The organism is Lelliottia jeotgali, assembly GCF_016771845.1.
GTDB classification, from domain to species: domain Bacteria; phylum Pseudomonadota; class Gammaproteobacteria; order Enterobacterales; family Enterobacteriaceae; genus Enterobacter; species Enterobacter jeotgali.
This window is the reverse complement of the sequence record NZ_JAENMQ010000006.1, coordinates 171,977-219,522: the sequence shown is the minus strand read 5'-3', so window position 1 is coordinate 219,522 and position 47,546 is coordinate 171,977. Positions and strand designations below refer to the sequence as shown.

At 52.1% G+C, this 47,546-nt stretch carries 54 protein-coding genes and 1 other annotated feature (1 of these 55 cut by a window edge); of the genes, 16 read left to right on the top strand and 38 right to left on the bottom strand.

What is annotated here, in order from left to right; genetic code table 11:
* Positions 1 to 504: 504 nt before the first annotated feature.
* The 3 genes from clpB to rluD form a co-directional block, all read right to left on the bottom strand.
* Positions 505 to 3,078 (bottom strand): ATP-dependent chaperone ClpB, encoded by a 2,574-nt coding sequence (clpB, locus tag JBO43_RS13985; RefSeq protein WP_095282959.1) that lies wholly within the window; start codon positions 3,076 to 3,078, stop codon positions 505 to 507.
* Positions 3,079 to 3,207: 129 nt separating this feature from the next.
* Positions 3,208 to 3,939, bottom strand: coding sequence for a purine nucleoside phosphorylase YfiH (gene yfiH, locus JBO43_RS13980; RefSeq protein WP_202674567.1), 732 nt, complete (start codon positions 3,937 to 3,939; stop codon positions 3,208 to 3,210).
* Positions 3,936 to 4,916, bottom strand: coding sequence for a 23S rRNA pseudouridine(1911/1915/1917) synthase RluD (gene rluD / locus JBO43_RS13975; protein ID WP_095282961.1), 981 nt, complete (start codon positions 4,914 to 4,916; stop codon positions 3,936 to 3,938). The genes yfiH and rluD overlap by 4 nt, the downstream gene beginning before the upstream one ends.
* Before the next feature lie 130 nt (positions 4,917 to 5,046).
* Here rluD and bamD point away from each other — a divergent pair, with 130 nt between their 5' ends.
* The 4 genes from bamD to JBO43_RS13955 all read left to right on the top strand — a co-directional run bounded on the left by bamD (position 5,047) and on the right by JBO43_RS13955 (position 8,141).
* Complete coding sequence (gene bamD, locus JBO43_RS13970; protein ID WP_095282962.1) at positions 5,047 to 5,784, top strand: outer membrane protein assembly factor BamD; 738 nt, start codon at positions 5,047 to 5,049, stop codon at positions 5,782 to 5,784.
* A 269-nt stretch (positions 5,785 to 6,053) separates the two neighbouring features.
* Complete coding sequence (raiA, locus tag JBO43_RS13965) at positions 6,054 to 6,395, top strand: ribosome-associated translation inhibitor RaiA (protein WP_095282963.1); 342 nt, start codon at positions 6,054 to 6,056, stop codon at positions 6,393 to 6,395.
* 336 nt (positions 6,396 to 6,731) lie between these two features.
* Positions 6,732 to 7,310: a DUF4875 domain-containing protein gene (locus JBO43_RS13960; RefSeq protein ID WP_202674566.1), complete on the top strand. Its 579-nt coding sequence runs from the start codon at positions 6,732 to 6,734 to the stop codon at positions 7,308 to 7,310.
* Between the two features lie 639 nt (positions 7,311 to 7,949).
* Positions 7,950 to 8,141 carry a hypothetical protein gene (locus tag JBO43_RS13955; RefSeq protein WP_202674565.1) on the top strand — a complete coding sequence of 64 codons (192 nt, stop codon included), beginning with the start codon at positions 7,950 to 7,952 and terminating at the stop codon, positions 8,139 to 8,141.
* Between the two features lie 1,061 nt (positions 8,142 to 9,202).
* Here the strand turns inward: JBO43_RS13955 and JBO43_RS13950 are convergent.
* The 21 genes from JBO43_RS13950 to JBO43_RS13850 all read right to left on the bottom strand — a co-directional run bounded on the left by JBO43_RS13950 (position 9,203) and on the right by JBO43_RS13850 (position 26,225).
* A complete protein-coding gene (locus JBO43_RS13950) occupies positions 9,203 to 10,846 on the bottom strand; it encodes a hypothetical protein (RefSeq protein WP_202674564.1) in 1,644 nt (547 codons plus the stop codon).
* On the bottom strand, positions 10,824 to 11,390 hold the full coding sequence (locus JBO43_RS13945) for a baseplate complex protein (RefSeq protein WP_202666615.1): 567 nt from the start codon (positions 11,388 to 11,390) through the stop codon (positions 10,824 to 10,826). The genes JBO43_RS13950 and JBO43_RS13945 overlap by 23 nt, the downstream gene beginning before the upstream one ends.
* On the bottom strand, positions 11,365 to 12,042 hold the full coding sequence (locus JBO43_RS13940; RefSeq protein WP_202674563.1) for a hypothetical protein: 678 nt from the start codon (positions 12,040 to 12,042) through the stop codon (positions 11,365 to 11,367). The genes JBO43_RS13945 and JBO43_RS13940 overlap by 26 nt, the downstream gene beginning before the upstream one ends.
* 50 nt (positions 12,043 to 12,092) lie before the next feature.
* Positions 12,093 to 12,503 (bottom strand): tail fiber assembly protein, encoded by a 411-nt coding sequence (locus JBO43_RS13935; protein ID WP_202674562.1) that lies wholly within the window; start codon positions 12,501 to 12,503, stop codon positions 12,093 to 12,095.
* Positions 12,503 to 14,392 carry a phage tail-collar fiber domain-containing protein gene (locus JBO43_RS13930; protein ID WP_202674561.1) on the bottom strand — a complete coding sequence of 630 codons (1,890 nt, stop codon included), beginning with the start codon at positions 14,390 to 14,392 and terminating at the stop codon, positions 12,503 to 12,505. The genes JBO43_RS13935 and JBO43_RS13930 overlap by 1 nt, the downstream gene beginning before the upstream one ends.
* Positions 14,393 to 14,414: 22 nt before the next feature.
* The gene (locus JBO43_RS13925; RefSeq protein WP_202674560.1) at positions 14,415 to 14,771 is read right to left on the bottom strand and encodes a D-Ala-D-Ala carboxypeptidase family metallohydrolase; all 357 of its coding nucleotides are present in this window, start codon (positions 14,769 to 14,771) and stop codon (positions 14,415 to 14,417) included.
* 63 nt (positions 14,772 to 14,834) lie between these two features.
* Positions 14,835 to 15,434, bottom strand: coding sequence for a hypothetical protein (locus JBO43_RS13920; protein WP_202674559.1), 600 nt, complete (start codon positions 15,432 to 15,434; stop codon positions 14,835 to 14,837).
* 47 nt (positions 15,435 to 15,481) lie between these two features.
* Positions 15,482 to 16,027, bottom strand: a complete 546-nt coding sequence (locus JBO43_RS13915; RefSeq protein ID WP_202666611.1) for a phage tail protein — start codon at positions 16,025 to 16,027, stop codon at positions 15,482 to 15,484.
* Positions 16,005 to 17,204: a baseplate J/gp47 family protein gene (locus tag JBO43_RS13910; RefSeq protein WP_202674558.1), complete on the bottom strand. Its 1,200-nt coding sequence runs from the start codon at positions 17,202 to 17,204 to the stop codon at positions 16,005 to 16,007. Before JBO43_RS13910 ends, JBO43_RS13915 begins: the two co-directional genes overlap by 23 nt.
* Positions 17,185 to 17,529, bottom strand: coding sequence for a DUF2590 family protein (locus tag JBO43_RS13905; RefSeq protein ID WP_202666609.1), 345 nt, complete (start codon positions 17,527 to 17,529; stop codon positions 17,185 to 17,187). The genes JBO43_RS13910 and JBO43_RS13905 overlap by 20 nt, the downstream gene beginning before the upstream one ends.
* Positions 17,526 to 19,484: a phage tail tape measure protein gene (locus JBO43_RS13900; RefSeq protein ID WP_202674557.1), complete on the bottom strand. Its 1,959-nt coding sequence runs from the start codon at positions 19,482 to 19,484 to the stop codon at positions 17,526 to 17,528. The genes JBO43_RS13905 and JBO43_RS13900 overlap by 4 nt, the downstream gene beginning before the upstream one ends.
* The gene (locus JBO43_RS13895; protein WP_202674556.1) at positions 19,484 to 19,639 is read right to left on the bottom strand and encodes a DUF6890 family protein; all 156 of its coding nucleotides are present in this window, start codon (positions 19,637 to 19,639) and stop codon (positions 19,484 to 19,486) included. The genes JBO43_RS13900 and JBO43_RS13895 overlap by 1 nt, the downstream gene beginning before the upstream one ends.
* Positions 19,640 to 19,671: 32 nt before the next feature.
* On the bottom strand, positions 19,672 to 19,935 hold the full coding sequence (locus tag JBO43_RS13890; RefSeq protein ID WP_237730052.1) for a putative phage tail assembly chaperone: 264 nt from the start codon (positions 19,933 to 19,935) through the stop codon (positions 19,672 to 19,674).
* Positions 19,936 to 19,981: 46 nt separating this feature from the next.
* A complete protein-coding gene (locus JBO43_RS13885) occupies positions 19,982 to 20,434 on the bottom strand; it encodes a phage protein (protein ID WP_202674555.1) in 453 nt (150 codons plus the stop codon).
* Complete coding sequence (locus JBO43_RS13880) at positions 20,431 to 21,588, bottom strand: DUF2586 domain-containing protein (RefSeq protein ID WP_202674554.1); 1,158 nt, start codon at positions 21,586 to 21,588, stop codon at positions 20,431 to 20,433. The genes JBO43_RS13885 and JBO43_RS13880 overlap by 4 nt, the downstream gene beginning before the upstream one ends.
* Before the next feature lie 10 nt (positions 21,589 to 21,598).
* Entirely contained in the window at positions 21,599 to 22,276 is a 678-nt protein-coding gene (locus tag JBO43_RS13875; RefSeq protein ID WP_202674553.1) for a hypothetical protein, read from the bottom strand.
* Positions 22,273 to 22,767, bottom strand: a complete 495-nt coding sequence (locus JBO43_RS13870) for a phage tail protein (RefSeq protein WP_202674552.1) — start codon at positions 22,765 to 22,767, stop codon at positions 22,273 to 22,275. The genes JBO43_RS13875 and JBO43_RS13870 overlap by 4 nt, the downstream gene beginning before the upstream one ends.
* Positions 22,764 to 23,219 (bottom strand): head completion/stabilization protein, encoded by a 456-nt coding sequence (locus tag JBO43_RS13865; RefSeq protein WP_202674551.1) that lies wholly within the window; start codon positions 23,217 to 23,219, stop codon positions 22,764 to 22,766. The genes JBO43_RS13870 and JBO43_RS13865 overlap by 4 nt, the downstream gene beginning before the upstream one ends.
* A 94-nt stretch (positions 23,220 to 23,313) precedes the next feature.
* Entirely contained in the window at positions 23,314 to 24,012 is a 699-nt protein-coding gene (gene gpM, locus JBO43_RS13860) for a phage terminase small subunit (RefSeq protein ID WP_202674550.1), read from the bottom strand.
* Positions 24,013 to 24,025: 13 nt separating this feature from the next.
* Positions 24,026 to 25,330: a phage major capsid protein, P2 family gene (locus JBO43_RS13855; protein WP_202666414.1), complete on the bottom strand. Its 1,305-nt coding sequence runs from the start codon at positions 25,328 to 25,330 to the stop codon at positions 24,026 to 24,028.
* 16 nt (positions 25,331 to 25,346) lie between these two features.
* Entirely contained in the window at positions 25,347 to 26,225 is an 879-nt protein-coding gene (locus JBO43_RS13850; protein WP_202674549.1) for a GPO family capsid scaffolding protein, read from the bottom strand.
* Between the two features lie 173 nt (positions 26,226 to 26,398).
* Here JBO43_RS13850 and JBO43_RS13845 point away from each other — a divergent pair, with 173 nt between their 5' ends.
* Genes JBO43_RS13845 through JBO43_RS13835 form a run of 3 tightly spaced genes read left to right on the top strand, consistent with a single transcriptional unit; the run spans position 26,399 to position 29,534 of the window.
* A complete protein-coding gene (locus JBO43_RS13845) occupies positions 26,399 to 28,174 on the top strand; it encodes a terminase large subunit domain-containing protein (protein ID WP_202674548.1) in 1,776 nt (591 codons plus the stop codon).
* On the top strand, positions 28,171 to 29,217 hold the full coding sequence (locus JBO43_RS13840; protein ID WP_202674547.1) for a phage portal protein: 1,047 nt from the start codon (positions 28,171 to 28,173) through the stop codon (positions 29,215 to 29,217). The genes JBO43_RS13845 and JBO43_RS13840 overlap by 4 nt, the downstream gene beginning before the upstream one ends.
* Positions 29,214 to 29,534 carry an ogr/Delta-like zinc finger family protein gene (locus tag JBO43_RS13835; protein WP_237730051.1) on the top strand — a complete coding sequence of 107 codons (321 nt, stop codon included), beginning with the start codon at positions 29,214 to 29,216 and terminating at the stop codon, positions 29,532 to 29,534. The genes JBO43_RS13840 and JBO43_RS13835 overlap by 4 nt, the downstream gene beginning before the upstream one ends.
* Before the next feature lie 29 nt (positions 29,535 to 29,563).
* On the opposite strand, the gene JBO43_RS13830 is transcribed toward JBO43_RS13835, so the two are convergent.
* From JBO43_RS13830 to JBO43_RS13805, 7 genes are all read right to left on the bottom strand, one after another.
* Positions 29,564 to 29,950, bottom strand: a complete 387-nt coding sequence (locus JBO43_RS13830) for a plasmid partitioning/stability family protein (RefSeq protein WP_202674546.1) — start codon at positions 29,948 to 29,950, stop codon at positions 29,564 to 29,566.
* Position 29,951: 1 nt separating this feature from the next.
* Positions 29,952 to 30,911 carry a plasmid segregation protein ParM gene (locus tag JBO43_RS13825; protein ID WP_202674545.1) on the bottom strand — a complete coding sequence of 320 codons (960 nt, stop codon included), beginning with the start codon at positions 30,909 to 30,911 and terminating at the stop codon, positions 29,952 to 29,954.
* Between the two features lie 156 nt (positions 30,912 to 31,067).
* Positions 31,068 to 33,725 carry a toprim domain-containing protein gene (locus tag JBO43_RS13820; protein ID WP_202674544.1) on the bottom strand — a complete coding sequence of 886 codons (2,658 nt, stop codon included), beginning with the start codon at positions 33,723 to 33,725 and terminating at the stop codon, positions 31,068 to 31,070.
* Between the two features lie 35 nt (positions 33,726 to 33,760).
* Positions 33,761 to 33,982 (bottom strand): ParE family toxin-like protein, encoded by a 222-nt coding sequence (locus tag JBO43_RS23285; protein ID WP_237730050.1) that lies wholly within the window; start codon positions 33,980 to 33,982, stop codon positions 33,761 to 33,763.
* Positions 33,982 to 34,551, bottom strand: a complete 570-nt coding sequence (locus tag JBO43_RS13815; RefSeq protein WP_202674543.1) for a 3'-5' exonuclease — start codon at positions 34,549 to 34,551, stop codon at positions 33,982 to 33,984. Before JBO43_RS13815 ends, JBO43_RS23285 begins: the two co-directional genes overlap by 1 nt.
* A gap of 15 nt (positions 34,552 to 34,566) precedes the next feature.
* Positions 34,567 to 34,896, bottom strand: coding sequence for a hypothetical protein (locus JBO43_RS13810; protein ID WP_237730049.1), 330 nt, complete (start codon positions 34,894 to 34,896; stop codon positions 34,567 to 34,569).
* Positions 34,897 to 34,913: 17 nt separating this feature from the next.
* Positions 34,914 to 35,207, bottom strand: coding sequence for a Cox family DNA-binding protein (locus JBO43_RS13805; RefSeq protein ID WP_202674542.1), 294 nt, complete (start codon positions 35,205 to 35,207; stop codon positions 34,914 to 34,916).
* A 102-nt stretch (positions 35,208 to 35,309) separates the two neighbouring features.
* Between JBO43_RS13805 and JBO43_RS13800 the strand changes: the two genes are divergently transcribed.
* The 5 genes from JBO43_RS13800 to pheA all read left to right on the top strand — a co-directional run bounded on the left by JBO43_RS13800 (position 35,310) and on the right by pheA (position 38,574).
* Complete coding sequence (locus JBO43_RS13800) at positions 35,310 to 35,600, top strand: helix-turn-helix domain-containing protein (protein WP_202666496.1); 291 nt, start codon at positions 35,310 to 35,312, stop codon at positions 35,598 to 35,600.
* A gap of 136 nt (positions 35,601 to 35,736) precedes the next feature.
* Positions 35,737 to 36,036: a helix-turn-helix transcriptional regulator gene (locus JBO43_RS13795; RefSeq protein WP_202666497.1), complete on the top strand. Its 300-nt coding sequence runs from the start codon at positions 35,737 to 35,739 to the stop codon at positions 36,034 to 36,036.
* A gap of 66 nt (positions 36,037 to 36,102) precedes the next feature.
* A complete protein-coding gene (locus JBO43_RS13790) occupies positions 36,103 to 37,095 on the top strand; it encodes a phage integrase (protein WP_202674541.1) in 993 nt (330 codons plus the stop codon).
* A gap of 163 nt (positions 37,096 to 37,258) precedes the next feature.
* Positions 37,259 to 37,384: a sequence feature (Phe leader region), on the top strand.
* A complete protein-coding gene (gene pheL / locus JBO43_RS13785) occupies positions 37,260 to 37,307 on the top strand; it encodes a pheA operon leader peptide PheL (RefSeq protein ID WP_103946649.1) in 48 nt (15 codons plus the stop codon). (Overlaps the previous feature by 48 nt.)
* Before the next feature lie 29 nt (positions 37,385 to 37,413).
* Complete coding sequence (gene pheA, locus JBO43_RS13780; RefSeq protein ID WP_202674540.1) at positions 37,414 to 38,574, top strand: bifunctional chorismate mutase/prephenate dehydratase; 1,161 nt, start codon at positions 37,414 to 37,416, stop codon at positions 38,572 to 38,574.
* Here the strand turns inward: pheA and JBO43_RS13775 are convergent.
* The 3 genes from JBO43_RS13775 to aroF are packed head-to-tail and all read right to left on the bottom strand — an operon-like array spanning position 38,571 to position 41,705.
* Positions 38,571 to 39,443, bottom strand: a complete 873-nt coding sequence (locus tag JBO43_RS13775; protein ID WP_202674539.1) for an SMP-30/gluconolactonase/LRE family protein — start codon at positions 39,441 to 39,443, stop codon at positions 38,571 to 38,573. The genes pheA and JBO43_RS13775 overlap by 4 nt on opposite strands.
* A gap of 59 nt (positions 39,444 to 39,502) precedes the next feature.
* A complete protein-coding gene (tyrA, locus tag JBO43_RS13770; RefSeq protein WP_202674538.1) occupies positions 39,503 to 40,624 on the bottom strand; it encodes a bifunctional chorismate mutase/prephenate dehydrogenase in 1,122 nt (373 codons plus the stop codon).
* A gap of 10 nt (positions 40,625 to 40,634) precedes the next feature.
* Positions 40,635 to 41,705, bottom strand: a complete 1,071-nt coding sequence (aroF, locus tag JBO43_RS13765; RefSeq protein ID WP_095282967.1) for a 3-deoxy-7-phosphoheptulonate synthase AroF — start codon at positions 41,703 to 41,705, stop codon at positions 40,635 to 40,637.
* A 212-nt stretch (positions 41,706 to 41,917) separates the two neighbouring features.
* On the opposite strand from aroF, the gene JBO43_RS13760 reads away from it, so the two are divergent.
* From JBO43_RS13760 to JBO43_RS13745, 4 genes are all read left to right on the top strand, one after another.
* Complete coding sequence (locus JBO43_RS13760) at positions 41,918 to 42,292, top strand: DUF2799 domain-containing protein (RefSeq protein ID WP_095282968.1); 375 nt, start codon at positions 41,918 to 41,920, stop codon at positions 42,290 to 42,292.
* A gap of 195 nt (positions 42,293 to 42,487) precedes the next feature.
* On the top strand, positions 42,488 to 42,973 hold the full coding sequence (locus JBO43_RS13755; RefSeq protein ID WP_174348938.1) for a regulatory sequestration protein YfiR: 486 nt from the start codon (positions 42,488 to 42,490) through the stop codon (positions 42,971 to 42,973).
* Entirely contained in the window at positions 42,966 to 44,186 is a 1,221-nt protein-coding gene (dgcN, locus tag JBO43_RS13750; RefSeq protein WP_095282970.1) for a diguanylate cyclase DgcN/YfiN, read from the top strand. Before JBO43_RS13755 ends, dgcN begins: the two co-directional genes overlap by 8 nt.
* A 14-nt stretch (positions 44,187 to 44,200) precedes the next feature.
* A complete protein-coding gene (locus tag JBO43_RS13745; RefSeq protein WP_103950179.1) occupies positions 44,201 to 44,686 on the top strand; it encodes an OmpA family protein in 486 nt (161 codons plus the stop codon).
* 3 nt (positions 44,687 to 44,689) lie between these two features.
* On the opposite strand, the gene JBO43_RS13740 is transcribed toward JBO43_RS13745, so the two are convergent.
* The 4 genes from JBO43_RS13740 to trmD form a co-directional block, all read right to left on the bottom strand.
* Positions 44,690 to 46,057: a PepSY-associated TM helix domain-containing protein gene (locus tag JBO43_RS13740; RefSeq protein WP_202674537.1), complete on the bottom strand. Its 1,368-nt coding sequence runs from the start codon at positions 46,055 to 46,057 to the stop codon at positions 44,690 to 44,692.
* A 58-nt stretch (positions 46,058 to 46,115) separates the two neighbouring features.
* Positions 46,116 to 46,520 carry a DUF2946 domain-containing protein gene (locus JBO43_RS13735; RefSeq protein ID WP_103946487.1) on the bottom strand — a complete coding sequence of 135 codons (405 nt, stop codon included), beginning with the start codon at positions 46,518 to 46,520 and terminating at the stop codon, positions 46,116 to 46,118.
* A 129-nt stretch (positions 46,521 to 46,649) separates the two neighbouring features.
* Positions 46,650 to 46,997, bottom strand: coding sequence for a 50S ribosomal protein L19 (gene rplS, locus JBO43_RS13730; protein WP_095282974.1), 348 nt, complete (start codon positions 46,995 to 46,997; stop codon positions 46,650 to 46,652).
* Positions 46,998 to 47,041: 44 nt separating this feature from the next.
* A protein-coding gene (gene trmD / locus JBO43_RS13725; RefSeq protein ID WP_103946488.1) for a tRNA (guanosine(37)-N1)-methyltransferase TrmD crosses the window boundary here: on the bottom strand, positions 47,042 to 47,546 show its 3' portion. Its footprint extends 263 nt past the window's final position; the window shows 505 of its 768 coding nt (coding positions 264-768); the start codon falls outside the window, past its right edge; the stop codon is at positions 47,042 to 47,044.

Below are 47,546 nucleotides of genomic sequence, written 5' to 3'. Positions count from 1 at the left end.
GGCCTGCCGCCAGCGTTCAATCTGAGCCATGATCAAACTCTTCAATTTAAGTTTGATGCTCGTGAATTAAACTTCGTAATGAATTACGTATGTTCACTCAGAGACTTTGGTATTCATTTAGCGTCTTTCGACGTTTAGAATCCATGTCACTTTGAGTGCCCACACAGATTGTCTGATAAATTGTTAAAGAGCAGTGCAACGCGGCTTTCGCTCACCGTTGCGAGGTCCCGTATAATACGTTTTCCTCATTCAGAGTCAAGCGTTTAATTTCGCTTTTCTCTGTCGGCGTTCATCGCTGAACCCCTTCTGTCCCGGCGGCTTGTGTGCCGTTGTTCCGTGTCAGTGGAGGCGCATTATAGGGAGTTATTCTGAGGCTGCAAGTGTAAATCAGAAAATAATGACTGACCGCTCACTTTCCAGGCAAATATTATCCCAGATATTGAGTTTTGCCTGGTTTTTAAACAAAAACGAGCCCCGAGAGGCTCGTTTTTGAGGTTTTGTGACTTACTGCACTGCCACAATTCGGTCTTCATTCACTTCAAGGCGAATCACTTTTCCAGGAATCAGCTCCCCGGAGAGGATTTGCTGCGCCAGCGGGTTCTCGATCTGCTGCTGGATAGCACGTTTCAGAGGACGCGCCCCGTAAACCGGATCGTAACCATTGGCACTCAACAGTTTCAGCGCCTCGTCAGAGATGTGGATTTCATAACCACGCTCTTCAAGACGTTTATACAGACGCTGCAACTGAATCTGTGCAATAGAAGCAATGTGTTTTTCCCCAAGCGGGTGGAACACGACCACTTCATCGATACGGTTAATGAATTCCGGGCGGAAGCTATGGCTAACCACACCCAGCACCAGATCCTTCATATGACCGTAATCCAGTTCACCGAAACGTTCCTGAATCAAATCGGAACCCAGGTTCGAGGTCATGATCACCACAGTGTTGCGGAAATCGACCGTTCTCCCCTGCCCGTCAGTCAGACGACCATCGTCCAATACCTGCAGCAGAATGTTGAACACATCCGGGTGCGCTTTTTCCACTTCATCTAATAAGATGACGGAATAAGGACGACGACGAACCGCTTCAGTCAGATAACCCCCTTCTTCATACCCGACATATCCTGGAGGCGCACCGACCAGACGCGAGACCGAGTGTTTCTCCATAAACTCAGACATATCGATACGCACCATCGCGTCATCGCTGTCAAACATAAAGTTCGCCAAGGTTTTACACAGCTCGGTTTTACCTACGCCGGTCGGCCCCAGGAACAGGAACGAACCAATCGGGCGATTAGGATCTGACAAGCCCGCACGACTACGACGAATCGCATTCGATACGGCCTCAACAGCTTCATCCTGGCCGATCACACGATGATGGAGGTCATGCTCCATACGCAGCAGTTTTTCACGTTCCCCTTCCAGCATGCGGGCAACAGGGATACCCGTCCAGCGTGCCAGAACGTCTGCGATTTCCACATCCGTCACTTTGTTACGCAGCAGACGCATGGTTTTGCCTTCTGACTGCGTCGCCATCTCCAGCTGTTTTTCAAGTTCCGGAATTTTGCCGTACTGCAACTCTGACATGCGTGCCAAATCGCCCACGCGACGCGCCTGCTCAATGGCAATTTTCGCCTGCTCAAGTTCAGCCTTGATCGTCTGGGTGCCAGAAAGTGAGGCTTTTTCAGCCTTCCACTCTTCTTCCAGGATGGAGTACTGGCGCTCTTTATCGTCCAGTTCTTCATTAAGCATATCCAGACGTTTTTTACTCGCTTCATCAGACTCTTTCTTCAGCGCCTGCTGTTCAAGCTTGAGCTGAATGATCCTGCGGTCGAGTCTGTCGAGTTCTTCCGGTTTGGAGTCTATCTGCATACGAATGCTGGACGCCGCTTCATCAATCAGATCGATGGCTTTATCCGGCAACTGTCTGTCGGCAATATAACGGTGAGACAACGTTGCCGCCGCCACGATAGCCGGGTCCGTAATCTGCACGTGGTGATGCAATTCATAACGCTCTTTCAGACCACGCAAAATAGCGATGGTGTCTTCCACCGTTGGCTCAGCCACGAACACTTTCTGGAATCGACGTTCCAGCGCAGCGTCTTTCTCGATGTACTGGCGATACTCATCCAGCGTCGTCGCGCCGACGCAGTGCAGTTCACCACGAGCCAGGGCTGGTTTCAGCATATTCCCGGCATCCATTGCGCCATCGGCTTTACCGGCACCGACCATCGTGTGCAATTCGTCGATAAACAGAATGACATTGCCTTCCTGTTTCGACAGATCGTTAAGCACGCCTTTTAAACGCTCTTCGAATTCACCGCGGTATTTTGCCCCCGCCACCAGCGACCCCATATCCAGCGCCAACACGCGGCGGCCTTTCAGCCCTTCCGGCACTTCGCCGTTAACAATACGCTGCGCCAGCCCTTCAACGATGGCAGTTTTACCGACGCCCGGTTCACCAATCAGTACCGGGTTGTTTTTGGTACGACGCTGCAGTACCTGAATGGTACGGCGAATCTCTTCGTCACGACCGATCACCGGGTCAAGCTTGCCTTGTTCAGCACGCTCAGTCAGATCGACCGTATATTTTTTCAAAGCCTGACGTTGGTCTTCGGCTCCTTGATCGTTCACGCTTTCACCTCCACGCATTTTTTCAATCGCCTGAGTCACATTGGCGGTTGTCGCACCGGATGATTTCAGCAGATCGGTCAGCGTACCGCGTGATTCAAGCACCGCCAGAACAAACAGTTCCGACGAGATAAAGTTGTCCCCACGTTTTTGCGCCAGCTTGTCGCAAAGGTTCAGCACGCGCACCAGATCCTGAGACGGCTGAACATCCCCACCGGTGCCTTCCACCTGTGGCAGACGGCTCAGTGCCTGATCGATAGCCGTGCGCAGCTCGCCAGCATTAATGCCAGCCGACGTGAGTAAAGGACGTACCGATCCCCCTTCCTGATTCAGCAAGGCGCTCATTAAATGAAGAGGTTCGATAAATTGGTTGTCGTGCCCCAGTGCGAGAGACTGGGCATCGGCGAGAGCAAGCTGGAATTTATTAGTAAGACGATCCAGACGCATAACTCCTCCCATAACAGGTCAAATTTGCTACTGGAGATTAAATGAGGTCATCCCTCAATTATTCAAGGTTAATGACCTGAAATATGCGAAAAGAAAACGGCGCGTGCCGGATCGTCTTGATTCGTTAGGTTATATCAGCCAAATAAAACTTGCCATACGACCGGTGGTGTTGTCGCGACGATAAGAGAAAAAATCACCCTTTTCGGTGAAGGTACAGCGATCGCCACCGAATATCTGCGTCACCCCAACGTTGCCCAGACGCTGGCGGGCAAGTTGATAGATATCAGCCAGATATTTATCACCTTGCGGCCGGAATGCGCTGACGGCTTGCGGATCTTTTTCGATAAACGCTTCGCGCACCTCAGGACCGACTTCAAAAACCTTTGGACCGATGGCCGGACCAAGCCAAGCCATGATATTGCCCGGGGCGTCTTCAAAGCAGGCAATTGTCTCTTCCAGCACACCCGCGCACAGCCCCCGCCATCCGGCATGGGCGGCGGCGACTTCAGTACCCGCACGGTTGCAAAAGAGAACAGGCAGGCAGTCGGCGGTCATCACGGCACAAACTGTCCCGGGTGTATTGCTGTAGGACGCATCGGCACGTTTAGAAGCGTAGGGTTCCCCCGTCAGCCTCAACACATCATTGCCATGCACCTGCTCAAGCCATACGGGTTTTGACGGCAAATGTCCTGCCGCAAACATACGCTTGCGGTTCTCTTCAACATGTTCAAGGTTATCACCGCAGTGAGCGCCCAGATTCAATGATGCCCACGCATCGTGGCTCACGCCACCGACACGGGTTGAGCTACAGGCTGCCACGCCTGCAGGAATTGGCCACTCCGGGACAATCAGTTTGGTCATAACCAGTCCACTTTATCCTTATGTTCTTCAAAGTCTGCACGCATTGCAGCAATGAGATCGACCATATCCTGTGGGATTGGCGCATGCCATTCCATTTCGATACCGGTGACCGGATGATAAAGACGCAGCATCGTTGCGTGCAGCGCCTGACGGTCGAATTTACGCAAGGTGCTGATAAATTCTTCCGACGCGCCCTTCGGCGGGCGCGGACGGCCACCATAAACCTGATCGCCCACCAGCGGATGAGTGATATGGGACATATGCACACGGATCTGGTGAGTACGGCCCGTTTCCAGACGCAGACGCAGACGCGTATGAATGCGGAAATGTTCCATGATGCGATAGTGCGTCACCGCAGGTTTCCCCATCGGATGCACAGACATATGGGTGCGTTTGGTCGGGTGACGGCTAATCGGCTCTTCAACCGTGCCGCCTGACGTCATGTGACCAATCGCCACGGCTTCATATTCACGGGTGATTTCACGCAGCTGCAGCGACTCCACCAGACGCGTCTGGGCAGGAACCGTTTTCGCGACCACCATCAAACCGGTAGTGTCTTTATCCAGACGGTGAACGATGCCCGCACGCGGTACGTCAACAATCGGCGGATAATAATGAAGAAGCGCATTCAGTACGGTGCCATCTGGATTACCTGCACCCGGATGCACGACTAAGCCGCGCGGCTTGTTGATCACCAGGATATCGTCATCTTCATAAACGATTTCCAACGGGATATCCTGCGCCTCGAAACGGACTTCTTCTTCTATTTCAGCATTGATGGCGACGGCTTCCCCACCTAACACTTTCTCTTTTGGCTTGTCCCATACTTTGCCGTTTACCAGCACGCGCTGGTCAAGAATCCATTCTTTTATGCGTGAACGTGAATAATCAGGGAACATTTCGGCCAAAGCTTGATCTAAGCGTTGACCGAGCTGATTTTCGGAGACTGTTGCGGTGAGTTCTACTCGTTGTGCCATAGACTGCTTCTTCGTTTAACGTTGGGTTTTACGGCTTTGCCGTATAATATAGTGTGCTATTGTAGCTGGTCTTAATCGGGAGCAGGAAAGAGATTCTCCCGGACAAACATTTGAGGAAAGTCAAAACGTCATGACGCGCATGAAATATCTGGTGGCAGCGGCCACGTTGAGCCTGGCTTTGGTGGGCTGCTCCGGTTCAAATGAACAGGTCCCTGACAATCCGCCGAATGAAATCTATGCGACTGCACAACAAAAACTGCAGGACGGTAACTGGAAACAGGCGATAACGCAACTGGAAGCGCTGGATAATCGTTATCCATTTGGTCCGTATTCCCAGCAGGTACAATTAGATCTCATCTATGCCTACTACAAAAATGCCGATCTGCCGCTGGCTCAGGCTGCCATCGATCGCTTCATCCGTCTGAACCCGACTCATCCGAACATCGATTATGTCATGTATATGCGCGGACTGACCAACATGGCGCTGGATGATAGCGCTCTGCAAGGTTTCTTCGGTGTTGATCGTTCTGACCGTGACCCGCAACACGCGCGCGATGCATTCAATGACTTCTCCAAGCTGGTGCGTGGCTATCCGAACAGTCAGTACATTACCGATGCCACCAAGCGTCTGGTATTCCTGAAAGATCGTTTGTCCAAGTATGAATACTCTGTTGCTGAGTACTATACGCGTCGTGGCGCATGGGTGGCAGTGGTTAACCGCGTCGAAGGTATGCTGCGTGACTATCCAGATACACAAGCCACTCGTGATGGTTTGAAGCTGATGGAAAACGCATACCGCCAGATGCAGATGAACGCACAGGCTGAAAAAGTCGCGAAGATTATCGCCGCGAACAGCAGCAATACCTGATCGTTCCCAAAATGCAGAACGGCAGCCCAAGGGCTGCCGTTTTTTTATCCGTTATGGCCATCCGCTGAAGCGGTTTAGAGCCGACCAATCCCATCAACTATGGCTGCAATTCCCGACTTCGACAAGGTAAAAATCGCCTGTTCCTGCCTTTCCTCACAAAAAAGCTTCCTTGACAAAAAGTGACAAAATAACGTGATTTAGATCACACATTTTGACATTAGGACAGGTATGCTGGAATCACCAAGACGGAAAGACAAGAGGTAAAATTTATGACAATGAACATTACCAGTAAACAAATGGAAATTACTCCGGCAATCCGCCAGCACGTCGCAGACCGTCTCGCCAAACTGGATAAATGGCAAACTCATTTGATTAACCCGCATATCATTCTGTCTAAGGAACCACAGGGTTTTACCGCTGACGCAACTATCAATACTCCAAACGGCCATCTGGTCGCCAGCGCTAAACACGAAGATATGTATACCGCTATCAACGATTTGATCAACAAGCTGGAACGGCAGCTCAATAAAGTGCAACACAAAGGCGAAGCCCGTCGCGCCACAACATCGGTGAAAGACGCAAGCTATGCCGAAGAAGTTGAAGAAGAGTAATCCTTTAAATTGAGTGTACCGCCAACGCGCCTCCGGGCGCGTTTTTTATCGCTTCAATAACCTGATAAATATGGATTTTTTAAATCAGGCATCCACAAAATGACCATTTCATAAAACTTTACCCCCGGAAACGGGGGTTATCTAGCCACCGTTTGCTGCTTAAATGCTTAACTGCACGTCAAGATTTTGCTCAACGTCATAAGCCCCACCTGAAACAGGTCAAATAATATTATTAGCGTAATAACAAAATGACATAGCAGTCAAAAAGCATTTAATGAAGAGATTTTTAATCTTCCCCATTTTATTTTATTGTTTTTAATTATACTGGTAAAAAAGATGGCAATAACGAAATGTAAAGAGTGCAAGAAAGAAGTTTCATCAAAAGCAAAAGCCTGTCCGCATTGCGGAGTTAAAGAGCCGGGAGCAAAAAAAAGCGATACCATTGGCGGCATTATTGTTATGCTGCTTATTATGTTTGCCGTATATAAATGCTCTGGTGATACGCCTGAGGAAACGAGTGATAATCGTCCGGCGGTAAATCAAGTTTTCGAAATTAAAAACGGCAATCCGCAAGAATACAAAATAATAGGTGAGCAGGATTATAGTTTTTCAGGAAGAACCCGTTTAAACGTTTATATCTCTGCACCAGATGCTAATACCCTGGAAGACAGGGCGGCAACGGTTCAAAAGGCAGCAAAAGAATTTTTACGCGAAAGAAGAGCCCATCAGGTAACAGCATACTTGGAAGGTGGTAACTCGATTGCTAAGGGTGGCAATCACCTTGCGATCGCAACATATACGCCAGATGGATGCGGTAATGGTGGAGATAAATGCACGGGTAAGGCATGGGAAATCGAAGCAAGTGGGGAGAAATATAAACCAGGCACCTATGTAACACGCAAGAAGCTTACATAAGCAAAGCCCTCCATGCATTCGCTTCCGTTCGAAAGACAGAACCTACCAGCCCCAAATGGGGCTTTTTTTATGCATCAACGTTACATGCCACCACATCAAATTTAAGTCGGCCATCGGAAAACTATTACAAACATTACACCCACCCATAACAACACCTAACCAACTGAATTTAAATAAAAATAGTTGTAATAAAAAAAGCATTACAAAACCATTACTAAAACATTACACCTATATAAATCAATAAGTTAAAGGTCTAATTTGTAATGATTATGTACCATTACACTGTAATGCTTTTGTAAGAGTTTTGTAATGATTCTGAAGATGAAAACAAATCATTATAATCAATAACTTAAGATGTGATTTGAGTGTTTGTAATGTTTGTAATGCTTTTCCGATGCCCCCCATCAATTTTTGTGAAACTCAGAAATGGACAAAAAACAGCCTAATTTCGTGATGTTATTGTTATATAAATATGCTTTTTATGTACTGGCTGGTATAAGGGATAAGGCGGGGATATAGTCGCTTTCAGAGGCTATTGTTGTACCCACATTCACTATATGGAGCATTAGTAATGAACGAAGGGAATGTTTTTTCTTTTAATTTTCATTGGGTAATCTGTAGAGAGTTGACAGTAGAAAAATGAAAACAATTCTGGATGTTATCGGCTTTTTGCTTGCGGTATCGGCCTATGACTGGATGCGGACGAACGTACCAGCAAATCGCCGGGCGGCATGGGTTGCGGCAGCGATAGCTTTATTCGCCTGGACTTGTGTTCGGGCTGTTGGTGAAGCGCTATTTGAGGTGCTGATCCAATGGGTTACAACAGAATAATTTGCCCCCAAATGTTAAAGGCCACCGGGGGTGAGCCGGTGGCCTTACTTACGTTTCCTGGCTACTTATGGCAAGCAAGCCAGAATCAGCTCAATCAAGGCGACAAGCGCCTTCAGAGCGATGACAGCGATTTTTAAAAATCCCTTCATCACGTTGCTCCCTTAAGGAGCGCGGTACCACTGCTAAAGCCTTAACACTGCCTGGTTAACAGGGGTACATTGTTGGTGGATGTACACGCGCTCCAGTTGAGGCACTGAACCGACACCACTCGTAATTCAGCCAGGACTTGAACACGTTGCCGCATGCCTGCGTTACTTCAGAGCGCACAACCACTAACGACAAGGATTATAGAGCCATCAGAAGTGTAATCAAAGGGCTGTAACAATTAACAAACAAGAAAAAAGCCCGACTGGTGAGGTCAGGCTTATTTTCTTTGGAACTTAAGGATGATTCTCTGTTCAAGGTGATGAGCCTCAACCGGAGCGCGTGTACATCCACCAACAGTTGCTAGTTTATTCCCGATACGCGGCCATGTCAAAAGCCTGGTTTCGCTCACCCCACACAATTAAGTGCGCAGGTACTGCCAGCAAACGTAAAAAGTCAATTTTTTGAAAAACGCTGTAATCCGCGCCATGGCTAGCTTTTACGCCAAAATCATTATTTTCGTGGAATTGTTAAATCTCACGGAAAACGTCTGCATCGCACGCCACATCTTGCCTGACTGATTTTCACTAAAGTATGGAAAACGGAAAAAACCTTAATTTAGCTGAAAATACCTTAAAGATTCAGATTGGATTTTCACGTAATCCGCTTCAACAACGCCAGGATTGGCGCAGCCTGGCAGCCTGTTTGTCATCCCAGACCAAAACGAAATTATTCTCAACATGAAAACCGCAGGCGGGTGCGGTGTAGCGCCGTTTCCGTCTGGCGACCGCGTCCGCAGGATATCACGCTCAGCATTCACCAGGCGCGTTCTGCGCTGCGTTCACATGCTCATGTATGGCGCTGGGCAGGCAAAAAAAATCCCGCCACAGTGGGCGGGACAGGAAGCGAGACGGGTGTTAACCGATGAGGGGATCGTATTTATTTTTGAGGGTGCCGGCTGACTGAGCAGACACGTTAAATGCGTCAGCATTCGTCGGGCCGCCGGTATCCGGGTGGGTATGTGACGCACACTGCTGCGCCAGCTGCTTAACCAGGTCGATAGTATCAATCATCAGCTGTGCAACGTTCACTGACGACGTACCCATCCAGATGCTGGGCGCGATCAGCTCTATCTTCTGGCCAGCTATCATCTGCCGTATGGTGTCGGCCTGGTCGACTATCTGCTTTGCTTTTGCATTGATATCCGCCCCCGCCGTCACGCTGATATCTTTCGTTGCACTCACCATGACAGCACCGCCGGCGGCCAGGCTTGCATCGGCTGCAGACATCAGGCGAACCGCGCCAGCTGCTGCAGTCCAGGTGCCGAGTACCTTCAGCGTGTCGTCCGCTTTGATAACCGCTTCACGGCTCACCGCCTCCCGCTGCTCTTTGTCCGTTGCGATGCTGCGGGACGCTGACTTCTCGCTGATAGCGCGATCTGTCTCGCGCTGCCAGCTGCCGTCTGTGGCCACGCGCTGGAAGACGCCGTTACGCTGCTGCTGCAGCTGCTCGCCGGGCTTGACTGCAGGCATGTTATTCCCTTCAGCGAGGGTCTGCCGCACGACCGGTTTATCCTGCCTGCCCTCAGTAAAGGCCACCTCGACCAGCGTTCCCGCCGGTGGATAGCTGAACATTCCGCTTTCAGTTCCTCCCATGGGAACCGGCAGCGGTACCGATGAAAATACCGGCGTGCCAGGTGCAGGCTGGCCGTTCTCATCGAGCAGCTGCACGTCGACGGCGTATCGAGGACGGAATGGGTCCGCCACGTCGCCCGCGCCGGTCGCTTCCGGATGGCCAACAATACGCGCCACGCGCGGCAGGTGCATCCTGCCGGCCAGCTCTGGCGCAGCCGCCTCCAGCTGGCGTCTGAATGCGGATTTACTCAGCGGCGAGGCCGTGGTGATCTCCATCGTGTCCGCCTGCAGTCTAACCTGCGTTACCCGCCGACCGTTGACGTCAACCCCGGGCCTGATTCCCGGAATAACCGGGAAGGTCAGCGTATCGCCCGCAGTGGATGCCTGGTTAAAGATGTGTGGTACCGTGACGGGTTTGCCGGCGAACATCCCTCCGGAGGCTTCACCAACATAAACCTCACCGCCGGGCGTCTGGTACCAGATGTAATCCTGCAGGCCAAACGCGCGACCGAGGGAGTTCAGAAGCTGGAAGCCAGTACCGCTGTGGGTAAAATGCGGGACAGGCTTGTCAAACGCCTGCGGGATAAACGTCAGGCCGCTACGCTCCTGCAGCCAGTCGGTGATCGTTTTCAGGGTAGGATGCTGAAATGAGCATGGCCATAGCTTATCGAAGATGCCAACGAGCTCACGCACGAAAAGACGCTGGCTGCCATTCTCGGAAGGTTGTGACCGTTCAACATAACCCGTAAACCAGCGGTAAAGCTGATCCGGGTAGCCGACATCGATACGCACAAGTTTGCCGGTATAGTCCTTATCCGTTCGCGCAGTGATAAACCCGCGCCCGCACGCCGACAGCTCAAGTACCAGTGTTTCATCAACAAGCTCGACTTCATCAGTCGAAAGGCTAAGCCTTCTTACTGGCCTCATCGCTGCCACCTCCCAGTATGCCGTCAACAGGCTTCAGGACGTTCTCCTCAAACCATGAAAGTGTTTCCGGCGTTTCCTCTGCAGGTTTTGTGCCGCCGGCCTGCTGCTGCGTCTTTGTACCGGCAGCGGCTTTTTTATCGGCTCTGGCCTGGCGACGCTCCGGCACGCTGGTTTTTTCCCGCAGCGTAAAGGATACCTGCCACGCCTGCAGCCCGGACGCGCGGGATGCGTCTATCTGGCCGCTGAACGTGCATTCACGGAATTTGATTGCCCGCGCCAGCACGTTACCGACACGGTATACATGGAGTGCGCCGCCGCTGCCCGTCGCTGATGCCAGCTCAAAGATGATCCGCAGGTCATCGATACGCGAAAACGGCACAATACCGCTGACGCGCAGCTCTTTCGCCTTGATGCCCTGCTCAGCTTTATCCGTACTGCTGCTCTGCCCGCTCTGGTCTTTCTCCTTGAACTGCATCGATGGCGATATCGTGATGTTCTTCAGCGGTACCGCTTTGCCGTCAAGCGCCAGTATTGTCGATGTCATGCGTCAATCCTCTGAGAACACTCAAATCATCACCGGTAAACATCACTGCCGTACACAGCACCGCCGTGCTATCCGGGATATCCTCAAGCATCTCCTTCGCCAACTGAGAAAACAGCCCGGTTCCCGAGAAAACCCATGCTGTGGCCGTTTGCTTCGTCAACTCGTCAAGCCCCCCCATTACGCCATCAATCAGGGCCTGCCTGTCCTGTACGAAAGATGAAAGCGCTGCGGACAGCGCGTCTTCTGACAGCGGGAGTGCGGCTGCAGCCTGAGCGCTCTCGATAAGCCCCGCAGCCGATGCCTGGCGGCCAGTAGAAAACAGCAGTTCAGCTGCAGGCGGGAGCCCGTCCTTAATCTTTGCCGGCAGCCGCATGCGCTCAATCTGCAGGCGTGCCGTTGCATCAAACTGACGCAACGACTGGGTTACGGACGGGAGGGGGATCACACCGGAAAATAGCGCCAGCGCTTCCCTGTATGCGTCTGACGTCCCGCCGCATACCATCATCAGCAACAAATCGCCGGATCCGCCTGAGGTGCTGAGCCGTCCGGAGAGCCAGTTAATGGCATTAACCGGGCTTAACCAGCACCCGGTTTCAGTCTGCTGTCCTACGCCGTAGAGATACGGCTGTACGGTCAGCTCTGAGCAGATCACAGAAGGCAAAGATCCGGAGAATCGAACGTGCTTTTTAACCCAGACCATTGTTATTTACTCACCGGAACTGGCGGCAATTCAATATCTGGTGCCAGAGAGGTGTCAACCCGACTCAGCAGGACGGTGTAAACCTCCCACTCCTCAAGCAGCTGCTTTTCGGCGTCTGTGGCCATGCCGTACTTCACCGCGCGCTTAAGAGGTGCGATAGCGGCCTCAGCTGCGGCCATCAGCTCCGCCTTCATTCGCTCCGCTTCGGCTACGTAGTCAATTTCAGGCGGAACGTACTCAGCAATTTCCCCATGCTCTCCATTAATGCAGGCATCGTAGATTTCGCGCCCATAGTCCATCGGGTCATCCGGTGTCGCCGTAAACGGTATCAGACCGTATTCTTCGGAAAACACCATAACGTTAATCGCAGTGTGCTCTTCGTTAGCCCATACGGGCTTCATCACTTTTTCCATCACGCAATCCTGTAATAAAGTGTGGCACCAACGTCGTTTCCGGACGGTGCAGGCTGGCTCCCCAGACATTTCCACGTTCCGGCCATCGCTGAACCCTGAATGACCATTGATTTATCACCGTAGCCAACGCTGCTTTTCTGCGCCGCGATACCGGAAGAAAACAGCGAAGCGCCAGCTACGTTCGCGCCATTAGCTACCGCGGCGTTGCAGCTCAAAAACGCGTATGTACCGACACCGCCGAAACCTGCAATATTTGGACTCATTGCGTATCTGGAATCGGACTCTGTTTTTGTATAGGCATTTGATTTGCCCATATAACGCGCATCAAAGTTTGCATAATCAGACGGAACAACCTGACCATTTACTGTAAATTTTTTACCATTCGCTAAATTCAGTGCAATAGAGCCATCTTCATTTAAATTAAGGCCATTGTTGGCCTTATAGTTATAAAGCGCCACGTTGTATGCGGTGCCACCACGACCGACATAGAAAACGTTACTGCCATCTAAAGCCTTACCTAAAAGATAAGACGCCTGACCCTCGGCAAGCGGGTAAATAGAGATAGTTGCCCCATTGCCTTTGACTGCAATGTTTTTTTGGAACGTACCGCCATTGGTTGCGGATACGGCATCGCAATCCGTCGCAGAGGGCTTGTTTAGCGTCGTGTAATGAGTTGCCCATGGGGTTGCAGAATCCAGCGCATCAGCAGATGTTGAAAAACGTGAATAGAATTTCGTGTCACCACCAATGAATGCCTGCGCACGGCGCTGTGGCGTATAAGCAGCTTGCCAGCCTGCACCATTTAAGGGCACCTCAGGAGAAGCACCGGAGTACGCAAGAAACTGAGAAACCACACCCATCTTAAATTCAGCGGATAAGCCCAATCCCTCCCATCCAGTGGTCGGCACTCTTCCCGCTGTTGTATCTGTAGGGGATGTGACGATGTCTTTTGTTGCTGACGTACCGCAGCCGATGTTTTGCCGTGCTTCATCCGCATCGTTTACATCGCTCAGGTTTTTGTCTTTACGCAACCACTGCGAGGCCTGTTGGCCGCCGTCGACTGTTCCCTTTGGGCGCAAATCCGTGACGCTTCCGTCAGCGTTAATCTGTGCAACGGCAAAAACATAATGGCTGACGCCATCCTGTACGTAGTTTGCAAGCGTCGGCGCAACGGTGATGGTTTGCTGTGTATTCCAGACGCTGGCAGCGGTACCCGTCCAGGACGCGTCAACCCAGACCTTCGTCGGACGCGTGGCAGCATTCACTGGCGCAGCAGCACCAAGCGATACGCGCAGGCCACCGACATATCCCGCCCCGGGTTGAATGCTGTAGGCACCTGCAGATTCACGCACCAGAAAACCATCGCCAAAAAATGCCCCCGGGCCGTATAAATCGACGTTAGTGACGCGATCGTGCTCGTCCATTGCCCCAAGACGCACCGTAAAATCAATCTGCCAGGTCTCAGCCGGTACATTAATGAGCGTTGCGGCCTGCGCTCCGCTGTACTCCATCACAAAACTGCGGGTGAGGGCATTCCCCTGGTTGCCGTCGACGTTCGCGTATTTGTCCTGCGGCGGGATATGCGTCACCATCGCCAGCATGCCGCTGGATTTGTTAATCAGCCCGATCCAGTTAAACGTAAAGTCGCCGACCTCAGTACCGAGGAGAACGGAGTACACGACGGTATCACCGTTAATCACACCGGACTTATCGACGGCCTGCCGCCAGACAATCTGCGTCTGCGGTATGCCTTCGGCAGGATCTACCGGCGCTTCCGGATCAAGCCCGGGAACGTTCGCGAAAATAAACTCGTCGAGCACGACCGGCTGCTGTGATTCCGTCTGTGCGGCAAGATAGGCTTCAAATGCCAGGGTAATTGCTGTCGACATATTATTCCTCTTCTTCGTTCGGCTATCCGCGCCAGCGCGCTTTGGCCTGGCGAACGTCGATGTGTGTGAAGCTGCTGTAGCGACCAATGCCGCAGCGGTCAGGATATTTTCCTTCGAGGTAGTCAGCCACGCGATTGGTATTGATTCCGGTCACAACAATATCAGCAGCAATTCCCTGCACGTGCTGGGAGTTTGGCGCGCCGCCCACCTTCGCATTGTGTTTTTCACAGCGGCAGCCACTGTTGATTTTTACCGGCGCGCCAAAATGCCATCGCACATCTTCCAGCACCGCAATTAACGCAGAAGAAATGCTGTCAAACCCACAGCCGCAGCGACACGCAAATTCACTACTACTAAAATGTTCACTCAAATTACCCATAACATAGAACCCATATAAAAATCACAAAAACAAAGAGACCCACAACCGCAACCCCCTCAGCCTTTACTCAATAATCTTGACTGCAGCTTGTTTGATCCGCAGCTTTACGTAATCTTCATTGCCCGGGCGCTCGGTAAAACCGATCGCGAGCATCCCAATCATCTGGCCAAACTGTGGCGGTATGGCTGACGCACAGACCCACTTCACCCCGCTTTCCCGCGCTGACTTTCCGACGCTGGTTGACGCGACATGCTTCCAGCAGGCCGCCTTGCTGTCGATGAGGTTGATAAACTCAACCGTCAAATTTGAGTAGGGACGCAGAATCAAATCCCCCGTACCGGTGAGATTTTCAAGCTCGCGCTGGCGTTCGCGCACATACAGGGCGATGCGCTGGTTTTTCTCCAGGTTCATCGACCACACCGCCGCCGTCACAGCACCCGTATCGGCCATCAGCCGTGTTATCTCCGGGCCGACTGACTCTTCATGAATACGCGGCGTACCAAAAGCGTTCATCATGACGTACGCCACCTCGCGGCGACTCTCCCACAAATACTTTCCAAGCCCTGCGAAAAACACCAGGGCAACCAGTAATGCCAGTTTTTTCCAGGTGTCCACCCACCTGATTAATCCCATTGCACGTGCATCATCGACGTTACCCGCCACAACTCCCCCCTGCATTAATAAAAGCCGTTACGGCTGTCTGTGACGTTTCATCTCTTCAGGCTCGCAACATGAACCCCATAAATTCCGCCATACGCGCCGGCAGCGACGCTGATTCGGGTTGCAGTGACGACCTGATACTGGTAGCGCCTGCAGGTCCTGCCGTACTTTCTGATAATCTCCGCCATCAGCTCGCGATTCTCAGATATCTGGTTATCCGTGACCCGTATGAGGATGATGTCCCAGTCCAGTCCCGGTACCCGCTCCTCCTGTTCGATGTACCCGATCTCAAGGCGGTCAAAAATTTTCGCAAACCCGGCGACGGACCCGGCATCCTGCGCGTTCACAAAGGCGTACGCGACGCGCTTGCGAAAGAGAGACAACGGCTCGCCGTTAAAGCGGGCAACATCGCGCTCCCACGCCAGCAGTTCCAGAATGTCCTCATCGCACGTGAGTGCGTCGAACTGGCGAAGTGGCCACGTCACCCACTGGAAGACGCCCTCCCAGTATTTACGGGCCGCACGCGCCAGCGTGGACGGTTCTTTCCCCCTGAGCCACGCCGGCAGTCTGATATCAGGCGGTATTAACGATGCCATCGTCTTCAATCTCCACGGTCAGTGCGTCAAGACGGGGAACGTCAAGGCCGCTGATAATGTCATCCAGGGAAAAGGTGACTGACAAGATCCTCCTGTCGTTCTCATGCAGCTCCCTGCCGAGCTGGGAAAAGGAAAACCGGGAATATGGCCACGTCTTTTGCACGGCATAGCCGTTATTTTCACGAAAGGCGCAGCGGATAAGGTTTTCCGCTTCTGTCTTAATGGCCGCCAGTTCATCGGGGGTAATGTTGGCCAGCTGCAGGACGTATAGCGTGGCAACGAGCGAATGACGCGTATCCGGCAGCGGGAAGCACTGCAGATCGTCACCGTGGCCGTGGTAGCCCTGATTGGTCACATAATCATTAACGGCAGAGATGAAAGGGTCAGAAATTTCACCAGTATCAAGGAGTAGATACACATTTGCCGTGCCGGGGCCGCGCGGCGCATCGTGCAGGAAAAACACGCGGTCGACGGAAATCCCTGCCACGCTGGCAACCATGCCGCGATAGACGGCATCAATGTGATACTGAGCAGCAGCATTAAACTGGTTGCGGCAGCGGTCGCGCAGCTCGTCATCGCTTTCTTCATCGGCTCCGGGCGCGGTGAGCCAGTCTTCTTCATTGACGGCACCGGCGATACCGTCGAGCGCAACGGGTAAAATACGGTAGTAGCCAGGCGCAAGGTTGAAGTCGCTGCCGCTGCCGTTTGCCGTAACCGGCACGGGGCCACTACCGGAACCAGCTGCCAGCAGCGTGTCCTCCGTCACCGTCACGCTGTAGACAACGCCGTTTATACGCTCCGTCTGCACAACGCTGCCCGCAGGCACGGTCACATCCTGCCGGTCATCAGTTTTGTAGAACATCACTACGCCGCTGGCCGCCGTGGCCGGTTTCGGCGTGACGTTCAGCCCCCATGCCAGCAGGCGCAGCATCTGACCGGTCGCAGTGGCCAGAAACATGTTCGTCAGTACGCCCTGGACAAGCACGTCTTTGATCCACATCGCCGGCGCGGTGACAATGGCCGTAATAAGACGCCAGAAAGGGGACATGCGGGACGTGTTTGTCACCAGCCCCTCATCCTTAGCAATAGCAGTAAAGCGGGCGCTGACCTCCTCCTCGGTGGTCGGCATACCCGCATCACGCAGTACCTGCTCATAATCAGGCTGTGGTTTTGTCATAGTTCACTCCCAGCCCGACGGGGCCAAAATCGTAGGTTTCAGCCGTAATATGCAAACGCGCGTTTGTCTCTTCGGTAATCAGCACCGTGCCGGGCACCAGGCGATCGTCTGATTCAACCAGCAGTTCAATTTTTGTCAGCACATCTGCACGCATGCCCGGACTACGCTCGGCGAGCAGCTCTGTGGCGTAGCCGCTCTCAATAATGGCGTGTTTGATATCCTGCGCGATGCTGACGCGGTTATCACACATCACCGGCTCAAGGCCGGGGCCGAGGGTAAAATCGCCATCGGCAGTAATCAGCAAATCAACGTAAAGCGACGTCATCCCTTAAGCGCCTCCCACTCCTGAAGCTGCGCCGGCGTTGGCATGTTCTGAACGCTGATATTGACCTCGCCAATCTGCTGCCGGTTATCTGTTGTCTGCGGGCCGCCGCGCATTTCACGGCCCAGTCCACCGCGTGGAAGTGTGTCGGGGATACCGCCAGTCAGGGCAGAAGGAGGAGGCGTAAAGGGAGCCATCAGAGGCACGTTCTGCGTGGCATCAATATTGACGCCGGGGAGCGCATTGAGTTTGTCGGTGATCCAGCTCCATGTCGCTGAAAACATGTTTTTTATCCAGTCCCAGAGACCGCTAAACACGTTTGCTATTCCGCTGGCAAGCCTCGTGAATCCCTCAAGCACTGAAACGCCGGAAAACTGGTCTGTCAGCCATTTCCAGCCGCTGGCTATCGTGTCCCATGCCTGAGAAAAATAACCGGATACGGTATCAATAACCCCCATCAGGTACTGAAATGCCTGGCTGTCAGCGATGGAGGCTTTCACCTCATCCCAGTGTTTATAGAGATACCAAGCTCCGACTGCGAGAGCCGCCAGCGCTCCGATAATCAGCAGTACGGGCCATAAAGCAAAGTTAACAGCCCCGCCGAATGCGTAGGTAGCAATGCTGAGTGAAAGGGTCACGATACGCGCGGCCTTAAACGCTTTGTTCCATAGCCAGATGGCTATTGTGTAAGATTTCAAAACCGCAGTGCTGGCAGCCCAAATCCCCTTCAGTCCAATCCAGATAAACTTAGACACCCCCATGGTGATGTTCGCAATCGCGCCGGCAGCGGCAAAGAAAAGAAGACCTGCAGCCAATAAGCCCACAGCCCGGGTTAGCCCCGGGAAAAGTTTCTGCCAGCGAACCATCGTGGCCCCGGTATCGGCAATCGCCCCCATGAAAGGAAACAGTATCGGCAGAAGCGTTGAGCCAATGATGATTTTCATGGCTTCAAAATATTTGGTCAGGCGATCGAAGGGGTCAATCATGGATTCGGCCATCACACGGGCATGATCCAGCCCCTTGACGTCGCCGATGGCGTTGATGTTGGTCTTAAGTCCGTCGATATTGCCTACCATAAGCTTAATCATGGCCACAGCTTCATCACTGCCAAAGGCTTTTTTCAGCGTATCGGAGTCCGCGACCTTTGACAGATCACCGTATTTGCCGCGGATTTTTTCCAGAATTTGTACGACACCGAGCATTTTCCCCTGGCTGTCCGTGAAATTAAGCCCCAGCGTTTTCTGTGCACCACCAACTCCGGCGAGGAAGGCCTTATATTTTGTCCCGGCCTCACTGCCGCTCATCGTCGCCTGCAGGGTGCCAAGAACCGCCATCTGTTCGGCTATGCCTGCACCCGCAGATTTTGCACTCGCACCTAAAGCGGTGAATCCACCGCTCATTTCGCTTCCGGTAGTTTTAAACATCTGGACGGCGGTTGCTGTTTGCCCTGCCAGCTGATCAACCCATGCGCCGTTACCCATCGCATTTGCCTGATCCTGAAAGATGCCGTACATGGTGCCGACGTAGTTGGTGATGGTCGCGGCGTCTGACTTCGTGGCTTTGGCCAGCACGTTTGACGCCGTGGTGAAGGTGGCCAGCTCCTTGCCGGTGAGCCCCGCAATCGCTGACTGAATATCGTAGGAGGAGCGCACAAAATCCTGTGCGCTCTCGCCATACTGCATGGAGAACTTGAGGGATTCATCGCGCAGCATCCCGAGCGATTTTGTATCGACGCCCAGTGACTTTACTTCGCCCAGGGCGCGGTTCATGTCACGGGCGGGCTCAAGCAGCCCGCCCATAGCCTGACCGACGCCCCATAGCGCGACGCTGCCGACGCCTATACGGCGAAAAGCCTGCTGTGAGCTGTTCGCAAAGGAAGTCACGCCACCCTGCACCGCCCGCAGCGGGCGGGTGACGTTATCAACCAGCGATAAAATAAAATCCAGCTCACGCGCCATTATTTACCCTTAATTGCCCTGACGATGCCGTTTGAGACGGCGACGGTCATGTTCTCCCAGTACCGGTTATCGAGCCATGCCGCCGCTGCCATGCTCTCCACAGAGTCAGGTTCGTCCGGCAACCAGTAGCGGCGTAAAATGCTGTACTGCGCCACGCCATTTGACTCAATTGCCTTTACGCGCGCAGTTATTCCTTTACTTCAATTTCCAGCTTCGGCGCGTAGCGGCTGATAACAGCCTCCATCAGCTGCAGCACCGCTCCGGGCTTTTTCAGAACCTCTTTCAGCGCATCGGCATGCGCCGGCAGCACGGTACGCATCAAAAACTGCTGCGCCGGCGCGACCTTGTTATCAGGCTGCATGCTGTTGATCATGTTGTTGTAGTCGGTCGCCGTGGGCGCAAATGCCAGCGCTGTGCCGCCAACGGTCAGTTCAATTTTTTCAATAGCCATCGTCATTTCTCACGTTATGCCGCCACGGCGGGCGGGCAATTGATCATCAGCCCAGGAGGCCGTCGGTCGATTCAGCGTCCAGGTACGGGACGCCGTTAATACGGATAAAGTCGGGGCTGGTCACGACGTACTTGATTTTGTGCGCCAGCGCTTCACCGCCTTTCGAATCGTTATCCAGCAGGCCGGCCAGCATGAACTTGCAGCCAAACGCCTCAATTTTCATCTCTTCGTTGCCCGCTTTCGCATAAAACAGAATGTCGGCAGGCTCGATGCCGCGCCATGAACCGGCGCGACGTGCAAGGCCAGTCATCTGCTGCAGCACGCGCGTTGAGACTTCAATCTCACCCTCGGCGGCAACATCACCATCGACATACCCGTCCGGGATGCCGCCGGTCTGCGCCGCCGCGCTGTTGTCAGTAATGTCAAGCGTGACGGTATTGGCGTGGATGAGCTCCCCGTCGATGATAAAATCCGTGCTCTGACCGGAAATACGCTTCATGCGGAGGCCTCCAGGGTTGTATCAAGCGCGATGTTGACGACGATCTGCAGCGGCACCTCGTACGGACGCACAATCATGCCGACGACCACTTTTTTACGCGTCTCCCACATGATTTTGATGTCGCCTTCCTGCGGCGGTTTCACTTCTCCCGGGAACATGACGCCGTTGATTTGCATCGAACGGGACATTTCGCGCAGCGGACGGGCGAAGTAACTTTCGTTCGCGGCAATACTCGCCGGCGTGCTGTTCAGGCTGCGATCGGCAATTTTGGCAATCGCCATCAGGCGCACGCGTCGCGCGGCCTTGTCGGCAATGCGCACATTTTCAATAGACTGGTAATCTCCGCCCTCGGCATCGAGCGTGCGGCCATCACTCCAGAAAATGCCGTCATAGTCGGCATAGGTCATCGGTACGCTGTACCGGGACAGCTCCAGCGCCTGCAGCGTTGACAGCTCAAGGCGCACGCCATCAGCATCTACCGGCCAGTCAACGGCATCCGGCATGAGGAGTGGCCCGGTTTTGACGCGAGCCGGACTGTCTGCGATGGTCACGCTGCGGTTACACAAGCGGCCAGCCAGCATTCCCGGTTCAAATCCGGCGATGCGCGGCACGAGCTGCACGGCGTAGGCATTCGCGCCAGCCTGCAGGCTGGTCAGCCGTACCACATACTCCACCCACTTTTCCGCTGCGACGTTATCTTCAGCGACCTTCCAGAGCGGTATCTGCGTTTCCGTGAGCAGCCCGGAGGTGGCCAGGATAAACCAGCACCACCGGCCATGTTTCGCCGTGATTTCTGCCCGCAGCGCCGCAGCCTGCGTAATTGTCGCCTTGTCGCTGATATCGTCAGACAGGACGACACCCTCGACAGAAACGGACGCCTGAGCCGCACGAACCGTGTCAGCCCAGTCGGCCACCTCTTCGAGCGGACTGACCCAGGCCTGCCAGTTCTGGCCGCCGTTCAGCTGGGCCGCCCGCAAATCGTTCAGCAGCGGCCCCGGGCTGACTTTCTCAGTCAGATCCGTCAGCGCGTTGACAAAAAACAGCGTGCCGGCACCTTTTTCGCTCGCACCCGTAAACAGCAGCGTGCGCTCCGTTTCGTTGATTTCACCCTGCTGCAGATTCAGCTGGTTGACTGTTACCTGAGGCCATGTCATCGCTTACCCCTTATCCTTCTGTCCCATAACCAATCGCCTGCAACTGGCGAGCCAGTGCCTTATCAAAATCTGTATCGCTGATACCGAGGAAGACGCGCGACGGCAGCTCAATAATCCAGCTGTCTTTTGGCTCATCCCCGCTAAGCTTCCTGATAATCAGCCCGGCCTGCGCCGCGCTGAGCTCCCGAATTTCTGACATTTTGGCGTTGCGCATGCTGCGCCGCCCTTTCACTTTGTATCCCAGCTTGCGCAGGCGTCTGACCTGTCTGAGGGAGGCTTTTTCGCTTCCCGATTCGCTTAGGTTGCGCAGTGATGACTTTCTCACCGTTGCAGTCATGCCGTTTTGCTGGGCATAGCCCACCACGCCCGACCTGACTGCACGCCCCGTGTTGCTGTAATTCCCGCCCCGCAGATAAAGCCTGAGGGAGCCAGATGCCGGCAGTTCCTTTATCGCAATCAGCTTTACCAGCCCGGTCAGCATCTTCCCGCGCCGGCCTGATTTTCTGGCAGCCCACGGCGTTCCTTCAGGTGTGGCCTGCTGCCTGACCGCCTTTTTTGACGCGGGTATCACCCCGTATTTCGCCAGGCGCCACAGCAGGCGCTGTTGTTTTTTTGGCGTCAGCTCGAGCCTTTTCAGCGCCTCGCGCAGCCGCTTAATCTGCCGGCGGTCGAACGAGGCGCGGATCATGTCAGAGGCTCGCTGTTAACATCTGTGACACGGACGCTCACATCTTCCGCGTACCACACCTCAGCCGTGGCCAGCTCCCAGCGTTTACCGTCAAACGGAATGCAACCGTTGGGGTTTTCGCGAATGATGAGCGGCTCGCTGATGGTCAGCGTCACCGTCATATCCGCCACTTCGTCATCAATGACTTCAACCGACGTTGCCGGCGCGGTAATTTCGATCTCCTGCCCGTTCGGATCCTCGCCTTCGTTTTCCGTTATCCACACCGTGACCAGTGCGCTGATATTGTTCGGATCAAACAGGCGGTACGGCAGGCGCTCCCAGGACAAAAACACGCTGTAGCGCTGAATGGCCAGCTGATAGGCACCCAGACCCAGATCGCGCTGGCGCATGATGTACTCGATGTCGCTCATCTCGCTGGCGAACTGGATGCCGGCGATGCGCTCAGGTATGGCATCGCAGACAAAACGCGTCAGGGATTCGAGTCGGCTCATAGCAGGCTCACCGTTGCACGTCCCAGCCCGAGAATGCTCCGCACGGCCTGCGCGGACTCCGTCAGCAGCCCGTAGCGCGTTTCAGACGACTCCGCCCCGGGCAGCGCGGTACGACGCCCGAGAGCAGAAAACTCGCTGAGCAGCTCGGCTTTGGCGCAGGAATACACGGCAACGCGATACTGCGCCACCAGGGCATTATCACCGTCCTGACAATGCACACCCGGCACCTCTGCGGCCTTTTTCAGACCGCTGGCCATATGCCTGTCAGCGACGCTCTGCAGCTGGCGATTGACCTCTGTTGTGGCAACCAGCAGCGCCTGCAGCTGCGTGCCGGCATCAATATCCGGCGGTAACGACCGCTGTTTCTGAAAATCAGCCAGCTCGAGATCGGGCCAGAAACCATCATTGATAATGGTTTTTTTCTGGTAATCCGTTTCACGACCATTAAACATGTTGCCTCCGAAAAAAAAGCGGGCAGACCGGTTTCCACGGCCTGCAGGGTCACCCCTGAGCCTCCACCGCGCCCGCTCTGACGCTCGGTGCCCGTTAACCGGTCAGAGCGCGTATACGCATGGCAATTTTTTGCCGTAGCGTTCTGACCTGAATTTTTTTGTAAAGCGCGTCAGCCTGCGCCAACCAGCGGTCTGCCTGTTCAAGCACGTCCACGCTTTCAACCGCAGACGCACGCGGCCTGCCGTCGTCGTCGCGCAGCAGATGCAGCGCGGCAAACTTCAGCCATTTGGCGGTGATCTCTTCGTGCAGACGCCAGTTTTTCAGCACGTTGTTAAACGTCCTGGTAAAGAACGGCTCAATACCCCGGCCGTGCTCCGACTCCTTTTCGGCCCATGCCAGCATCGTGTCAGCCACAAAAACGGGCATTTTCGACTTAAAGCGGGCGGGCATATGCTGCCCCTGAGCGATAGCGATATCCGCGTAATCCAGCGCCTTCTGGTAGCTCTCCGTGTCAAACAGCCAGATGATGCACTCGACAAACACGGGGTTCTGATAAACCGTCCCGGCTTCGAGATACTTTTCCACCCACGGAAGCCAGCGCGGCAGCAGCTCGGTACGCTTGAGCGCCTGCCGGTCAGCCTGGTTATTCAGACTGCGCACAGCTTCAATATCGCGCTTCAGCGCAATCAGCTGCAGGTGCAGGCTGTCGGACTTTGGGGAATCCGGAGGGGCTTCCCCTTTCGCGATGGCCTGAGCACCCCGGACACGCGCCTGATATTCCCGAATCCCCATCTTCTTCCGCCCCTTAGTTCGCCGTAACCGTTACTGCAGCAATGTCGGTTTTGCTGCCATCCGTTGAGGTGAAGGTGATGTTTGCATCTCCCACAGCAACGCCGGTCACGCGGCCTGTATTGGTGACCGTGGCCACCGCAACGTCATCACTGGCCCAGGCACCGGTTTTATCCGTCGCATTTGCCGGCAGCACCTGCACAGAAAGCTGAACATTACCGCCCACCGCCACAGACGCGGTTTCTGGCGTCACGGACACGCTGGCCACCGCCACGTTACCCGTCGCCGGCGGAGAAACTCGCTCTTCCGGGAAGACCACGTTTTCAAACTCGATCCCGACAAAGCAGGTCTCGTCTTCAACGACGTAGCCTTCGTTGCGGTAGTACGAGTCAATCATCCCTTTCTTCTCGTCATCGTCCTTCAACTTGCGGCGAATAGACCCCGACTGCACATAGATAGACAGGTTATCGAGGGTGGTGACTACCGCCCCGCGCCCCGGGAAGTTCGGCGGCGTTTCGGAACGCATCCCGCCAAACTGCATCGTCAGGTCATAATCCCGCTGCGCGGCCCGCTCGGTCGGCGTCAGGCCGTGAACCTTGCTGACCAGCTGCGACTCTTTGGCCACCAGGTCAGCACCCACCAGGAAGACAAGGTCACGGCGATCTCGATGGATATCGCCCAGGCCACTCTTTAAATCAGAGGCAAGGTCATCCAGGTTCTGGTAGTCAGCACCCTCACCGAAGATGGTGATCTCGCCCGCATTTTTCCCCTCAGCAAGGACGTTTTCTGGCTTATGCTCGCGCATCCACTGCAGCCAGCCTTTGTTGACATCCTGCAACAGCGGATATGTCTCAATATCCGTATTGGCGGAAACCGTAATGCCACGCCAGCCGATCATCAGCATGTCCAGGGCAATCTGGCGCTGCACGAAGGTGGCATAATGGCTCAGGAAGGTCGCTTTATAACGGGCCCATAAATCCAGCTTGGCCCACGGAATAATGATGCCGCTGTCGGTTTCAGCCAGAGCGTATTTAAAGCCGTCTTCGTCAATACGACGGCGGAAGCGGCCATCTTTAACGCGCCCCGTAATCCCCTGCTGAACGCCGGAAAAGACTTTTTCGCCCTGAATATCGGTAACAGGAATAACGTTAATTTTACCGAGGAAATCAACGCGCCCCTGAATCGCTTTATTAATTCGCTCTTCCTGAGGCCCTGTTATTTCGAAATACTCTCCGACATCATCAATGGAATCCAGACCAAATTGCTGTGCAATGCGGGCAAAGAGAAGGCCTTTAACGACCTTGCGAGTTTCGGTTTTCATTTATTATTTACCTGCATTAAACAAACGTTTCGTTATCAACACTGTCAGCGTCAGGCGCACCCTTTGGCAGACGCGTGGCATCTTTTTCCAGCACTTCGAATTTAGTCATCAGCGCATCCGTTTTCTTACCCTGCTCTTCAAACATTTTCATGAGCTTGGAAAAATGGTTTTTGTCGTTATCATCAGACGGCGGAATAATTTCCGGTTTCGGATCTTTCTCATTTTTACCGTCGTCCGGATTATTACCGGCTGACAGCGCAGAGAATTGTTTCTCCAGCTCACCCATTTTTGTTTCCAGCACCGAGAACTTTTCATCCTGCTTAGAAAGCAGCCCGGTTAATTGCTCAAATTGTTCTTTCGTCATGTCGTGTTCCTCAGAATTTTGTTCATCAACCGTATTATCTGGATGAGTGGTGAAGCGCTCAAAAAGGCGGGAAATAAATGAGGAAGGTTCTTTCAGCTCAAGCGGCTCGGCATTCCCCTCCTGGACGTTTATCCCCTCATTTTTTGAAAAGTGCAGCATGTCTGTGCCCACACTGGCAGGCGTGTCAGTCACCGCAAGGCCATACATGTAGGTTTTGCCTGACTCTGCAAAGTTAGGTTCTATCTCGATGGATGAGAAAAGATACTGTTTCTCTTTATTCATCTGAATGAGATAGTTATTAGGCGACAGGCGAGCAAAGAGTTTTTGCACCCCGTTCACTTTTTCAGATTTAAGTTCATCAACCAAACCAAGATTATAATAACGGTGATGGCGTGGCCATATCAGCGCGGTGTAATAACTGCGATCGTAATTTTTAGCCGAATCAACCAGCCATTCTTCTTTGATATCGCGACCGTCGACGGTTTTACCCGCCGTTGCCACACAAATCCAGTCTGTTTTTAATCCAGGCATTTCGCACCGCGCATCATTCAGATGAAAGAAAAAAATCACATACATCCATTAAATGCCATACAGAAATATTTTTCACCGAATTAATTTCGGATAAGCGATATAACCGAAAAAAAGTTATTCACGGACGTAAATTCACAATTCACAATAGAGACAAAATAAGATGAGGGCTAAAAATGGCTGCACGCTACAGTGAAGAAACAAAACAAATGGCAAAGCAGCTTTATTTAAAGCGCCATACTCCGAAAGAAATTGCCACAAAATTAAAGCTACCGAATGTAGTACTGGTTTACAATTGGGCTGAAAAATTCAACTGGGCCGATTTACTCAGCGAGGAATCGGCTCTTGATGCCATTGAGCGCCGAATTGCAGTGTTATCGCCACGTGAGAATAAAAAAGTGGGTGAACTGCGCGAGCTGGAATGCCTGATTAACAGTCATATCAAGCTCATGGCGCAGCGAAACAAGCACACTGAGAAAATGGCCGAAATTAAAGGCCGTCTGCAGCCGGCTGCGGAGCATTCTGACGATACCGGCGAAGGGGAGCAGCCACGACGCCGTCGCCGTAAAAACGACATCAGCCATATCACCGCTGAGGCGCTCGATGCCTGGGCGAATGAGAACCTCTACCAGCATCAGCTGCACGTGCGTAAAAACAAATCGCACAAGGTTCGCAACATCCTGAAAGCACGTCAGATAGGCATGACGTACTACTTTGCCTTTGAGGCGCTCGAGGATGCAATCCTGACCGGCGACCAGCAAATTTTCCTGTCAGCGAGTAAGGCGCAGGCGTTTGTCTTCCGGCAGTACATTTTCAGCATCGCATCCCAGTTTTTCGACGTGCAGCTGCGCGGCACGGACATCACCCTGTCAAACGGTGCGGTGCTGCGCTTTCTGGCCACCAACAGCAATACCGCGCAGTCACATTCCGGAAACCTGTACTGCGATGAATATTTCTGGATCCCGAAATTCCAGAAAATGGACACCGTGGCAAGCGCCATGGCCGCGCAAATCAACCGCCGTGTGACCTACTTTTCAACGCCATCCAGTAAGTCACATCAGGCCTACCCGATGTGGAGCGGCGAGCGCTGGAAAAAAGACAGGCCGGACCGCAAGAACATCGAATTCCCCGATTTTGAGGCCATGCGTCAGGGGGTGCTTTGTCCCGATCGTCAGTGGCGTCACGTCATCACCCTCGCGGACGCCATCGCCGGCGGATTTGACCTGATTGACATTGATGAGCAGCGCGAGATCCACAGTGACACCGCCTTTAAGATGCTTTTTATGTGCATCTTTGTGGACGATGCCGCCAGCGTCTTCAAATTCGAGGTGCTCCAGAAATGCAAAGTGGATCCGACCACGTGGAAAGATTACGACTCAAAAGCCGCGCGGCCCTTCGGTCAGCGGGAAGTCTGGGGGGGATTCGACCCGGCGCGAACGGGCGATAATGCGACATTTGTTGTGGTGGCCGTTCCGGTGTTCGCCGGTGAACGTTTCAGGCTTCTGGAAAAATACCACTGGCGCGGCTTAGCCTTCGCCTGGATGGCGGAGGAGATCAAGAAAATTAAAGAAAAATTCAATATGACGCACATTGGCGTTGACGTAACCGGGATTGGTGCCGGCGTTTTTGAGCTCATACAGCACTTTGCCAGACGTGAGGCGATGCCAATTACCTATAACGTGGCGGAAAAAAACCGCCTGGTGATGAAAATGCTCGATATTGTCGACTCTGAGCGTATCGAGTGGGCTGAAGACGATCACACGAATGCATCGGCAAGTTTTATGGCCATCAGGCAAACAACAACCGCGAGCGGGAATGAAATGACCTTTGTGGCGGACAGAACAGAAGACACAGGGCACGCCGATCTCTTCTTTGCCATCAGCCACGCGATAATCAAAGAGCCGCTCAGTTACCGGACAAAACGTAAATCATCCTGGGGTATTGCAGCATGAGTAAGAGAAACAGGGGCAGGCAGAAAACTCTGCCGGCACGCTTTGATGCGCCGGAACCCCGGGCAGAGAACAAAATGAGCGTTATCAGCTTTGGCGGCATCGAGGAGATCACGTCACCGCTCGACTATGTAAAAACGAATTACGACACGTACAACGATTACTATATCCCGCCAATAGACCGGCAGGCGCTGTCAAAAATTGCCAATATCGCGGCCTATCACGGGGCCGTTTTGCGGGCACGCACAACCATGGTGGCCGGCGGGTTTGTCAGCGGTGGCGGCATGTCACAGAGCAAGATGCGGGCGACGGCGCTGAATCTGCTGATGTTCGGCGATGTGGCACTGCTAAAAGTACGCAACGCCTTTGGCGCTATAAATCGCCTGCAGCCGTTGCCATCGATGTACCTGCGTCGGCGGAAGAATGGCAAATTTGTGCTGCTGCAGCGGGGCGGCAATATCACCTATTCACCTGATGACATCATCTTCATCACCCAGTATGACCCGGAACAGCAGATTTACGGCATCCCGGATTACCTGGGCGGCCTGCAGTCCGCGATGCTGAACTTTGAGGCCACGCGGTTTCGTCAGAAATACTACAAAAACGGGGCGCATCTGGGCTACATCCTGTATGCCACCGACCCCGACATGTCGCCGGAACTCGAGATCGAGATAAGGAAAAAGATTGAGGAATCGAAGGGTGCCGGCAACTTCCGCAGCATGTTCATCAACATCCCGAACGGTAAGGCCGAAGGGGTCAAAATTATCCCGGTCGGTGATACCGGCGCGAAGGATGAGTTTGTGAACATCAAGAATATTTCAGCGCAGGATCAGCTTGTCGCCCACCGCTTCCCGGCAGGTCTTGCCGGCATCATTCCGCAGAACTCGACGGGGCTTGGCGACCCGCTGAAATACCGCGAGGCTTACCGGCAGGATGAGATCATCCCTATGCAAAATTTTATTGCGGAAGAAATAAACAACGGGGGGATACCGGCGAGGCTGCGGGTGTCGTTCGATAATAAACCAGTTGAGGATGCAGGCGCATGAAAAATAAATTAAAATCGCTGTATGACCATTATTACTTCGGAGTAATCAACATGCGCGTATTGAAAGTCACCTGCACGGTATGCCACGCGCCTGCGACTATTAAAAAGTCAGTACCGCAGCATGACGAACTTAGCGTTATCTATTGCGCCTGCGGCAACGTTGAGTGTGGTCATACGTTTGTGCTGAATCTGACATTTCATCATACCCTCAGCCCCAGTGCGCTGTCTGTCGATGGAAGGATCATAAACATGCTGGATAAACTTTCCCCACAACAGAAAGAAAATGCACTGCAGCAAATGCAGCTGCAGGGGATATAATATCCCCTGCAGTTTTACCACCGCGCAGGCTATGGATTGCCCCCAAACATAGCCCGTGCATTTTTTAGCGTCTCGTCTTCTCCGTTTTCTTCCTTCATCTCGCTAACGATCCTGACTGCTGCAGGCTCAGCCGTTCGCCGCTCACCAAATGAACTCATCGCCTCCGGAAAGATGGCCTTCATGACCAGCACCATTTCCTCAAACGTGCTGTATTCCGTCAGCTGAGCGGCCAGCATATGCGGCAGCCGGTCATCCTGCTTACCCAGCGCAACCCCCGCCAGCAAAGCGGCACGCCAGAAGCCTCCGCGGTCGCCCTGGGGCATTCTCTCGATGGCGTCACAGGCATAGCGATCGGCTGCGCTGCCTTCCGGATTGAGATAAAACGTGATTTTCCGGCGCTTATCGCTTTTCGGCATATCAGGATCCTATCGCATACATTCCATTGACCAGGTCAAACTGTGGATCGTCGCTTCGGAAGAAACGCTCGTCACGCACGCCGCAGGATGCGCGAAGCGCATCAGCAATCAGCTCAGCCCCACCGCCGATAACCATCACATGAGAGTAACCGTCAAAGCCCCTTACAGCATCAATGACGCGGCCAACAAGCCGGTGATGGGACTCGCGCAGCGCATCACGTACCACGGTAAGCCGTGACGTATCGTTAATCCGGCGCTGCAGGTAGTCCTCGTCATTGCGGTTAATAATCAGCTCATCGGCCAGGTAGCTGCTGCCGCGCGTCCCGGCTACCGTCATTGCTGCTCTGACTTCCTGCGTCATCAGCGACACACCAAGCCCGGAATCGCCGAATATCCGCGAGATACCGCGCATTTTTGCCCTCACATGCGAAATATCCAGCGTGGTACCACCGAGATCGACAATCAGGAGTGAATCCAGCTCGTCCAGGTCGCGTACCACGCTAAAGCCGGCTGGAATGGATTCCGGCATTACCTCGACGCTGCGGATGGTGAACGTTTCACCGTCATTAAGCACTACCGGACGCATGAGATTTTGCTGTTTACGCAGGATATTGTCGGTACGGGGCTGGTTGTCACGGTCGTAGAACTCCGTCAGAGGAAGCGTCACGACAATATCAACCTCGCATGGCGTAAGGCCCGTACACAAAAGCGCATGATGAACAGCAACCGCATTCACATCGCTGTACTGCCAGGCGACGTTGGTTGTCACCAGCGCATCGGCACTGATGGGATCGAAAGAATATTTTTCGCCGTTGAGGGTGTAGTTGTAGACACGCTCAGCACCAAACGTAACGCCCCATTCACGTTTAAAACTGTTCGGGCTGATTGCGCGGCGCACCTCTTTGCCCTCTTTCCACTGCAGCTTGATATTGGTTGAACCGTCATCAATAAAAACTTTCATACGACCTCATAAATAAAGTGAGAATAGATTGAGAAAAAAATGAGAAAAATTAGGGAATAATTTGCCTATGTCATAACCAAAAATCCCCTTCGCGCCACTTCGTGAGAAAAATCAGAGAAAAATAAAAGAACTATCTGAGCCATTATGTTCACGCTGTTATTTATCCCTGCTGAATACCCAGCAATGAAAAACATCAGGCATACGCTGCATTTCGCCTTTTCCGGCGTTGTAACGCTCACTGACGGCGCTGCGGGTAGCCACCTTGCGGATAAAACGTCGCTCATTACCGTTTTTAAGGAGTTTTTTGATTTCAGCCAGCGTAAACGGTATGTGCTGCCGGTGTTCGGAAGCGACCTGCACCATATGGTTAAAATTGACGGCAATTTCATTTTCTTTCGGAGAATGATTAATACCGTACGGCGTTAACTCATCCAGATAATCGAACAGCTCCCAGAATTCCTGCACAAGTGGATGATCGCGTTTCAGCGCCTGACAACGCTCAACGGCCAGAGCAGTAATTGCCGTACGTGTTTCCTCAATTCGGTCAATGGACACAGGCACAACCAGTGCAAGCGCCTCCATAAGTCCAGTAAGCTGAGCATGATTTTTTGCAATACGAATATGGCGAATGTCCGGATTGGACTCCAGCTCACGGCGTGCTTTTTCATAGCCCTTGCCGTAGGCCTGCATGATTTCTTTTTCGCGCATTGTGGCCATCAGCGTGAACCCGGATACGTGACTGACAGGTATCTGCTCAAGACGCTCTGCAGCGTATCGGGTCTGTAAGGACTGAGCCCGTTTATCGGTGTAAATGTGTATGATTCGCTCCAGAAACGCCTTACTGCCGTCAGTATCGGCGTTTTGAGCGATGACAATACTGCCCCTGAAAGGCGGCTCGTACGTCTCGTTATTGTTGGATTTTATCCCCACCGCGCGGGAGGCACGCCCGTTGTAAAGCGACTTAAGTTCATCCCAGTCAAAAGCACGTTGCTTTGCGTTATCTGTCGTACGATCGCCTTCGATTAAAACAACAGGCAGATTTCCAACCTGCGCAAAGTTACGGCCCCGGGCGGCGGCTGTTGATTTAGAGGGGTCAAACCCTTCGTACTCTTCACGACCCGCCAGTTTCCAGAGAAACTCAATCAATGTGGACTTACCGGTGCCAGGTTCTCCGACGATTTCTATAAACGGGAAAGACTTATCACGCTCGCGGATTTGCTCAGCAAATAGCGAGCCAAGCCAGAACGCAAGCGCCGCATAACCCTTCACCCCAAAAGCCGTCCAGATATCATCCACCCAGCCCGTTGTAAATTCGTCCAGCTTTGGGTTCAGATCCAGCGATGGCGTAAGGCTCAAACTCTTTACGCTGGCGCTATTGATTTCGAAATAGTCCTCGTCATTCATCTCGTAGAGCTTGCCACCACATACGGCAACGCGGTTAAACAGCCAGGCTGTATAATCCTTGTTATAGCCGATGAAATTTTGTGTCGTGACCTCTTTGATTTCCGGGAGCCTCATCTGGATGAATTTATCCAGCTGTTTGGTGCTACCGGTATACACTGCACCTTTTGCAATGTGCAGCAGGCGCTTTTTGAACTCTGCGGAACTGGTGAGCTGATTCGCCGTGAATGTGTCTTTGACCGCAGGCCGGCCAGGCATGTTGACCTTCACGTAGTACCATGATTCATCAGTGGGCTCTGAGCGCTGAAAGTAGAGCGGCGTCAGCCAGCAGTTGGCGATTTCGGTTACACCGCCAGACTCTTTCACGGCACGCTCTTTCGCCTCCCACTCCTGAATAACCTCAGTGCCGGAACTAGAAAAGCGCTCGTAGGCTCGCATGTAACGGTCAAGATCCAGCTCAAACCAGTACATGCGAGAACCATGCTCAAAATAAAATGCGTGCCACTCATTATGATGATGAATGAGAAGCGCTTTTTCGGTAGCACTTTTTGCCAGCAACAGATTGCCGTAATAACGGTAATTTTTACGGTCAGATGGCCCGAGGCGTTCAGCCAGCAGTAAATCGTTCCAGTCCTGTGCTTTCGCTGACTTAGCCGGCTGAGCGGCGCGAACTTTCCACCCGGCGGCTTCGCTACGCTTTGCAAACGCCAGAGTATGCTTAATGCCCGCCTTATCACCGTCAAAAGCCCATACAAGACGTGGGCGAGGTTTCTCACCCAACGCTTTTGCCAGCTCCTCAAGCGCGGCAAGCGGGTAATTATTGCTGCTCAGAGTTGCAACAGCAGTCACTCCGGCCTGGCAAAGACTGAGTGCATTAAAGATGCCCTCGGTAATCCAGATCTCGTTAACATCCTGCAGGTTAACAAATGGCGGAACCCACCAGTGGCCGACATAGCTACCTTTGATGTTGGCTTTCTGCTTACCAAAGCGCTGGGGTTTATCAATGATGCGTTCCCACGTGGCGCCACAGGCGAGTTTAAACCTGACGGTAGCAGAACCCATGCCATCCTTTGCAAAGGCACCCTGAGTGAAAAAGCCCTTGAGCCTCTCCGTATCGAGTCCGCGTGCTTCACGCAGATAAGCCTCAGCGGCAGCATGTGGCGTTTCAGGCGAGTCCTGGTACCGTGAAGACCAGTCTTCAAAAATGTCAGGGTATATCTCTTTAACAATAATCTGGTGTGCACAATTATTTTCGCGCCCGCATTTCAATATCCACGGCTTTTCAATACTGGTAAATAATTCGCGCTTTTGACAGCAAGGGCAAACGCCCTGCTGCAAATATTTTTCCCGCTCTTTAAACTCAAAGTCGCGAACGAGACGACTCACAACATCCCGTTGTATTGTGGCGTTCATAAATATTCCAGATATGAAGTTAGTTGATGGTTAAATCAGTGAATGCAATAAGCGTTATATTTTTCGTGAGTCATAAGAACCCAGTGCTTTCCGTTGTCTTTACTCAGCAAACGCCAGCGACGTGAAACACGCACAGAAAAATAAATGTGCGGCTTTATAACCTTATAAACCTTCTCACCACTGTAATACCGACAAAGCAACTCAAATGTTTTATTAAGTATAGTATTGCCTGCATGTTTGTTGGCTTTCAGTATCATTATTCCACCCTGGCTATTTTGTGCAGATACATCCATACGTAGGAAACGACTTTAGCCTGATGGATAGCATCATATAAGGCATGGTGTTTTATGCCCTCGAATTTAATAATGTTATGAACATTAAGGCCAAGCGCCCGGGATAGTTCGACAACGGTTTTAACGTCACGCTCGTTCCGGAAAAACCAAAGTGGTTCATCAAATCCGCACACTGCAACGGCATGATTGAGTATCACGGTGTCGAACGCTTCTTTGTTGCCCCATACCTGCAGACTGGAAGGTGATGAGTGCTCCAGAATGAATGCCTCAAGGTTCGCAAGTGCCAGAGGCAAATCAAGACGTTCATCATTTAAGATCTCACTACGCACATCAGAGTCCTGACGCATCCACCACAACACAGTCTCAGCACCTACTGTAAGGTTATGGCCAATGCAACTATCCAGACTGACACGCTGATAAAATTGCTTACCCATTTCACCCGTTTGAGGGTCAAAAAAGACAGCGCCGATAGAATTAATTGCAGATGTTGGGGTGCAGTCCATTCTTTTTATATCAATAATCAGATTGTTCATTACTTTATCCATAAGTTAAGCTGTATGTACGGTTTGAAGATGATTAATTACTGGCTTTTTCATTGATGCAGTAAGCAACGATGTTAAGCCAGTAAACTCCGGGATATTCCCGCTAAAAACCTGCAGTGTGATTTTGTGCAGTTCATTAAAATCATCTTTATCGTTGTTAAGCATGGCTGTTGCTGAAATACCCTCAAGGCACTTAGCAAGTTTCACATTTAACTCCATTAACTGCAGACCATCGCTGTGAACAGAAAATGTTTCTGTTTCGATTGATTTGGCCTGCTCGTGATAGTTATTCAATAAATTACGAATAAGCGTGGCGTATTTTGCTTTCATACTCATTCATTCCCTTTATCTGATTATTTTTGTTCCTGACGTACCGTTCTTTCAGTAGTGAACAGTCTGTTTTTCCAGTCATGCCATTCCGGGGGGGCTACCTGCGCAAGATGTGTAGCGTAGGCATCCCACTCAGCGCGATGGATGTAGATCTCACCACCCTTTTTTGATGCGTTTGTAGGGTCTTTCATTTTGATGACTGGTAGCTTGCCGGCCATAGCCATCTTACGAATGGCGGCAGGGGTTTTGCCGATGTAAGAAGCAAAAAATTCCGGGGTAACCAGGGCTGAAACCATGCTTTCTGCTATCTCTTTCATATGTAATACTCTCCGTTCCATTTAATTTCTAGGGCGTGTTAGGGCGTACTAGGGTTTATTTGTCGTCATCAAATGATGACACAACCAAAGGATAATCCTCAAATGATGACACCGTCAAGAAGCCATGCCAAAAAACTGAGAGACATACGAACCGCGGAAGGCATCACACAGGCAGATTTTGCAAAAATGCTTGAGATCGGGATAGGCACGGTTAGAAATTACGAAAGCGGACATCGTGAAGCTGGAATGGGAATCATAGATAAAGTGGTGAACCACCCCAGATTTACCAAATACACTCTTTGGCTTATGACAGGCCAAACGCTTCCGAACGCAGGGCAGGTTTGTCCCGCTGAATCGGCAGATGAAAGCAATCAGTCCGCAAGAAGTGCCTGACCTCATATGATCCGCTGTATAAGCCATTGTGTTATCCTTCGTTGGTTTTGGTTCCTAGTACGAATTAGGGTGTATTAGGGTTTATTTGTCGGTACTCAAATGAGTACCAGAGAAAGATAGTATACTGATGAAGACCATGTCAAGAGTCCATTCTCAGAAGTTGCAGCAAATAAGGAAATCAGAGGGGCTTACCCAAGCAGCCTTTGCGGATACAGTGTCTATTGCATTAAGTACAGTGAAAAATTATGAAAGTGGTCAGAGGGATGCAGGACTGGTAGTCATAGATGCGGTTCTAAATAATCCTAGGTTTGAAAAATACACTTTATGGTTGATGACAGGCAAAACAGCACCGTCGGCGGGACAAATCTCCCCGACTCTCTCCCCTGATGGGCCAGAAACAACAAAATATCCCCACTTAACTCAAAAAACTGGATAATTATCTGGTTCTTCTTCGTCTTAGAACACAACTTAACCAACGATTCAGACATCAGAGGGCTTCGCTATGTCAATTAAGAAGCTGGATGATGGTCGCTTTGAAGTGGATGTCAGGCCGCGCGGAACTTCAGGAAGAAGGATCCGGCGCAAGTTTGTAAGGAAAGCTGAGGCTCAGGCCTATGAACGTTACGTTCTGACCAACTTTCACGATAAAGAATGGCTCGAAAAACCTGCAGACCAACGCCTATTGTCAGATTTAATAGCTATATGGTGGAACTATCACGGTAAAAATCATAACTATGGAGATTCCTACCGGAAGCGTCTTGAGAAAATAAACAGAGATATGGGAGAACCAAGGATTTATTTGCTCACTAAAAACTTTTTGATGAAGTTCAGGGCCAATCGCCTTGAATCAGGCGTGTCACCAGGCACTATTAACCGAGACTTCTGTTCAATGTCGAGCATGTTCAGCCTGCTCATTGAAATGGAAGAATATCATCATGAAAATCCCTTTCGTAGTGTTCGTAAATTAAGGCTAGAAAATACTGAAATGTCCTACATGTCAGAACAAGAAGTAAAAGAACTTCTAAGTTCATTGACTGGGGACGACCGCAGGGTAGTTGTATTGTGCCTTAACACAGGTGCCCGCTGGGGAGAGGCAAGCAATTTAAAAGCAGAGCATGTCATTAACAACCGAGTGACATTCGTTAAAACAAAAACGGGGCCAGCAAGAACGGTACCAGTGTCTCAGGAAGTTGCCGATTACATTCTCACTAAAAAAAGCGGAAGGTTATTTAATACCGATTACGCACATATTCGTGAAGTGTTGAGAAAGGTTAAGCCGGAACTTCCAAAGGGTCAGGCTCTTCACGTTCTCCGGCACACATTTGCGACCCACTTTATGATTAACGGTGGCAATATCATTACGTTGCAACGCATATTGGGCCATACAACTATCGAACAAACGATGACTTATGCGCACTTTGCACCGGATTATTTGACGGACGCGATAAGGTTCAATCCTATGCGAGGAAGCGTCCATAACTTGACCTCTGGCTAGGGCGTATTAGGTAGTATTTAGCATCAAAAGGCGCAATTAAGTGTTTGTTTTGCTTCAAAGCGCCTTATTTTGCAGGCATACTCAATGCACCTTCGGGCGCGTTTTTTATTGACAGGATGAAAACAGTACGGGTACTTTAATGGTATCAATCACAGGATGAACCCATGACACGCACACCGTTTTTCTTCGCATTCTTTTTTACCTTCCCCTGAATGGGAGGCGTTTCGTCGTGTGATAAAGAATGCGAAGACGAACAACAAGGCCTCCCACACCGGGGGGCCTTTTTTATTGATAACAATAAACTAAACAGGCAACGCTATGACATCGGAAAACCCGTTAATGGATCTGCGAGTAAAAATCAGCGCACTGGATGAAAAACTGCTGGCGCTGCTCGCCGAACGCCGCACCCTCGCCGTCGAAGTGGGTAAAGCCAAGCTTGACTCCCACCGCCCTGTGCGCGACATCGACCGCGAGCGCGATCTGCTGGAGCGCCTGATCGAGCTGGGTAAAGCACACCACCTGGATGCTCATTACATCACCCGCCTGTTCCAGCTTATCATCGAAGATTCCGTACTGACCCAACAAGCGTTGCTGCAACAACATCTGAATAAAACTAATCCGCACTCCGCACGCGTGGCGTTTCTCGGGCCAAAAGGGTCTTACTCGCATCTGGCCGCACGCCAGTATGCTGCTCGCCATTTCGAAGAATTTATTGAAAGCGGCTGCGCAAAGTTCGCGGATATTTTTAATCAGGTCGAAACCGGACAAGCTGATTACGCTATCGTGCCGATTGAAAACACCAGTTCCGGTGCGATTAACGATGTGTACGATTTGCTTCAACACACTAGCCTGTCACTGGTTGGCGAGCTGAACATTCCAATCGATCACTGCGTACTGGTTTCTGGCTCAACCGACCTGAGCCAAATTGATACCGTCTACAGCCATCCACAACCGTTCCAGCAGTGCAGCCAGTTCCTGAACCGTTATCCACACTGGAAAATTGAGTACACCGAAAGCACGTCTGCGGCGATGGAAAAGGTGGCGCAGGCGAACTCTCCACGCGTAGCCGCGCTCGGTAACGAAGCGGGTGGCGCGCTGTATGGCTTGCAGGTGCTGGAGCGAAATCTGGCTAACCAGACACAGAACATTACCCGCTTCGTGGTACTGGCGCGTAAAGCGATTGATGTGTCCGATCAGGTCCCGGCGAAAACCACCTTACTGATGGCGACAGGTCAGCAGGCGGGTGCACTGGTTGAAGCCCTACTGGTGTTACGTAATCACAATCTGATCATGACCAAACTGGAATCCCGTCCGATCAACGGGAATCCGTGGGAGGAGATGTTCTATCTGGATATTCAGGCCAACCTGAAATCGGCATCCATGCAAGACGCCCTGCGTGAACTGGGCGAAATCACCCGTTCGATGAAAGTGCTGGGCTGCTATCCGGGCGAAAACGTCGTGCCGGTCGATCCGGTTTAACGCTCGACGAACCGACTTTTCTTCATTCCTGCCACGCTAACTGGCAGGGTGAAGATCGCACCTGATAGCGGATACTCCGCGACTTCCTGGCTATCCATGTTCTCGCGCGTGGTGGTGATAAACAGCGTTTTCATATCATCGCCACCAAAACAGACCATCGTCGGGCAACGCACCGGCAGGCGGTGCTCTTCCAGCTGTTCCCCTTGCGGTGAGAACCGTGCAATGCGCCAACCATCAAACAATGCGCTCCAGTAGCAGCCTTCAACATCCATCGCGGCACCGTCTGGGATTCCTTCCCCTTCTTTGAATCGGCGAAACACTTCGCGCGATCCCGGCTCGCCCTGCTCATCCAGCGGCGTACGGTAGATAACGCCATTGGGTGTATCCGAGGTAAACATCCACTGATTGTCCTGACTAAAGGCCAGCCCATTATGTCCGTGAATATCGCACTGGATCACTTTCGGCGTTAAGTCGTTATCAATACGCATCAGCATCGCGCCGTTACAATCTCCAGGCCCCCAAAAGGTGCCTGCGTAAAAACGCCCCAGATGATCGGTGCCACCATCGTTAAAACGGGCCAGCTGAGGATTCGACGGGTTATCACACACTTTACGCTGGAGCAGCCCGTGCTTATCGGTCAGCCAGATCGCGTTACGCATCGCGACGATAAATCCGCCTTTTTCACGCAAGGCAAAACAGCCAACTTCTTCATGGAATGAGAGAACAGTATGTTTAGCCGAAGAGAGATGATAACGATGAATCTCGCCTTCCAGAATATCGGCCCAATAGAGTGCTTTCTCGCTCTCACTCCAGGTCGGACATTCCGGTAAGTGCCCAGTGTAATCGAATAAAACCTGCGGTTCCGCCATGACAAATCCTCAAATGAAAAAAGCCAGCAGTGCTGGCTTTTAGTATATACATCATTAGATTACTGGCGGCTATCGTTCGCCTGGCGCAATAAGGTGCGGCTCTCATTCTGGAAACGCTTCGCGTAATCACCGAACCAGTGTTCGACCTTACGGAAACTGTCGATAAAGGCCTGCTTATCGCCCTGTTCCAGTAATGCTATCGCCTCACCAAACCTCTGGTAGTAGCGTTTGATCAGCGCCAGATTATTCTCTGACGACATAATAATATCAGCATACAGCTGAGGATCCTGGGCAAACAGACGCCCGACCATTGCCAGCTCCAGACGGTAAATCGGAGAGGAAAGCGCCAGCAACTGCTCCAGTTGGACATTCTCTTCAGCCAGATGCAGGCCGTAAGCGAATGTCGCAAAGTGGCGCAGCGCCTGAATAAACGCCATGTTTTGATCGTGCTCAACCGCGCTGATGCGGTGCAAACGCGCGCCCCACACCTGAATCTGTTCCAGGAACCACTGATAGGCTTCCGGCTGACGGCCATCGCAGTAAACGACAACTTGTTTCGCCAGGCTACCACTGTCCGGGCCAAACATCGGGTGTAAGCCCAGCACCGGTCCGTTATGCGCCGCGAGCATCGCCTGCAGCGGACCATTCTTCACGGACGCCAGATCCACCAGAATACAGTCTTCCGGCAGAGGCGGAAGTTTTCCGATAATGGCTTCGGTCACATGAATTGGCACGCTGACGATGACCATGCCCGCATCGGACATTAACTCTGGCGCTCGCGCCCAGTCTTCTTTTTCAAGAATACGTACCTGATAGCCAGAAAGCGTCAGCATCTTCTCAAACAGACTCCCCATCTGACCGCCACCGCCGACGATCACCACCGGGCGCAACGACGGACAGAGGGTTTTGAAGCCCTTATCGTTTTCGCTGGAGTAGGATTCACGCATCACGCGGCGCAGGACATCTTCAATCAGATCGGGGGAAACTCCCATCGATTGCGCCTCATCACGACGAGAGGCCAGCATGGACGCCTCGCGCTCCGGGACGTAAATCGGCAAGCCGTATTTGCTTTTGACTTCGCCGACTTCCGCAACCAGTGACATACGGCGCGCCAGCAAATCCAGCAGCGCCTTATCCACTTCATCAATTTGATCGCGTAATGCGGTCAATTCTGCAACCATAACAAACCTCTTAAGCCAGACGCGTCGCCAACTGGCCGTTCAAATCTTTGTGGATCTCACGCAGCAGCGCGTCAGTCGCTTCCCAACTGATACACGCGTCCGTGACGGAGACACCGTGTTTCATTGCACTGCGCGGCTGTTCGGATGACTGATTACCCTCGTGGATATTACTCTCAATCATCAGACCGATAATCGAACGGTTGCCGTCTTTGATTTGCGCGACAACGGATTCCGCTACCGCAGGCTGGCGACGGTAATCTTTATTGGAGTTACCATGGCTGCAATCTACCATCAGAGCCGGGCGCAGTCCCGCCTGTTCCATCTCTTTTTCACACTGCGCGACATCCGCCGGGCTGTAGTTTGGTGCTTTACCGCCGCGCAGGATCACGTGACCATCCGGGTTGCCCTGAGTTTGCAGAAGGCAAACCTGACCGGCCTGGTTGATCCCGACAAAGCGGTGCGGCATCGCCGCTGCACGCATGGCGTTAATCGCGGTGGCCAGACTGCCGTCAGTGCCGTTTTTAAAACCAACCGGCATCGACAGGCCAGACGCCATCTCGCGGTGAGTTTGTGATTCTGTAGTGCGCGCACCAATCGCGGACCAGCTAAACAGATCGCCCAGGTATTGCGGGCTGTTCGGGTCGAGCGCTTCTGTCGCCAGCGGCAGCCCCATATTCACCAGGTCTACCAGCAGACGACGCGCAATCTTCAGACCGGCTTCCACATCAAACGAGCCATCCATGTGCGGATCGTTAATCAATCCTTTCCAGCCCACGGTGGTACGAGGTTTTTCAAAATAGACGCGCATGACCAGGTAGAGGCTATCGCTGACCTCCTCTGCTAATGCTTTAAATCGACGAGCGTATTCAATCGCGGTTTCAGGATCGTGAATAGAGCAAGGCCCGCACACCACCAGCAGACGCGGATCGCGACCGGCAATGATGTTTGAAATGGTCTGGCGGGAGTGCTCGATCTGAGCCTCTTGTTCAGTGCTCAGCGGGAATTCCTGCTTTAACTGATCTGGCGTGATCAAAACCTGTTCGTCGGTAATATGTACGTTGTTCAGCGCGTCTTTTTGCATGATGGCGATCCTGTAATGCTCGTTTGCGATAGTGTTTTCCTCGATGAGGTGAACATACAATATCACACGAAGTAAAGATTTCAATCCAAAATACGTAAACATTACTTTACGAATGGCGATTTTTAGCAAAAAACATTCGATAAAACTGTAAACTTATAATTACATGTCGCTTTTTCTTAGCCAGGCTATGCTGAAGAAAAAGGAGAATGACAATGCGTCTAACTGTTTTCGTACTACTGTCTCTACTTTTGACAGGCTGTCAGATAAACCCCTACACCTTCCAGCCAACCTGGACCGGCACTAGCTGGTTCACTGCCGGTAAGGAAGATGCCATGAATGGCGCGTCGGTAAAAAGCAATGAAACACTCGCGGATAATTTTAACGATCCAGACGTAAACCGCAGTGAATACCTGCGTGGTTACGCAGACGGACAGAAAAAAATATGCACTGAGGATTTTGTCTACGCCTGGGGCGTGTCCGGGAAAGTATTTCCCGCCAGTTGCGATACCGCAGAAAATGCAGACCTGTTGCGCAAATCCTGGCAAAAAGGAATGGATGAAGGAATGCGGGGATCAAGACTTAATTAATTTAATAACATAACTATTTCATCCAGTTGCGATTTGGATTTAGCTTAAGTCACCATAAATTCCACATAATGACTGTTTAGGTAAACAATGGTATTCTGCCCGCAATATTTAAGGACATATATTTCCAGAGCGGTATGGCGGATTCTGGTGAGACATTTTTTTTCGATCCCTTTGTGCCATGTGTTGCTGGCGCTCATGCTGTTGATTGTCGGCGGGCAAACCCATGCAGAGACAGTGACGGAAACAGATAAGTCAGTACGTGCGATCGTCTCTGGCATTGTCAGTTATACCCGTTGGCCAGCGCTTTCTGGTCAGCCTAAGCTCTGTATTTTTTCATCATCCCGTTATGCTCAAGCGCTCAGTGAAAGCACTTCGGTCTCATTGCCGTACACGCCACAGATTGTTCATACTGAGTCAGAAGCATTAAATGCCACCTGTGATGCCGTTTATTTTGGAAATGAATCGCCTGCTAATCAACTTGAATTATTCAGGAATTATCAGGGCAGAGCGTTACTATTAATCGCCGAACAAAATGCTGAATGTGTTATTGGCAGTGCCTTTTGCCTGATTATTAATGAAGAAACAGTTAGATTTTCTGTCAATCTGGATGCACTGTCCCGCAGTGGCGTAAGAGTCAATCCGGATGTGTTAATGCTTGCCCGGAATAAGAAGCATGAATAAGGAATTTTCTTCAACGCCACGCCCAACGTTTAAAAGAACGCTGAGGCGCATCAGTATGATTAGCGTAGTTATTACCATGACGCTAATATGGTTATTATTGTGTATTGCGTCGGTAGTGACGTTAAAACAATACGCACAAAAAAATCTCGAATTAACCACTGCCACCATGAGTCGTAGTCTCGAAGCCTCTCTGGTTTTTAATGATGCGACAGCGGCCGGAGAAATCCTTGCCACACTTGGCAAACAGGGTCAGTTCGCCGTTGCAGAAGTGCTCGACGTCCATCATAAGCGTTTTGCGTCCTGGTCATGGAACCCTGATGATAATCCCGACACCTTGGGAACGTTGGTTAGCCGTCTGCTCTTTCCCGTCCCGGCCGTGCAACCGGTGATGCATAACGGCAACGTTATTGGCGAAGTCCGTATCACCGCACGCGACAGCCTGATTAGCCATTTTATCTGGACATCTTTCGCCGTATTAACGGGTTGTATTTTCCTCGCCGCTTTTGTGGCACTGGCCATCACCCGATCGTTACATCATGGGATCGTCACGGCGCTGCAAAACATCACCGAGGTGGTACATGACGTCAAAACGAATCGTAATTTTTCGCGTCGGGTAGACGAAGAGCGCATCGAAGAATTTCACCGTTTCGGCCAGGATTTCAATAGCCTGCTCGACGAAATGGAAGAGTGGCAGCTTAAATTACAGGCCAGAAATGCGCAGTTGATGCGTACCGCTATGCACGATCCACTGACAGGGCTTGCCAACCGCGCCGCTTTTCGCAACAGCATTGCTGCGCTAATGAACGATTCCTCTGCACAGTTCAACTCAGCCCTGCTGTTTCTGGACGGTGATGACTTCAAACAGATTAATGATACCTGGGGACATGCGGCGGGCGATTGCGTGCTGATTGACGTCGCCAGCAGAATGGTCGAGTTTGGCGGCCAGCGCCATCAGTCCTACCGTCTCGGCGGCGACGAATTTGCCATGATTCTTTATGGCGTTCACTCGACGACCGACGTACAGCAGATCTGTAATGCGCTATCACAGCAGTTTCTGCTGCCGTACGATCTGCACAATGGACACACCGCAACAATGTCTCTCAGTATTGGTTTTGCTCTGACGTGGGAAAATACCTCGGTTGAGGCATTGCTGGAGCAAGCCGATCGCAATATGTACCAGGCGAAAAAGCAGCGCTCAAAAATAATATCGTAAAAAAGGAACACATTATGTTAAAGCGATACCTCGCTCCAGTCTTACTGGCATCAATGATTCTGGCAGGCTGCCAGGCACCGCCCCAGGGAAAATTCACCGCAGAACAGATCGCGGCGATGAAATCCTATGGCTTTAACGAAATGAATGGCGACTGGTCACTCGGCCTGTCGGCCAAAATTTTGTTTGGTAAAAACGAATATCAGCTGCGACCGGAAAGCGAACAACAGATCCAGACGATGGCGACAAAACTGGCCGCAACAGGTCTGGTCCACGCGCGCATGGACGGACACACGGATAACTACGGCGAAGAGAGTTACAACGAAGCGCTGTCCTTAAAACGCGCTAATGTCGTGGCAGATGCCTGGGCGAAAGGGGCCAATATCCCGCGCAGCAACCTCACCACGCAGGGATTAGGCAAAAAATACCCGGTTGCGAGTAATGCGACATCACAAGGGCGTGCTGAAAACCGCCGCGTGGCAGTGGTTATCAGCACGCCTTAACCATTATTTGGTGGATTCAGACAGCGACAGCAACGACTGCGCGCGCCAGCGCAACCAGTCAATCAGCACGAAAAAGGCCAGGCTGAACCCCATCACCGGCATCATCATCCCGAGCATGACGCTGATAAATAGCGTCACTCCTCGCCCACTCGCGGGGAGTGACAGCCAACACTGACATAGCGTCAACACCGGATTCCTGGAGGCCAGAGCAGGACGACGCATCCACCACATCCGATATCCCCATGCGATCAATACGCACAGCGACACGCCGAAGACGATCAGTATTAGTTGATTCACCAGACCAAACAGAATACCCATATGAAAATCAACGCCCCAGCGAGTCAACTTCGCCATCAACGGGAAATCGGCGAAACGGGTTTGGTCCAGGATCTGCATGGAATGCGGGTCAATAGCCACGGCGTCCACCTGCGTTGGCCAACCGCGATCAATCTCAGTGACTGTCCAGGCTTGTTCAGCCATTTTAGCAGGCCTGATTTCCAGCTTATTCGCATCGATACCCGCCTCTCTTGCCACGTGCAGGACGTTATCAAACAGCGTCAGATCCATCGCCATCTCAGGCATCATCATCGCATCATGATGCCCGCGATGCTCAGCATGAGAGTCGACCTCAGCCGCTGGCCCGCGCAGCTGAGTGTTCACCTGCGGTGTGAGCCAGTTCATTTGCGTACGCAGTTTGTCGACGTTCCCACCCGCCCACTGCGACCAGGTAAGCCCGGTGGCAGAAAACAACAGCATCCCACCCAACAACGTCCAGCCGAGTGCTACATGCACACGACGGCGACTCTGAAAGGCGTTATTGATTCGTCGTTTAGGGCGTGTGTAAAACCACAGTGCAATCCCACCCAGAGCTGCTATCCACATCCAGGAGGCGGCCAGCTCGCTATACAAACGTCCAAAATCCCCCAACATCAATGAACTGTGCAGATAATCGATTTTCTGACGTAGGGGCAAAATGCCGCTGGTGCCGTAAACCGTCATATCCCCGCGAACCTCAAGACTCACCGGATCGACAAAAATAGCCCGGTTTTCCGATGGTCCAAGCGTCGGGTCAGCAAACATCACGCGCGTCGTTTCCCCTCCAATCAGGCCAGGACGCACGGCTTGCAGGCGTAATTGATCTCCAATAGCTTTCTCCGCTACGGCGATTTGCTCAGCCAGAGGTTGAGCTTCACCGGTGATGTCGCTATACAGCGCGTGCTTATACAGCATGCTTTCGAGCTGCGGTGTCGCCACATAGAGCGTTCCCGTTAATGCTGCGAAAAAAATGAACGGGCCGACAAACAACCCAATATAAAAATGGAGGCGTCGCAGCAGGTTTCCCCAGGCTGCGCGCGGCGTGCTAGCAGTCATACTTTTCCTTTGTGCAGGCAAAAAGTTATCGATGCGCAAACGCGCATATCTTTATTGTTTAGAGGGAATAAGCAGACAATTGCGGCGGAGCGCGGGTATCGGGAAACAGCCAGGGGAAAAAGTGCCAGTGGTTTACCGCCTGTCGCGTTGGTTTGATACGTTGACGCAGCAACACGGCGCACAGCAGCACAATCAGCGCCAACATCATGCCCGGCACATGCGCCAGTAATACGCAGTATCCGCAGGCCTCAGCATGATCAAGCGGCATCGGCTGTGGCGTTTCAGCATGATGTCCCGCCATCGACATCTGGCTCATATCATGGTGCATACCTGGCATCGCACTCATGGGATCTTTTTGCAGCGAGACGGAAATCAGTGGTGCAACCACGATCAGCAGGATCGCAAACAGCGCGGTCCAGGCCGCTTTGCGATTCAAGGCTGACAGATGCGGTGCGTTATTCACTGACCCTCCACTAGAGAGCCGGTATTGTAAATGATTTATGACGGAAGAGTTAACAGGCGGAGTGAATTGGCATAAAAAAGGGCCGGCCTTGCGGCCAGCCCTTTTAACAGGATGTTGCTTAAGCGAGTCTTAGTTCAGACGCTCTTTGATACGAGCAGACTTACCAGTACGCTCACGCAGGTAGTACAGTTTAGCTTTACGTACAGCACCACGACGTTTGACAGTAATGCTGTCAACTACTGGAGAGTGAGTCTGGAAGACACGCTCAACACCTTCGCCGTTGGAAATTTTACGAACAGTGAATGCAGAGTGCAGACCGCGGTTACGAATAGCGATAACCACGCCCTCGAATGCCTGCAGACGTTTTTTGGAACCTTCAACAACCCATACTTTCACTTCCACGGAATCACCCGGACGGAATGAAGGTACGTCCTGCTTCATCTGCTCTTGTTCAATTTGCTTAATAATGTTGCTCATAATTTAATCTCTTATCCTGGGTAAACTGATATATCGGGAGCGTATTACGCTTGCCCATCATGTTTATGTTGCTGTTGTGCGAGCTCTTTTTTGAACTCCGCCAGCAACCTTACTTGCTCTTCAGTCAGAGCCAGGTTTTCCAGAAGTTCAGGTCTTCTAAGCCAGGTTCGGCCCAGCGACTGCTTCAAACGCCAGCGACGTATCTCGGCATGGTTCCCCGACAGCAATACCGCCGGTACTTCCATCCCTTCTAACACTTCAGGGCGGGTATAGTGTGGACAGTCCAGCAATCCATCAGCAAAAGAATCTTCTGTTGCTGAAGCTTCATGGCCCAGTACACCCGGAATAAACCGGGCTACGGAGTCAATCAGCGTCATTGCCGGTAGCTCACCACCGCTGAGAACGTAATCGCCGATTGACCATTCTTCATCAATTTCGGTCTGAATTACGCGCTCATCTATCCCTTCATAGCGACCACATACCAGAATCAGTTTCTGATTCGTGGCCAGTTCGCTTACGCCTGCTTGATCAAGCTTGCGTCCCTGAGGT

Bases quoted from the DNA above. Each gene is read 5' to 3' on its own strand.
- JBO43_RS13875 (WP_202674553.1), bottom strand. From the start codon at position 22,276: ATGATCCGCGCCTCGTTCGACCGCCGGCAGATTAAGCGGCTGCGCGAG.
- JBO43_RS13795 (WP_202666497.1), top strand. From the start codon at position 35,737: ATGTCAAGAGTCCATTCTCAGAAGTTGCAGCAAATAAGGAAATCAGAG.
- dgcN (WP_095282970.1), top strand. From the start codon at position 42,966: ATGAATAAGGAATTTTCTTCAACGCCACGCCCAACGTTTAAAAGAACG.
- JBO43_RS13760 (WP_095282968.1), top strand. From the start codon at position 41,918: ATGCGTCTAACTGTTTTCGTACTACTGTCTCTACTTTTGACAGGCTGT.
- tyrA (WP_202674538.1), bottom strand. From the start codon at position 40,624: ATGGTTGCAGAATTGACCGCATTACGCGATCAAATTGATGAAGTGGAT.
- JBO43_RS13925 (WP_202674560.1), bottom strand. From the start codon at position 14,771: ATGGGTAATTTGAGTGAACATTTTAGTAGTAGTGAATTTGCGTGTCGC.
- JBO43_RS13910 (WP_202674558.1), bottom strand. From the start codon at position 17,204: ATGACAAAACCACAGCCTGATTATGAGCAGGTACTGCGTGATGCGGGT.
- pheA (WP_202674540.1), top strand. From the start codon at position 37,414: ATGACATCGGAAAACCCGTTAATGGATCTGCGAGTAAAAATCAGCGCA.
- JBO43_RS13880 (WP_202674554.1), bottom strand. From the start codon at position 21,588: ATGACATGGCCTCAGGTAACAGTCAACCAGCTGAATCTGCAGCAGGGT.
- JBO43_RS13865 (WP_202674551.1), bottom strand. From the start codon at position 23,219: ATGTTTAATGGTCGTGAAACGGATTACCAGAAAAAAACCATTATCAAT.
- clpB (WP_095282959.1), bottom strand. From the start codon at position 3,078: ATGCGTCTGGATCGTCTTACTAATAAATTCCAGCTTGCTCTCGCCGAT.
- JBO43_RS23285 (WP_237730050.1), bottom strand. From the start codon at position 33,982: ATGATACTGAAAGCCAACAAACATGCAGGCAATACTATACTTAATAAA.
- JBO43_RS13955 (WP_202674565.1), top strand. From the start codon at position 7,950: ATGAAAACAATTCTGGATGTTATCGGCTTTTTGCTTGCGGTATCGGCC.
- JBO43_RS13870 (WP_202674552.1), bottom strand. From the start codon at position 22,767: ATGAGCCGACTCGAATCCCTGACGCGTTTTGTCTGCGATGCCATACCT.
- JBO43_RS13810 (WP_237730049.1), bottom strand. From the start codon at position 34,896: ATGAGTATGAAAGCAAAATACGCCACGCTTATTCGTAATTTATTGAAT.
- gpM (WP_202674550.1), bottom strand. From the start codon at position 24,012: ATGGGGATTCGGGAATATCAGGCGCGTGTCCGGGGTGCTCAGGCCATC.
- JBO43_RS13900 (WP_202674557.1), bottom strand. From the start codon at position 19,484: ATGGCGCGTGAGCTGGATTTTATTTTATCGCTGGTTGATAACGTCACC.
- JBO43_RS13775 (WP_202674539.1), bottom strand. From the start codon at position 39,443: ATGGCGGAACCGCAGGTTTTATTCGATTACACTGGGCACTTACCGGAA.
- JBO43_RS13830 (WP_202674546.1), bottom strand. From the start codon at position 29,950: ATGCCGAAAAGCGATAAGCGCCGGAAAATCACGTTTTATCTCAATCCG.
- JBO43_RS13850 (WP_202674549.1), bottom strand. From the start codon at position 26,225: ATGCCTGGATTAAAAACAGACTGGATTTGTGTGGCAACGGCGGGTAAA.
- rplS (WP_095282974.1), bottom strand. From the start codon at position 46,997: ATGAGCAACATTATTAAGCAAATTGAACAAGAGCAGATGAAGCAGGAC.
- aroF (WP_095282967.1), bottom strand. From the start codon at position 41,705: ATGCAAAAAGACGCGCTGAACAACGTACATATTACCGACGAACAGGTT.
- JBO43_RS13950 (WP_202674564.1), bottom strand. From the start codon at position 10,846: ATGAGGCCAGTAAGAAGGCTTAGCCTTTCGACTGATGAAGTCGAGCTT.
- JBO43_RS13915 (WP_202666611.1), bottom strand. From the start codon at position 16,027: ATGGCATCGTTAATACCGCCTGATATCAGACTGCCGGCGTGGCTCAGG.
- JBO43_RS13835 (WP_237730051.1), top strand. From the start codon at position 29,214: ATGAAAAATAAATTAAAATCGCTGTATGACCATTATTACTTCGGAGTA.
- yfiH (WP_202674567.1), bottom strand. From the start codon at position 3,939: ATGACCAAACTGATTGTCCCGGAGTGGCCAATTCCTGCAGGCGTGGCA.
- JBO43_RS13845 (WP_202674548.1), top strand. From the start codon at position 26,399: ATGGCTGCACGCTACAGTGAAGAAACAAAACAAATGGCAAAGCAGCTT.
- JBO43_RS13740 (WP_202674537.1), bottom strand. From the start codon at position 46,057: ATGACTGCTAGCACGCCGCGCGCAGCCTGGGGAAACCTGCTGCGACGC.
- JBO43_RS13935 (WP_202674562.1), bottom strand. From the start codon at position 12,503: ATGGAAAAAGTGATGAAGCCCGTATGGGCTAACGAAGAGCACACTGCG.
- raiA (WP_095282963.1), top strand. From the start codon at position 6,054: ATGACAATGAACATTACCAGTAAACAAATGGAAATTACTCCGGCAATC.
- JBO43_RS13855 (WP_202666414.1), bottom strand. From the start codon at position 25,330: ATGAAAACCGAAACTCGCAAGGTCGTTAAAGGCCTTCTCTTTGCCCGC.
- JBO43_RS13890 (WP_237730052.1), bottom strand. From the start codon at position 19,935: ATGGCTATTGAAAAAATTGAACTGACCGTTGGCGGCACAGCGCTGGCA.
- JBO43_RS13805 (WP_202674542.1), bottom strand. From the start codon at position 35,207: ATGAAAGAGATAGCAGAAAGCATGGTTTCAGCCCTGGTTACCCCGGAA.
- bamD (WP_095282962.1), top strand. From the start codon at position 5,047: ATGACGCGCATGAAATATCTGGTGGCAGCGGCCACGTTGAGCCTGGCT.
- JBO43_RS13905 (WP_202666609.1), bottom strand. From the start codon at position 17,529: ATGACGTCGCTTTACGTTGATTTGCTGATTACTGCCGATGGCGATTTT.
- JBO43_RS13815 (WP_202674543.1), bottom strand. From the start codon at position 34,551: ATGAACAATCTGATTATTGATATAAAAAGAATGGACTGCACCCCAACA.
- JBO43_RS13800 (WP_202666496.1), top strand. From the start codon at position 35,310: ATGATGACACCGTCAAGAAGCCATGCCAAAAAACTGAGAGACATACGA.
- JBO43_RS13790 (WP_202674541.1), top strand. From the start codon at position 36,103: ATGTCAATTAAGAAGCTGGATGATGGTCGCTTTGAAGTGGATGTCAGG.
- rluD (WP_095282961.1), bottom strand. From the start codon at position 4,916: ATGGCACAACGAGTAGAACTCACCGCAACAGTCTCCGAAAATCAGCTC.
- JBO43_RS13820 (WP_202674544.1), bottom strand. From the start codon at position 33,725: ATGAACGCCACAATACAACGGGATGTTGTGAGTCGTCTCGTTCGCGAC.
- JBO43_RS13960 (WP_202674566.1), top strand. From the start codon at position 6,732: ATGGCAATAACGAAATGTAAAGAGTGCAAGAAAGAAGTTTCATCAAAA.
- JBO43_RS13745 (WP_103950179.1), top strand. From the start codon at position 44,201: ATGTTAAAGCGATACCTCGCTCCAGTCTTACTGGCATCAATGATTCTG.
- JBO43_RS13930 (WP_202674561.1), bottom strand. From the start codon at position 14,392: ATGTCGACAGCAATTACCCTGGCATTTGAAGCCTATCTTGCCGCACAG.
- JBO43_RS13885 (WP_202674555.1), bottom strand. From the start codon at position 20,434: ATGAAGCGTATTTCCGGTCAGAGCACGGATTTTATCATCGACGGGGAG.
- JBO43_RS13840 (WP_202674547.1), top strand. From the start codon at position 28,171: ATGAGTAAGAGAAACAGGGGCAGGCAGAAAACTCTGCCGGCACGCTTT.
- JBO43_RS13755 (WP_174348938.1), top strand. From the start codon at position 42,488: ATGCTGTTGATTGTCGGCGGGCAAACCCATGCAGAGACAGTGACGGAA.
- JBO43_RS13945 (WP_202666615.1), bottom strand. From the start codon at position 11,390: ATGACATCGACAATACTGGCGCTTGACGGCAAAGCGGTACCGCTGAAG.
- JBO43_RS13825 (WP_202674545.1), bottom strand. From the start codon at position 30,911: ATGAAAGTTTTTATTGATGACGGTTCAACCAATATCAAGCTGCAGTGG.